General features: G+C 60.0%; 47 protein-coding genes (1 of these 47 running past the window's edge). 4 read left to right on the top strand and 43 right to left on the bottom strand.

Annotated elements, in window-relative coordinates:
* Nucleotides 1-100: 100 nt before the first annotated feature.
* Complete coding sequence (locus tag N8H22_RS00005) at nucleotides 101-1,594, top strand: UvrD-helicase domain-containing protein (protein WP_346658367.1); 1,494 nt, start codon at nucleotides 101-103, stop codon at nucleotides 1,592-1,594.
* Nucleotides 1,595-1,887: 293 nt separating this feature from the next.
* On the opposite strand, the gene N8H22_RS00010 is transcribed toward N8H22_RS00005, so the two are convergent.
* Nucleotides 1,888-2,781, bottom strand: a complete 894-nt coding sequence (locus N8H22_RS00010) for an integrase (protein ID WP_076545176.1) — start codon at nucleotides 2,779-2,781, stop codon at nucleotides 1,888-1,890.
* Nucleotides 2,782-3,351: 570 nt separating this feature from the next.
* Here N8H22_RS00010 and N8H22_RS00015 point away from each other — a divergent pair.
* A complete protein-coding gene (locus tag N8H22_RS00015; protein ID WP_191833950.1) occupies nucleotides 3,352-3,786 on the top strand; it encodes a hypothetical protein in 435 nt (144 codons plus the stop codon).
* A gap of 429 nt (nucleotides 3,787-4,215) precedes the next feature.
* On the opposite strand, the gene N8H22_RS00020 is transcribed toward N8H22_RS00015, so the two are convergent.
* From N8H22_RS00020 to N8H22_RS00195, 36 genes are all read right to left on the bottom strand, one after another.
* Nucleotides 4,216-4,650, bottom strand: coding sequence for a lipocalin-like domain-containing protein (locus N8H22_RS00020; RefSeq protein ID WP_037019955.1), 435 nt, complete (start codon nucleotides 4,648-4,650; stop codon nucleotides 4,216-4,218).
* Nucleotides 4,651-4,652: 2 nt separating this feature from the next.
* Complete coding sequence (locus N8H22_RS00025; protein ID WP_009868050.1) at nucleotides 4,653-5,501, bottom strand: alpha/beta fold hydrolase; 849 nt, start codon at nucleotides 5,499-5,501, stop codon at nucleotides 4,653-4,655.
* Entirely contained in the window at nucleotides 5,498-6,457 is a 960-nt protein-coding gene (locus tag N8H22_RS00030) for a VOC family protein (protein ID WP_009868047.1), read from the bottom strand. Before N8H22_RS00030 ends, N8H22_RS00025 begins: the two co-directional genes overlap by 4 nt.
* 40 nt (nucleotides 6,458-6,497) lie before the next feature.
* Nucleotides 6,498-7,256: a glucose 1-dehydrogenase gene (locus tag N8H22_RS00035; protein WP_009868045.1), complete on the bottom strand. Its 759-nt coding sequence runs from the start codon at nucleotides 7,254-7,256 to the stop codon at nucleotides 6,498-6,500.
* Nucleotides 7,257-7,271: 15 nt separating this feature from the next.
* A complete protein-coding gene (gene iaaH / locus N8H22_RS00040) occupies nucleotides 7,272-8,720 on the bottom strand; it encodes an indoleacetamide hydrolase (RefSeq protein WP_009868043.1) in 1,449 nt (482 codons plus the stop codon).
* Between the two features lie 10 nt (nucleotides 8,721-8,730).
* The gene (locus N8H22_RS00045; RefSeq protein ID WP_009868041.1) at nucleotides 8,731-9,480 is read right to left on the bottom strand and encodes an aspartate/glutamate racemase family protein; all 750 of its coding nucleotides are present in this window, start codon (nucleotides 9,478-9,480) and stop codon (nucleotides 8,731-8,733) included.
* An 11-nt stretch (nucleotides 9,481-9,491) separates the two neighbouring features.
* Entirely contained in the window at nucleotides 9,492-10,814 is a 1,323-nt protein-coding gene (locus tag N8H22_RS00050; RefSeq protein ID WP_009868038.1) for an acetylornithine deacetylase, read from the bottom strand.
* 10 nt (nucleotides 10,815-10,824) lie between these two features.
* Entirely contained in the window at nucleotides 10,825-11,853 is a 1,029-nt protein-coding gene (locus N8H22_RS00055; RefSeq protein ID WP_009868036.1) for a ring-hydroxylating dioxygenase ferredoxin reductase family protein, read from the bottom strand.
* A 555-nt stretch (nucleotides 11,854-12,408) separates the two neighbouring features.
* Entirely contained in the window at nucleotides 12,409-12,897 is a 489-nt protein-coding gene (locus N8H22_RS00060) for a flavin reductase family protein (protein ID WP_009868035.1), read from the bottom strand.
* A 13-nt stretch (nucleotides 12,898-12,910) separates the two neighbouring features.
* Nucleotides 12,911-14,104 carry an outer membrane protein transport protein gene (locus tag N8H22_RS00065; protein WP_264588618.1) on the bottom strand — a complete coding sequence of 398 codons (1,194 nt, stop codon included), beginning with the start codon at nucleotides 14,102-14,104 and terminating at the stop codon, nucleotides 12,911-12,913.
* A gap of 1 nt (nucleotide 14,105) precedes the next feature.
* Nucleotides 14,106-15,338, bottom strand: coding sequence for a styrene monooxygenase/indole monooxygenase family protein (locus N8H22_RS00070; RefSeq protein WP_264588619.1), 1,233 nt, complete (start codon nucleotides 15,336-15,338; stop codon nucleotides 14,106-14,108).
* Between the two features lie 151 nt (nucleotides 15,339-15,489).
* A complete protein-coding gene (locus tag N8H22_RS00075; protein ID WP_152414092.1) occupies nucleotides 15,490-16,476 on the bottom strand; it encodes an AraC family transcriptional regulator in 987 nt (328 codons plus the stop codon).
* Between the two features lie 101 nt (nucleotides 16,477-16,577).
* Entirely contained in the window at nucleotides 16,578-17,981 is a 1,404-nt protein-coding gene (locus tag N8H22_RS00080) for an amidase (protein WP_264588620.1), read from the bottom strand.
* A complete protein-coding gene (locus N8H22_RS00085) occupies nucleotides 17,981-18,841 on the bottom strand; it encodes an alpha/beta hydrolase (RefSeq protein WP_264588621.1) in 861 nt (286 codons plus the stop codon). Before N8H22_RS00085 ends, N8H22_RS00080 begins: the two co-directional genes overlap by 1 nt.
* Nucleotides 18,842-18,900: 59 nt before the next feature.
* The gene (locus N8H22_RS00090; protein WP_009868029.1) at nucleotides 18,901-20,235 is read right to left on the bottom strand and encodes a Rieske 2Fe-2S domain-containing protein; all 1,335 of its coding nucleotides are present in this window, start codon (nucleotides 20,233-20,235) and stop codon (nucleotides 18,901-18,903) included.
* Nucleotides 20,236-20,386: 151 nt separating this feature from the next.
* Complete coding sequence (locus tag N8H22_RS00095; RefSeq protein ID WP_264588622.1) at nucleotides 20,387-21,385, bottom strand: AraC family transcriptional regulator; 999 nt, start codon at nucleotides 21,383-21,385, stop codon at nucleotides 20,387-20,389.
* Between the two features lie 436 nt (nucleotides 21,386-21,821).
* A complete protein-coding gene (locus N8H22_RS00100; RefSeq protein ID WP_037019960.1) occupies nucleotides 21,822-22,361 on the bottom strand; it encodes a cupin domain-containing protein in 540 nt (179 codons plus the stop codon).
* Nucleotides 22,362-22,413: 52 nt separating this feature from the next.
* Nucleotides 22,414-23,514, bottom strand: a complete 1,101-nt coding sequence (locus N8H22_RS00105; protein ID WP_009868023.1) for an alcohol dehydrogenase catalytic domain-containing protein — start codon at nucleotides 23,512-23,514, stop codon at nucleotides 22,414-22,416.
* A 149-nt stretch (nucleotides 23,515-23,663) separates the two neighbouring features.
* A complete protein-coding gene (locus tag N8H22_RS00110; RefSeq protein WP_009868022.1) occupies nucleotides 23,664-24,935 on the bottom strand; it encodes a DUF1329 domain-containing protein in 1,272 nt (423 codons plus the stop codon).
* Between the two features lie 20 nt (nucleotides 24,936-24,955).
* Nucleotides 24,956-26,539 (bottom strand): DUF1302 family protein, encoded by a 1,584-nt coding sequence (locus tag N8H22_RS00115; RefSeq protein WP_009868021.1) that lies wholly within the window; start codon nucleotides 26,537-26,539, stop codon nucleotides 24,956-24,958.
* Nucleotides 26,540-26,604: 65 nt separating this feature from the next.
* A complete protein-coding gene (locus N8H22_RS00120) occupies nucleotides 26,605-28,980 on the bottom strand; it encodes an MMPL family transporter (protein ID WP_009868020.1) in 2,376 nt (791 codons plus the stop codon).
* Nucleotides 28,981-29,015: 35 nt separating this feature from the next.
* The gene (locus N8H22_RS00125; protein ID WP_037019949.1) at nucleotides 29,016-30,056 is read right to left on the bottom strand and encodes a YCF48-related protein; all 1,041 of its coding nucleotides are present in this window, start codon (nucleotides 30,054-30,056) and stop codon (nucleotides 29,016-29,018) included.
* Nucleotides 30,057-30,329: 273 nt separating this feature from the next.
* Complete coding sequence (locus tag N8H22_RS00130; protein ID WP_009868018.1) at nucleotides 30,330-32,297, bottom strand: methyl-accepting chemotaxis protein; 1,968 nt, start codon at nucleotides 32,295-32,297, stop codon at nucleotides 30,330-30,332.
* A 96-nt stretch (nucleotides 32,298-32,393) separates the two neighbouring features.
* Entirely contained in the window at nucleotides 32,394-33,410 is a 1,017-nt protein-coding gene (dmpG, locus tag N8H22_RS00135; RefSeq protein ID WP_009868017.1) for a 4-hydroxy-2-oxovalerate aldolase, read from the bottom strand.
* Nucleotides 33,411-33,420: 10 nt separating this feature from the next.
* Complete coding sequence (locus N8H22_RS00140) at nucleotides 33,421-34,362, bottom strand: acetaldehyde dehydrogenase (acetylating) (RefSeq protein WP_009868016.1); 942 nt, start codon at nucleotides 34,360-34,362, stop codon at nucleotides 33,421-33,423.
* 31 nt (nucleotides 34,363-34,393) lie between these two features.
* On the bottom strand, nucleotides 34,394-35,188 hold the full coding sequence (gene mhpD / locus N8H22_RS00145) for a 2-keto-4-pentenoate hydratase (protein ID WP_009868007.1): 795 nt from the start codon (nucleotides 35,186-35,188) through the stop codon (nucleotides 34,394-34,396).
* A 213-nt stretch (nucleotides 35,189-35,401) separates the two neighbouring features.
* On the bottom strand, nucleotides 35,402-36,259 hold the full coding sequence (locus tag N8H22_RS00150) for an alpha/beta fold hydrolase (RefSeq protein ID WP_009868005.1): 858 nt from the start codon (nucleotides 36,257-36,259) through the stop codon (nucleotides 35,402-35,404).
* Entirely contained in the window at nucleotides 36,256-37,227 is a 972-nt protein-coding gene (mhpB, locus tag N8H22_RS00155; protein ID WP_009868003.1) for a 3-carboxyethylcatechol 2,3-dioxygenase, read from the bottom strand. The genes N8H22_RS00150 and mhpB overlap by 4 nt, the downstream gene beginning before the upstream one ends.
* A gap of 574 nt (nucleotides 37,228-37,801) precedes the next feature.
* Nucleotides 37,802-40,021, bottom strand: a complete 2,220-nt coding sequence (locus N8H22_RS00160; protein ID WP_009868000.1) for a DEAD/DEAH box helicase — start codon at nucleotides 40,019-40,021, stop codon at nucleotides 37,802-37,804.
* Complete coding sequence (locus tag N8H22_RS00165; protein WP_009867998.1) at nucleotides 39,996-41,291, bottom strand: ATP-binding protein; 1,296 nt, start codon at nucleotides 41,289-41,291, stop codon at nucleotides 39,996-39,998. The genes N8H22_RS00160 and N8H22_RS00165 overlap by 26 nt, the downstream gene beginning before the upstream one ends.
* Nucleotides 41,288-43,771, bottom strand: a complete 2,484-nt coding sequence (locus tag N8H22_RS00170) for a TerB N-terminal domain-containing protein (protein WP_213909779.1) — start codon at nucleotides 43,769-43,771, stop codon at nucleotides 41,288-41,290. The genes N8H22_RS00165 and N8H22_RS00170 overlap by 4 nt, the downstream gene beginning before the upstream one ends.
* A gap of 208 nt (nucleotides 43,772-43,979) precedes the next feature.
* Nucleotides 43,980-44,633 (bottom strand): 3'-5' exonuclease, encoded by a 654-nt coding sequence (locus tag N8H22_RS00175; RefSeq protein WP_264588623.1) that lies wholly within the window; start codon nucleotides 44,631-44,633, stop codon nucleotides 43,980-43,982.
* A gap of 94 nt (nucleotides 44,634-44,727) precedes the next feature.
* Nucleotides 44,728-45,099: a hypothetical protein gene (locus N8H22_RS00180; protein ID WP_264588624.1), complete on the bottom strand. Its 372-nt coding sequence runs from the start codon at nucleotides 45,097-45,099 to the stop codon at nucleotides 44,728-44,730.
* A 53-nt stretch (nucleotides 45,100-45,152) separates the two neighbouring features.
* Nucleotides 45,153-45,467, bottom strand: a complete 315-nt coding sequence (locus tag N8H22_RS00185) for a hypothetical protein (RefSeq protein ID WP_264588625.1) — start codon at nucleotides 45,465-45,467, stop codon at nucleotides 45,153-45,155.
* Nucleotides 45,467-45,871 (bottom strand): hypothetical protein, encoded by a 405-nt coding sequence (locus N8H22_RS00190; RefSeq protein ID WP_264588626.1) that lies wholly within the window; start codon nucleotides 45,869-45,871, stop codon nucleotides 45,467-45,469. Before N8H22_RS00190 ends, N8H22_RS00185 begins: the two co-directional genes overlap by 1 nt.
* A 136-nt stretch (nucleotides 45,872-46,007) precedes the next feature.
* Nucleotides 46,008-46,268, bottom strand: a complete 261-nt coding sequence (locus N8H22_RS00195; protein ID WP_264588627.1) for a hypothetical protein — start codon at nucleotides 46,266-46,268, stop codon at nucleotides 46,008-46,010.
* Between the two features lie 520 nt (nucleotides 46,269-46,788).
* On the opposite strand from N8H22_RS00195, the gene N8H22_RS00200 reads away from it, so the two are divergent.
* Together N8H22_RS00200 and N8H22_RS00205 are read left to right on the top strand one after the other, a co-directional pair.
* Entirely contained in the window at nucleotides 46,789-47,040 is a 252-nt protein-coding gene (locus tag N8H22_RS00200; protein ID WP_264588628.1) for a hypothetical protein, read from the top strand.
* Nucleotides 47,041-47,136: 96 nt separating this feature from the next.
* A complete protein-coding gene (locus N8H22_RS00205) occupies nucleotides 47,137-47,754 on the top strand; it encodes an HAD family hydrolase (RefSeq protein ID WP_264588629.1) in 618 nt (205 codons plus the stop codon).
* A gap of 625 nt (nucleotides 47,755-48,379) precedes the next feature.
* On the opposite strand, the gene N8H22_RS00210 is transcribed toward N8H22_RS00205, so the two are convergent.
* The 6 genes from N8H22_RS00210 to N8H22_RS00235 all read right to left on the bottom strand — a co-directional run.
* Complete coding sequence (locus tag N8H22_RS00210) at nucleotides 48,380-49,291, bottom strand: restriction endonuclease (protein ID WP_264588630.1); 912 nt, start codon at nucleotides 49,289-49,291, stop codon at nucleotides 48,380-48,382.
* A 40-nt stretch (nucleotides 49,292-49,331) separates the two neighbouring features.
* Entirely contained in the window at nucleotides 49,332-52,526 is a 3,195-nt protein-coding gene (locus N8H22_RS00215) for a DEAD/DEAH box helicase family protein (RefSeq protein ID WP_264588631.1), read from the bottom strand.
* On the bottom strand, nucleotides 52,527-53,873 hold the full coding sequence (locus tag N8H22_RS00220; RefSeq protein WP_264588632.1) for a restriction endonuclease subunit S: 1,347 nt from the start codon (nucleotides 53,871-53,873) through the stop codon (nucleotides 52,527-52,529). It abuts the gene before it with no gap.
* Entirely contained in the window at nucleotides 53,870-55,852 is a 1,983-nt protein-coding gene (locus tag N8H22_RS00225; RefSeq protein WP_264588633.1) for a class I SAM-dependent DNA methyltransferase, read from the bottom strand. The genes N8H22_RS00220 and N8H22_RS00225 overlap by 4 nt, the downstream gene beginning before the upstream one ends.
* A 357-nt stretch (nucleotides 55,853-56,209) precedes the next feature.
* Nucleotides 56,210-57,325 (bottom strand): maltose/maltodextrin ABC transporter ATP-binding protein MalK, encoded by a 1,116-nt coding sequence (gene malK / locus N8H22_RS00230; RefSeq protein ID WP_264588634.1) that lies wholly within the window; start codon nucleotides 57,323-57,325, stop codon nucleotides 56,210-56,212.
* A 70-nt stretch (nucleotides 57,326-57,395) separates the two neighbouring features.
* On the bottom strand, nucleotides 57,396-57,671 hold the 3' portion of the coding sequence (locus tag N8H22_RS00235; RefSeq protein WP_264588635.1) for an alpha-amylase family glycosyl hydrolase. The gene runs 1,353 nt beyond the window's last position; only the last 276 of its 1,629 coding nucleotides appear in the window; its start codon lies off the right edge, out of view; it ends in the stop codon at nucleotides 57,396-57,398.

Consider the following 57,671-nt stretch of genomic DNA (forward strand, 5'->3'; position numbering starts at 1 on the left):
ACCAGCTGTCACCGGTAGAGTTTGAGAAGCGACATTTACTGAGCCTGGAAAGTGTCTAAGAAATCCGGGGCGATTCAAACTTGCCCAGGACATTGAGAAGATCGAGGGCGAGCTAGCACGCTCGAGAGGCGACAATAAAACATCTCGAGCAAACCGACGGAAGCTACAAAGCAAAATACGCAGACTTGAGACTCTGGACGAGATTACTAAGTTCATCTACAGCCCCACAGGTGACAACAGAGAGCGGCAAGCTCTCAATCACGATGAGGTCATCAAGTTAACTGCAGCATTCGCTCCTGAACGCCCTTTGTTGGATGTTCTAGTAGACCGCTACCCAGTTGTATTGATCGACGAAAGCCAGGACACCCACGCTCCAGTAATGGAGGCTTTTCTGAAAGTCCAGCAATTGGCGCAGGCACGCTTCTGCCTGGGACTACTGGGCGACACCATGCAACAGATTTACGGCCATGGAGTAACGCGCCTTGATAAAGCGATACCGGATGACTGGCTGAAACCTGAAAAGATCGTTAATCGCCGCTGTCCTCGTAGGGTAGTAGATCTTATCAACGTGATTCGAAGCGCTGCAGACACCCATCAGCAGACCCCGAAGCCCGATGCCATTGAAGGTGTAGTGCGCATGTACTGCATTAGTCAAAGCCAAGAACAGGCACCAATTCTTGAGGAAGGTATCGCTCAGTCGATGGCTGCAATCACCGACGACGGCGAATGGGCTACCGGTCCTGAAGGCCGAAAAACCTTGATCCTCGAACATAAGATGGCTGGACGGCGGATGGGGTTCGAAAAGCTGTTCACGCCCTTATACGCGATTGAGCACCTTCAAACAGGCTTGCTGGATGGAACCTTGCCCGCACTTCGCGTTTTCAGCGAAGGCGTTCTTCCCATTCTTACCGCAAAGGATGATCACTTCCTTCTGCTTGAAGCCGTACGCTCTCGCTCTCCCTTGCTCAGAAAGGATGCAATACAATCAACAGAGGATCAATCGACCCACATGCAGCGTGTAGAGGACGCGACGCATGCCCTGCTCTCTCTTTTCGAAAAAAACGATCCAACACTGAGCGAGGTCGCAACGCTTTTGTTGCAAACCCAATTGCTTGATGTTCCTGACAATCTGGTTGGGGCAATGGTGTTGGGAGCCCCTAGTGAGGCTCCAGATCCTGAAGATACGAACGCGATGACCAACTACGCCTACCAGCTATTCCTTGAGCGTCCATTTTCGGAGCTGGCAGCCTTTGCGAGTTATGCGGATGGCCTTTCACCCTACGGTACACATCAAGGGGTAAAGGGGCTGGAGTTTCCACGAGTCATGGTCGTCATCAACGATGAGGAGGCAGGCGGCTTCTTATTCAGCTACGACAAATTGCTGGGTGTAAAAGAACCAACAAAGACTGACCGGGACAACGAGCGTGACGGCAAGGACAACGCACTAGCACGTACTCGTAGGCTGCTTTACGTGACATGTAGTCGGGCTGAAAAGAGCCTGGCGATTGTCGTATACACACCCCAGCCTACACTCGCCAAGCGAAACGTTGTTGCTGCTGGCTGGCTTCAGGAGAGCGAGGTCGAAATCCTGTGAGGCCTTCCTCCTAGGATTGAATCGCCCTAGTTGCGTAGACGCTTCCGGGCCTCATAGTGAGGCTATATGAGCGAGCCCCCTTGTCTGAGCAGGGCTTCCGCCAGCGGCTGCTTTTGGCCGGAAGCTGCCCGTGGGCCTCCACTTTCGTAGCCCAGCCACCCAATAGATACGCATGAATTTCCGGCGTGAGCGCTGCAAAGCGCTCAAACTATAGGTAGCCACGAGACCACTCCTATTGCCTCACAGGCCATCAGCCGAGCTACATCTGAAAGGTCAAACCATCAGGAGGTACCTCAGCCGTCGGCGATTTCCGACCTACGCTCTCTGTCTCGCTTAACACTAAGGGCCAGCTCAACCGCACGCATTCGCGTGGGCACTGTATCTCTCACCTTTGAGAAATCAGCATCACTTGCGGGCTTCACCTTAACAGCCTCTGCTCGTCCGGTTCGTCTATCGCCGTACCGGCTAATCGAATCGGTCGCCTGGTGACCCATGACATACGCCATCTCAACCGCAGACATGCCTGAAGCTTTCAAATTTGCTCCGAACTGGTGACGAAGCGTGTACATGCTCGGCACCTTCCTCCTACCGAATAGCTCAGTAGCGACTTGGTGAAGCGCAACGCGTATTGAGTCCATACTGCGCGGCTGACATTTAAAAGCAGCGAGAGCATCTCTCAAGATGTTACAGACACCATCGTCAGCCTCGAGCGTTCGGCTAGCGCCGCGTAAACCGTTGTGGCTAAGCTTTGCACCAGATACATGGATGCGCCGGCCGTCGATAGAAATGCCATTAAGCTCACATGGGCGCGCTCCGGTAAGAGATATCACCATCAAAGCGCCCGCTTCAACAGGCATATCTCGTTCAGCTAAATATCGGAGCCACGCCTCAAAATCAGCGGTAGAAAGCTTTTGCGGACGTTGTTGCTTTTGCTTGCGCGGAAGACCCAACACGGTGACCGGATTTAGCGTCCGATTGATTTCTTGAGCAGCCCAGAAATTGCCTCGACGCTTTTGATCAAACGCCAAAGCGTTACGTAAGCGCCGGTAATAATCCGGGCGGTAATCAGGGGCAGCCCGTAGCAAAGCACCAATAATATTGAGCTCATTAAGCTCAACGCCCTGCATTCGAGTTGCATAGAAGTTACTGGCCAAACCGACGTAGGCGCTTTGAGTATCTGTATTCATAACTATCTTCTTATTATTATCTGCGCGACACATGCCACACGATTAATTATTGCAAATACGAAAACCAAAAAACAACAACCAGAATATTATTTTTTATATAACCCACAAGCCCAAGATTGCAAATCCCAAAATCCCTATCCTTTTCTATATCGCGCCCTGGACTTTGGTTCGTTGGCCAAGGACGAACCATGTTACCTGACCCCACAAGACGACCCACCGGGAGCAGCACATAGACCGACTGAACAGCGCTGGGTATGAGCAGGTGCTTCCACTCTTTCAGCCGATTCACATTTTAAAATGCGAGAACCAGGTAGAGTAATTTTAAATTGCGCTCACAGCCTGTGCCGGCGATGGACTGGCGCAATCGGTTACCAAGACACCACTGCCCACGACATACTGCTTATGCCGCTTTTAAATTATGGGTTTTGGGTCGGACACTCTACTAGATAGCCAGCCGAACGGCCTCCGGGGCGTTAACCATGAGCTGTATAAAAATACAGTATAGCCTATTGCCTTTTTAAATCGGAGCAACTTAGAATAATAAACAGAACAACAACCTGAGGAAAAAACATGTCTATCCTAATTCTTAACCGCGAGCGCGACGAAGTCGGCGGTCAATACCTGGTAGCAAGCATTCACGGTGTGGAACACTACGTATCACTTGATGATGACTATCCGGAGCAAATCCCAGATTCAGATGATATAGTCCACCGCATTAATGAAGATGACTTCAATGAGCTTTCAGAGAAGGTACGCTCCTACGTGCGCAAGCACAGCATCGCCCCCATTCACTCACTCGATGACGTTAGGCTGCTTGCGATGCAGCTCGGCGATATGAAAGCAAAGACCTACGAAATCGACGAAGAAGGTCTTGGCTTCACGCTCCGCGACTGTAACATAGATAAAGGTGTACGCACCCTAGTTCGTAAATTTAATAGCACATATCAGGCATATCGCTGGCTGAGCGAGCAACTGGATATTTTGGATTTCAATGCGCCACGGTAAGCGTGCAAGAGCTAATGTCCCGCCATTGCATTCCTAATCAAATGCCGCATGCAACCGAGGCGCGCTATAGATAAAGACGTTTAATTGACTAAATTGGCTTCAATGCGACTCGGTTAGACGTTAGCTTTATTGTAGATCGCCTGATTAACTTGAAGGCTGCTCACTTCAAATCTTTACTGTCTTGGTAGCCTTTCATTTACTAATGCCCGGCAACCGACGCACGCTTAAAGATTGCACCAACAAAAGCGCATGGATTATGGTTCATCTACAGCAGGCGAACCATAGGCTAGCGGTTCCCGCGTAGAACGCCACTGGATACCGCGGGCCCCAAGTTAGAGTGACCGTCAGCGCACCAGCTGTACGCCGAGGAAAGAACAAAGGCAGCAAAGCTCCGGCTCCTTGTAAACGTGCCGAGCTTTGCTTATTGGCCTAGCTGGCGAGCTCGGCACGTTTCCAGCGCAGACGTGCAGTGCGAGCTTCCGGAGTGCCGTCCTCCAGTCGGGCGGTAAGCGACAGCACATCACCATCCAGCACGGCCGTGCGCTTCTGGGTGCCTCCAACCCAGTTTGGGAAGATGCTGTAGAAAACCTTGTGGGTGATGGTTCTGCCTTCTACGTCGTAATCGCCTGCGTAGGTCAAATAGCTGCTGTAGGCAGCGGCCTTCTCGACATCCTCCGCGGACCACTGACCGCCAGTGGCGAAAGATTCGCGACCTTTCTTGGCAACTACGCAAAACATGCCGTAATCACTGTACTCAATGAAGCCTTCTAGCTCGGTGCCCATTGGCTGAACCACGCGGCCGTCGTCGTACAGCTGCTCCCAAGCCAGGATGTTCCAGCGACCTTTTATGGTGTCTCGATTCATGTTCATGCTCCTGTGGAGGCAGGCTGTTCAATAAGGAAATCAACCAACAGGCGAGTGAATGCAGCGGCCCTCTCGATCTGCACCCAATGACCGCATTCGCCAAACACGTGCATCTGCGCGTGGGGGATCAGGCGCAGCATGCGATCGGAGACTTCCAGCGGGATCACCTTGTCGTCACGGCCATGGATCAGCAGCGTCTCGTGTGGCAATGAACGCAGGTCCGCTTCCGCCAAGGCGAGCATCTCAACGCCCTGCTGCCGGGGCGCCGGGAACAGCTGGGCAAAACGGGTCTGTACGTCGTCGCGGATGCTCGCCTCGTAGCGCATGCGCACCAGGTCGTCGTTGATCAGGCCGTGGTCGTAGGCAAAGACCTCCATCAGCTCGCGCATCGCCTGCAACGACGGCTGGTAACCCCAGACCTTGTCCAGACCCTCGGTGATGGGGAACGGCAGCCCCGCTGCGCCCATCAGCACCAGGCGCTGGACGCGCTGCGGATGAGATTTGGCGAACGCCAGAGCAATAGCGCCGCCGAAGGAATTGCCGACGATGGAGACACGCGGAATATCCAGCGCGTCGAGCAGCCCCACCAGCGATTGCACCCAGGTATCCGGATCCAGCTTCCAGTCGCCGGGGCAGCTGGTATAGCCGAAGCCCAGCATATCGGGCGCGATGATGCGGGCTCGCTGGGATAGTGTTGGAATCACACCGCGCCAGTTTGCCCAGGCGGTGACGCCGGGACCTGAGCCGTGAATCAGGAGGATGGCATCGCCTTCACCCTGGTCGTGGTAGTTGAGAGTGCATTCGCCAATGCGCAGGCTGTTGGCGATTTCCGGGGAAGCATTGGCAGTCATTGTCTGGCCTTCGCGGTTTGGGTGGTGGTGATGACCGGGGCGCGTACGCCCTGGGCAGCCAGGCGTTTGAGGATCTGCCGGGCTTCTTCGCGCTTGTGGTCCGGCAGCCAGGTGCGGTCATGCCCCCACAGGCTCATGCCTTGCAGTTCCTCGACCTGCCAGTCCGGGCCAACCGTGCGACTGGCCCAGCCCAGCTCGAACATCCAGCCGTCGGGGTTTTTCAGATAGAAGGAGGTGACATGGTCATTGATGTGGCGGCCGAGCGTCACGCCGATGCTGTCCGGGTTGGTCAGCGCCACGTCGTAGGCACGGCCCACGTCGTCGAAATCGTTGTACTCGAGCATCAGGTGGTAGATCTTCGCCGGGCCGCCGGTGTGGGCCAGCCCCATGGTGTGGTGGCGCGGATTGCAGTGCAGGAACTCCACGCGAAAAGGCGCGTGGGTGTAGTCGCTAACCTTGAAGCCGAAGATGTTGCGGTACAGGTGGCTGAGTTCGTCGAAATGCTCGGTTATGAGCGCCACGTGGCCCAGGCCCAAGTCGCCGGTGCGGAAACCGCCGATGGGACGCCCCGGCACAAAGGGGCTCTCGGCATCGGCCAGGCCATGGCAGACCTCGATCCGCACCCCGTCGGGGTCACGGAAATGGAACATGCCGGTGACACCGCGTAGCTGCAGTTCCTCTTCGCTGCCTTCGGTGGTCGCGTAACCGGCCTGTTCCAGGGCGACGCGGATGCGCTCGGCATCGCTGCCGTCCGCCACCTCGAACCCCATGCCCATGCTGGGTTCGCCTTCGGTTCTGCTGACCAGAAGGCGCTGCACCTTTTCATCGGCACGCAGCCGCACGCAATTTCCAGGTTGAACGACTTCGACCTGCAGGCCGATCGGGTCACGCGCCTGGTCTACCCAGGCCTCGAGATGCGGTGTCTGCACCACCACATAACTCAACGCGTTGATCATCTTGTTGTTCTCCGTGTGATCATTCCCATTATCGGGATGGCTATTGCGCCGACATGCCGCCATCCACCGAAAGCGTCGTTCCGGTGACGTAGGAGGACTGGTCGGACAGCAGCCAGAGCACTGCGGCAGTCACTTCCGCCGCTTGGCCGATACGGCGCATGGGCACCCCTTCGTCGTAGAGGTGGTCGTCGCCGCCGGTAACCCGGTCGAAGCTGGGCGTCTTGATTGGTCCCGGGCACACGGCGTTCACGCGGATGCCCTGGTTGGCGTAATCCAGCGCCACGGCCCGGGTGGCACCGACGATGCCGTGCTTGGACGCAACGTAATAGGCCGTCTCGGGCATCGCCTTGAGGCCGAAGATGGAGGCGTTGTTGACGATGGAGCCGCCTCCGCAGGCGAGCATGGCGGCCGTCTCGTACTTCATCATGTACAGCACGCCTTTGAGATTGATGTCGATGACCTCGCTCAGATCGGCCACCGGAGTCACGTGAACGGTATTGAAAGCGCGCTGCAGGCCGGCATTGTTGAACGCGCCGTCGAGCCGGCCATGGCTGTCCAAAGCCAGCGCCACCAGCGCTTCGCAATCCTCGGGGCGGGAAACGTCGGTTGGACGAAACAGTGCCTCGCCACCCAGGCCGCGAATCTCCTCGACCAGCGCCTGACCGGCCTCGACGCCACGGTTGCCAATTACCAGGCGAGCACCCTGCGCCGCCAGGGCCAGGCACACGTCCCGCCCCATGCCACTGGCACCGCCCGTCACGATCACCACCTTGCCGCACCAGCTGTTTTTCTCACTCATAACACTTCTCCCGTTTCAGGCACGCGCCACGCGACCAAAAATTCCTTCCAAAAGCTGCCCGATGGCCAGCAAGCGGCGATCACTGAACGGCGGCCCGTCCAGCTCCATGCCCACCGGCAGACCGCTGCGTTCGCCGAGCCCGACAGGAATCTGGATGCACGGCAGCCCGGCGCTGGCGGCAGGTTCGGTGTTCTGGATCAGGCGCTCGAAATTCGCCGGCTGGTTGACCTCTTCGCGCGCCAGCGGGGCGACCACGGCGGTGGTAGGGAACAGCAACGCGTCGAGGCAATGGGATTCGAACAGGTCCTGGTAGCGTTCGCGCAGCGCCTGACGCCCGCCGTTCTGGGCTGCCTTGTAAAGCGGCGAGACATCCACCAGCTGGTCGCCGACGGGCAGCTTGCGCGGCAGCACCCAGTTCTCGTAGATGTAGCGCACATCGGGGCTGTGCAGCTTCTCGGCGACCTGTTCGATGGTCATGTCGTGGCCATACTCGCGCAGGTACTCGACCATGCAGTCGTATGCCTCGTGGATAACCACCGAAAAGCCGACAGGTTCGTTCAATGCCAGCAGGCCGGCCTCCTCGATGGGAACCAGCTGGATGCCGTGGGCACCCAGTTTGTCCAGTGCGGCATTGGCCAGTTGCCGGGTATCGTCATCCAGGTTCTGCCAGCATTCGGCCGGAATCCCCAGGCGCAGTTCGCCAAGGCGGATCGACGGCAGCGCACAATCGCCGGTGATCAATCCGTCGAGCAGCGCAACATCAGCCATGCACAGGGCCATCGGGCCGACGGTGTCGCGACTGCGGGCGATGGGAATCACGCCGCGGTCGGAGTAGCGCCCCTGACTAGGTCGCAGCGAGGCGCACCCGTTGAGCGCCGGAGGGATGCGCATCGAGCCGCCGGTATCGGTACCCAGCGCCGCCAGTGCCATGCGCGCCCCCAGGGCGGCCGCACTACCTGAAGATGAACCGCCGGCGATGCGCGTGCTGTCGTACGGGTTGCGCACGCCCACTTCGCGCCCCGTATTGAAGGCGCCGTTGTAGCCCGTCGCACCGAAGGCCAGCTCGTGCATATTGGTCTTGCCGAGGATGATCGCGCCGGCCTCGCGCAGCTTGCGCACCGTGGGCGCATCTTCGGCAGGCACGAAATCGGCGAAGGCCGGCGAGCCCGCAGTGCAAGGCAGTCCGGCGCAGTGGATGTTGTCCTTGATCACGATCGGGATGCCGCTCAGAGGCTTGAGTGGCTCGCCAGTCCTGCGCGCTGCGTCGGCAGCCTGCGCGGCCGCCAGCGCCCCTTCTCGATCGAGGGTTACGTATACGTTCAGTTCGCTGCCGTCTTCGCAGCGTTCCAGGCACGCTTCCACCAACTCGGTGCTGGTTAGCACGCCGTCGCGGAATGCAGCGGCGGCTTCGGCGATGGTCAGGTCGCTGATGGCATGGGCCTCGGCGGATTCGAACATTTTCATCGAGGCACTCCTAGGCTCGGCCTTGCGTCATGAAGGCGGTGTCCTTGTTCTGTTCAGGGCTGGGGAACGCGACCTTGCTGTGGCACAAGCCAAGGTCGAGCAGCATTTCGCACTGTTTGTAGGCGATAACCCCGGGGTTTAGCACTGGTACGGGCAAGTGCTCGGCAAGGTAGGCATGGGACTGGTGCATGGTGGTCGAGCCCAGCACGATGACGTCGGCACCGTCCTCCTCAATGGCACACAGCCCCGCCTCGAGCAATTTCCCGAAGACGATGTCTTCCTTGCCCTGCAGCAGCGCCTCGGTATCCGGGCGAACGTCGATGGAACGGATCGACGCCAGGCGTGACTCCAGTCCGTATTCCTTGATGGTCTTGCGGTACAGCGGGTACCAGCGCGGCCACATCGTCAGGATGCTGAACTTGTGGCCCAGCATGCTGGCGGTGTGGAAGGCAGCGATGCCAGGCGCCAGCACCGGAATCGACAGGCGCGAGCGCAGCGCAGCGAGGCCGGAGTCGCTGACGGTGTTGATGCACACCGCATCGAACCCCTCCTCCTCGGCCTTGAGGCCGGCTTCGATCACGGCGAGCTCCATCAGCGCCATGTCGTAATAGCTGTCGGCCAGGGTCATCACCTGGCCGGCGCCGACGAAACTGACGTCGATATCTGCGCGCAGCAGCTCAGCCGGCAGTTGCGACTCCACCAGCGGGCGAGTGGCCTCGCTCATCGGTACCGGAAATATCATCTTGATGCGCTTGTTCATCGTCTGCTCCTTCACAGGCCCAGTTCGTGGCGCGGGCGGGTCAGGGTGTCGATCAGCGCGTAGAGGATCTTTTCGGCGCAGGGCATGAGGTCCGGAACGTAGGTAGCGCCCATGCCGCCGAGACCTTCGGCCACCGGCAACGGCGCCCCGGTCGCAGGCCACGGCCAGCCGATACGCGCAGTGGGTACGCCGTAGCGGCGTAGCGCGGCGCCATCGGTTTGCCCGGCGAGCATGTCCGGCTGGCCATGGGGACGTTGTTCGATGAACTCCCAGCCGCGCTTGCAGGACTGGATGATCCAGTTCTCTGGATCGGTGGTGCCGCCCGGCACCGAGCCGTACTGCTCCCAGTCCAGATCCAGATCGGGGAAGCGCGCACTAAGATCGGCAACGAACTCGGCGAACTGCGCCTTGACGCTGGCCGGACTTACTCGCGGATTGACGCGTACATCGAAGAAGATTTCGGTGACCGCGCTGGGGAAGGCCGGGCGCTCGACCTGGCCGCCGCGCACGCCGGCAATCCAGCCATGGGGCTGGATCACGCCGCTGGTGTTGCGCTCGGTGTACTGCAGGATCCACTGCTGCAGTTCATGGATCACGGTGGCCGAGGGCACCACCGAGCTGCGGAAACCCGGAATGTCATGCGGCACACCGGCGTAGCCTAGGGTGCCCTTGACCTTGAGTTTGAACCAGGCCATGCCCGGCTCCTCGTGGTACACCCAGTTCCAGGGTTTCATGATGATGGCGAAGTCCGGGTACATGCCGCGGTTGAGCATGTGGATCACGCCGTTGGACATGCCGGCGTTACGCTCGCTGATGTCTACCGGCATGCCGCCGTCGGCCATGCCAAGCAGCAGGTCGCCCTTGAGCGGAACGCCAGCCTCGATCAGGGCCGTGGACACTTCGGTGAGGGTGGCAATCATCCCCTTGGGGTTGGACGATCCGAGACCGAAAACCCAGTCATCGACCATCTGCGCGTAGGGCTGCAGATCGGCTTCCTGGCCGTCACCGGTGAGGACTTCCTCGCCCGGCGTGCGGTCCAGGTGCGTATCGATCGGCGCGTACAACAACACGGTCGCACCGCCGCCGCTGCCCTTGAACTCGCCCAGCGCGTTGCCGGTGATCTCGTTCATCGGGTAGTAACGCGCCTTCATGCCGATTGACTGCATGTGCCGACGCATGAACTCGCTGGCCTCGCGGGTCGCCCCAGTGGGGCTGTGAATATTGGTCAGCTGAAACAGCAGTTTCTGCAGGCGCTTGGGATCGAGCTTGGCGCGAGCCAGTTCGTACCACTGGCTCTGCTCGGGGGAAAACGGAAGCGAAGTCGTTGGTTTCATGGGTAATCCCTCAATTACTGGCGACGAACTGCTCGGCGAAGATGTTTTCCGGCTTCACCCCCAACTCGATCAGGCGTGCGGTGGCGGCATCGATCATCGGCTGCGGTCCGCACAGATAGGCGACGGTATCCGGGCTGGTAACGTCGCCCTCGTGGAGCACGCTGACCGGACTGCCCAAGTGCATGCCTTCGATAGCGTCCTGGCCTACGCAAATGCGGGTTTCCAGAGTCGGCAGCCACTGCTTGCGCAGCTCGATATCGTCCAGCGAGAACAAGGCTTCCGGCACGGCACAGCCGAAGCTCAACAACATCGGTGGTTTGCGGCCGCTGTTCTGGCGCAGGGTGTCGATCATGGAGAGGATCGGGGCCAGCCCGGTGCCGCCGGCAACGAAGATGTGCGGTGCGCGCTTGTACTCCTCGCGCAGGAAGAAAGCGCCGTAGGGGCCGCTCAGCGTCAGGACCTGATCCGCTTGCGCCTCGTTCGCGAGGAAATCGGACATGGCGCCGCCCGGCAGCAGACGGATCAGGAATTCCATCTTCGGCAAGTCGACCTGCGTACTCGACGGCGAGTAGCTGCGCAGCACACCCAGCCCGGGCACCACGATTTGCATGAACTGGCCCGGACGGAACTCCATCCACTCCCCTTCGGCCAGCTCCAGGGTCAGCTTCACGACGTTGCTGGCGATGCGCTCCACGGAATCGATGAAGGCATGAACTTCCTGTGCCGCGGTGGAACCCACCTCGCTGCCGTAGCCAAGGTCGAAGGTGCAGTCCGAGTTGACCTGGGAAACACACAGCAGGCGCTGGCCGGCCTCGTATTCACTGCCCAGCAGAGAAGAGCTGGCGCCGGGCTGAGTCACCGCTTCGCCTTCACTCAATGTGCAGATGCAGCTCGAGCAACCGCCGGAGCGGCACTGATAAAGCACAGGCATTTCAGCCGCGATCGCCGCTTCGAGGATGTTGGCGCCCCGTGGCACGCTGAAGCTGTGGGTAACGCCATCGGCGAAGTTGAGGGTGACGTGATGCAGTTGATCATTCATAACGGAATCCACCGAATCGGGACTTGCTTGAAGCCGGCTGAAGCGTGTGGACTGCTGCACCACCAGCGTTCCAGACGGGCTGTCTTGTTCCGGATGTTAGGAAGCGACAAGGCCGAGCCGCGCTCCAATGGGGTACACGGTTATCCCGAAAGCGCAAATAAGTTGCGAAAAAAAAAGCAGCCATCCCTGGCTGCCGTTGAAGAGGCACAACACCATCGTGTTCTGTGCCGTAGGAAGCGCAGCCTTGCGGCTGCGTGGAGGTGACGCAGGAGGTTGATGACGTGGGGATGGTGGATGTGGCCGTCCGCCAGAAGAACATGCGCCGAGCTATCCCATGTGCGCAGTCGACTATCCGAATAGTGCCGAACCTCCATCTTTTCAAGCACGGTTGGTTGCCGCCCGGCAACGGGCGATGGCAATCATCAACCGCACATTGCCAGGCGGTGCAGGGCTGGTTCCGAGGTTAAGCAGCGCCGGCAAACGCTGCGCTCCGACCAATTACGCGCTTATCCGGATAACGCAATTAATTGCGATCTGGCATGAACCGCGTGCCGATTACTCTGCCAATGCACTTAACCCCGCGTAGCGACCACGGTGGAACAAGAGCGGGCGTGCTTCGTCGTCACAGACATCCATCCTGTGCACCCGTCCGACCAGGATAAGGTGGTCGCCTCCCTCGTATCGGTGCTCGACGCAGCATTCGAAACGCGCCGGACAGCCCTCGAACAGCGGCACGCCGCCCAACCCCTCGGTGTAGTGCAGGCCCTCGAACTTCGCCTCGGAAGCACGGCCGAAACGATTGGACCAACCCGCCTGCTGATCACCCAGTACATGCACGGCAAAATGCTCGGCCACGGCGAAGGCCGGATAGCTGAAGGCCTTGCGACCGATGCTCCAGAGCACCAGCGGCGGATCCAGAGACACCGTATTGAAGCTGCTGGCAGTGACGCCGATCAGCTCTCCGGCAACGTCACGGGTAGTGACCACCGTAACGCCCGTTGCGAAGTGGCCAAGGGCCTGACGAAAAGCGTTTGGTTCGATCATCGGCTCGGTCTCCTCAGAACATGACGCCATAGCTGAACGACAGCCAGTGTTGCCCCATGTAGGGCGAGGACACCGCGTCCGGTCCCAGGCCATCACCGTCGACCTTGTCCTTGAACGAGCGCGCATAGGCGAAGGACAGCTCGTTGCCAGCGGCAAGGCGGTAGGTTGCTCCCAGGGAGACGTGCCGGTGATTGGCTGCTGGTGCGAGCAGGCCGAGATAGCCGTCGCGACTGTCCAGCAGTTGGTTGGCATCGTTGTAGCCGGCACGCAGGGTCAGCTGCTCGCTCGCATCCCAGGCCGCGCCAACGCGGTAAATCGTCTGGTCGCGCCAGCCGAAGCCTGGACCGTCGCTGTCGCCGGGAGCTCCCCCTGCCCGGCTGACGCCAGGGTTGCCAAAGGCCTTGACGTCGCTCCAGAGGATGCGCTGAACATCAGCCGCCAGGGTCCAGTCGCCGCGTTGGTAGCTCAGCCCGAGCCCGTAGTTGGCCGGCATGTCCAGATCGCCGCCTTCGGCAAGCAGCCGCTCGAAGCGCTTCATCTTGCCCATGTAGCCTCGCGTGGCGTAGCTCGCACCAAGGCTCAACTCATCCGTCAGGCGGCCCATGTAGCCCAACCGCAGACCGGCGCCGTATGACTCGTCGCGGCCTTCGGGCAGGCCGATGCTGCTGGTGCCATCGATATCCAGCTGTTGCCGGATCAGCAATAGTCCCAGGCCGAGGCTGTGCTGCTCGTCGAACTGACGGGCATAACTGAGGGTAGCGACCATCTGCTGGAATTCCGAGCCGGGGCGCTCCAGCCCGCCGACGTTGCTGTCGCTGCCATAGGCAGTGCCGACGCCGTTGCCAACGATCGACAGGCCCAGACTGCTCACCTCGTCCAGCATGCGGTTGGCGCCTAGCTGCGGAATGATGTAAAGGTCGTTGTCCTCGATGCCGCTGACGGTTTCACCGGCGAACTCCACACCGTTGTCCACCTTCAGCAGCGCCACGCCGGCATCCACCCGGGTGCCGACCCAGACCATGCCGGCAGGGTTCGAAGCGCCGACCAGCGAATCCTGAGGCAGCGCCAGTACCACACCGCCCATGCCTTCGGATTTCACGCCATAGCCGTGAGGAAAGGTACCTTGAGTTGCCAGCGCCAGCGGCGCAGCGGCAAAGAGCACCGAGGCTGCCAGAACGCGCGAGGCGTTGATTGAATATCGACTCATCTCACGCCTCCTTCGCCAGCGCAAAGCTGTCGATGAAGCGCTCGGCCTCCTCCACGTCGTAATACCAGGGCGTCAGGCTTTTCGGATCGTCGAAGGCATTGGCCACTGTGGCGGCAATGCGCGGGTCCTGCGCAGAGGCAGCGAACACACGCATGGCGGACTCAGGCGGCGGCAGCAGGTGAGTGTTGGTGAACCGCGCGACCCACTGCGCGTAGTCCCAATAGCGCTCGAAGGTAGTTTGCTTGAAGGCATCGTCGAAGGCTTCGCCGCCCTGCTCGAGGATTGCCTTCATGTACACATTGGCGCACTTGCTGGCATTGTTCGAGCCCTGCCCGGTGATCGGGTCATTGAGCACCAGTACATCGGCCATGCCCAGCACGGTACGGCCGGAAGGCAACACGCCGATGGGCTTGCGCACCGTGGGTGTGAGCCGTCCGACCAGCGTGCCGAGCTCGTCGGTCAGGCGCAGGTTCTGACAGCGCGGCGCCTCCCACGGGAAGAACTCGTTGATCAGCTCAACCGCAAGCGCAAGATGCTCGGTCGGCGTGTTGACCTCGTGCCAGCGGTCCATCGGACCACCCTCGACGCATTCCAGATTGATGATGTCGCCGGCCCCAGTATGGGTGATGCAGGGGAAATTGACGTATTCACCGACACCCGGGTTGATGCTGATGTTCAGGGCGCTGTAGTCCGTGCGCGGCAGCATGCCGTGGACGTAAGTCAGCGAGATGGTGCGCATGGGTCGGTCGAACTGGCTGCGCTCGGCGTCACGTTCAAACAGCTTGCCGATTTCGCCCTTGCCGGCGGCGACGATCACGAGATCGCTTTGCTGGGCGTAGCGTTCCAGCTCCTCCAGGCCAGCTTCCTCAATGACCAGGTTGCCGCCCTGATGCTCGAACTCCTTCATCCAGCGCGGCATCTTGATCCGCTGATCCACCGACTGCCCCGGTGCCTTCATGCGAGCACGCCAGTCCACCAGAAGCCCTTCGCCATTGCCGGCACGCATGTGCACGCCATGGGTCGGCGGGCAAACATCATCCCACAGGGCCAGCCCCAGCTCTCGCTCGAAGCCCAGCGCCATGTCGTACATCGATTGGCTGGACAGCACACGACCGGCGGAAATCTGCTCACCGGTGCGGTTGGAAATCAGGTTGACGCGATAACCGTGCTGCAGCAGGCCAATCCCGAGTTGCAGACCGGCCTGACCTGCGCCGACGATTGTGATTGTTCTCATACAGATGCGCTCCATACCGTTGGAAAGGACGGCCTTGTGCCGCCCGTGCCTTCAATGTGAAGCTGCACTGCCAGGACGAATATGCGCATTGCGCAGGCGCTGTGCGCAAACTGCAGGAATCTCTTCGAGCCCGGCGCCGTGTTGGCCGAGTCTATTGGCGAGCGCGCAGCAGCGTGTCACGCGGGCTTTCCCCATAGCGCTTGCGGTATGCGATCGCCATCCGGCCAAGCTGGAAAAAGCCCCAGCGGGTGGCAACCTCGGTCACGCTGCGCGGCTGCCGAGGGTCGAGCAGATCCTGACGTACGCGGTCGAGCCGCAGATCTCGCAGATATCGCATCGGCGTGAGCCCCAGGAAGCTATCGAAACCAGCAAAAAGACTGCGCCCGCTGACCCCCGTCAGCTCGACTAGGATTTCCACGGTGACCGGACGATCAGCGTGGGCCTGCATGTAATCGCATGCGAGCTTCACATGGCGCGGTAACACCTTCGGGGAAGATCCCAATTGATGTCTCAGGTCATGCGGCTGCCAGCTCAAAAGCGTGGTCATCAAGGTCTGCTCCAGCTGCTCACGGATCAGTGGCAACTCGAACACCTGGGGAGCTCGCTGCAACTCGTTGAAGGTGTGCAGCGCACTGTTGCGCCAGGCAATGCATGCCGGATGGTCTAGGTGCATCAGTGGATGAAACTGCAGGGGCTTGTGCAGGCTGCGCCCGAACAGGCTGGCAGCATGCTGTTCGAGGACCCCACGATCGAAGCGCACCACCAGTTTCCGGCAGTCGGCGCTCCAGTTCATCTCGAGCACATCCTCGGGCCCTTGAACGGTGGCGTGGCGGTGATCATTGAGAACCTCACGCCCATTGAGCTTCTGACGGTCGCAGCCACCGATCGGCAATTGCACAAGATAGAAGTTGTCGAGGCAGTCCGGCGCGACGGTCACGTCCGTTCCGTAGCTCATCTTGCTGAAGCTCAGACGGCCGGTGCGCTGGTGGGCATGGCGGTAATTGAGGCGCTGTTTCCCGTTGAGGCTCAGGCGGTGCTCACAGAACACCGACGCCACCAGATGCCGGGCCTCATCCAAGTCCTGCGAGCGCAGCAACTGAAGAGGCTGAAAGTCTGATGTGGTCTGGGTATCACTCACGCAATTTCCTCATCCACAGATCGAGGCTCGCAAAGTGTCACCCCCGTGAGCGCTCGCGCAATCCGAATAGTGCATTGTCCGGATTGCACCCCATAGCTCCTTTACAGGCCCTGCGGCCGCAGCCGGTGCCAGTCACTGACACGCTGTACCGCCATGCCGGCACGGCAGAGCGCCGCTTCGCCACCCTTGCGTGCGATGAACTGGCCGCCGATCGGCAAGCCGCCAGCGGTCAGCCCGATGGGCAGGCTCAGGCACGGGTGGCCGCTGACATTGAACGGCGCGGTGAACTGGATCAGGCGGCGGTTGGCCTCAGGATCCAGTGCCAGATTGGCAAGCTGCTCATGGGTCGGCGCGGCATAGGGCTGCACCGGCGCCAGGACCACGTCCAGCCCATTCATCACCGAATCCACTTCGCCGGTGAAGCGCTGGGCCGCCAGCAGGATGCGCTGGTAATCCATACCACTCAGCGCACGACCACCGTCTATCAACCGACTCAGGGCCGGGCCGTATTCGCTGGCACGGGCGGGATAGGTGTCAGCGTGAGCCACTGCAGTCTGCACACCGCAGTGCATTTCCCAGTTGCTGCTCACGGCGCGGGCATCCGGCATTCGAACCCGCAGTAGCTGGCCGCCCGCCTCGCGAATGAGCTGCATGACCTGTTGCAGCGCCTGCTGGATTTCCGCATCGACGCCGTCGCTGAGCCAGCTCTCGTCGATACCCACACGCAAACCGCGGAAGCTGTCGTCAATACCTGGTATTTCCAGGCACACGCTGGGCAGCGATGTCGGGTCGAGTGGATCGTGGCCGGCGATGGTCGAGAGCAGGAACAGCGCATCCCGCGCACTACGTGTGACGGGGCCGATATGGTCCAGGCTGGCGGCCATCTCGAAGGCGCCGTAGCGGCTGACACGTCCCCAGGTCGGCTTGAGTCCGGTGAGGCCGTTAGCCGCGCAGGGAAAGCGGATGGAGCCACCGGTATCGCTGCCCAACGAGCCGTAACAGAGGCCCGCCGCGGTAGCGACGCCGCAGCCGCTGGACGAGGCACCGGCCCAGTGATTGGCACCCCAGGGATTGAGCGGAGCCTGGATGCTGGGGTGATGGATGGCGAAGGCTCCTTCGGTCATCTGTAGCTTGCCCAGCATCACCGCACCGGCTTCGCGCAGGCGCGCGACCACGGTGGCGTCCTGGTGTGGAACGCGTCGATCATGCAACGGCATGCCAGCCGCAGTGACCACCCCGGCGGTGTCCAGCAGGTCCTTGAAGGCGAGCGGAATCCCATGCAGCGGACTGCGACAGATACCGTTGGCCAGTTCCTGTTCGGCTTGCCGGGCCTGCTCCAGGGCGAGGTCGGCAGTCACCCGGGCGTAGCTATACAGCGCGCCATCCAGCACTTCGATCCGTGCCAGCTGGGCCTTGGTTACTTCCACGGGGGAGATCTTGCGGCTGCGAATCAGCAGCGAGAGCTCGTGCATCTCGAGGTAATGCAGATCGCTGGGTAGGCTCATCATTCGGCTCCGATGAAACTCAGGGCCAGGGCGTTGAAGTCGCCCGGGCATTCGGTCTGCAGATGGTGCGCGGCATTGCCGAACACGTGGAGATACCCGCAGGGCAGGCGGTTGAGCATCATCATGGGTACGTCGATGCTGCCGAACCAGTCGTGCAGCCCCCAGCACATCAGGGTCGGTGCCTGTACCTGATTCAGCACCGGCAGCAGGTTTTCCCACTCACCGAAGGCGCCTGGCGCCTGGAGCAAGCGGATATATTCGGGGTTGTTGCTGGCCTCGAAGCGCAGGCGCAGGTTCTCCTCGTCCAGACGGCTGTCGTCGTGCAGCTCGTAGCGTTGCAGGAGTTGGCGCATCTTGTCCGGCGTGGGCCCGCCATCGGCGAGGTAGTAATCGCTCATCAGGGTCGCAGCGTGCTTGCTGAACAGCGGCAGCGGCGCCAGAGCCCCCTGGTCCACCGGCTGCGAGCCGATGGTGATCAGTCGCCCTACCCTCTGCGGATGATCCGCCGCAAGACGCAATGCCACGCAGCCGCCGAAGGACTGGTTGACCAGATGCGCGCGCGTGATGCCCAACGCATCCATCAGCCCCACGAGCTTGCCGGCGTGCCAACGGAACAGTGGCCCCTGCACCGGAACCATGTCGGAGCGTCCGAACTGCGGCAGGTCGACGAAATAGCACAACCGCTCGGCCACGAACGCATCGGCACTGAGGCGGAAGTTGCTCCAGGCGGTACTGCCCGGCCCGCCGCCGTGCGTGAAGATGATCGGCAGGCGCCCGGCATCCCGGCCAAGCACCTGGTAGTGCAGGCGCACACCATCGACCGTGACGAACCGGCTGTCACTGGGGAGTTGATACGACATAGCGGAGTCCTGAAACAGTCGGGCCAGCGCCCTATGGAGGTGCGCTGGCCCGGGAGGCATCATTCTTCGATCTTGCGGACCTTGTAGCCTGGACGGTGGCCGTCAGCGGTGTCCTTGAAGATCAGGCTGGTGTTCTTCACTGCACCCGGAACGCCGCGGCCCGGCTTGGCGATACCGCGATTCCAGCGCGAGGCCATCTTGCGCCAGGTGATTGGCGAGACGTCGGTGGCCACCAGTTGCTCTTCATCCCAGCCGGTGCCGTCGGCGTAGAAATTCTGCATCGCTTCGCGGGCGTACAGGTCGCAGTCGTTGAAGCCGTGCAGGCACAGCGGCTCGTACATGTACTTGTAGCGGTAGTCGAACTTCTTGACGTCTTCTTCGGTCGGGCAGACGCGCACGAGGATTTCCCAGTATTCGTGGGTGTCGTCGGTGATCGGCACGTACCACTCGTACTGGACAACGTGGTCTTCCGGCCAGTTCTCGACCATCAGCACGCCCGGCAGCACGACGGAAGTGCGGTAGAAGCGGCCTTTCACACCCTCGACTTTCAGGTCGAGCGTCTTGTTCTCCAGCACCGGCTCCCACTTGTCAGTGAACATCCACTGCATCATGCCTTTAGGGCCGTTTTCGTCCTCGACCACGGTGATGCAGTCGTCGGCGGCCGGCAGGATACCCAGCGGCAGTACCCACTCCATCGCATGAACGATGGCGTTGTCCTTGTGCACCAGGATGTGCGCGTTATCGAAGCCGTTTTCGCAGGCGATACGCCAGTTGCCGTAACCGGTACGGTGCATGCCGCGGATCTGGGCGTTTTCGTCCATCACGCTCGGGGAAGCCGGCCACAGCGGGTGCGGGAACTTGTCGCTGTTCTCGGGGAAGCGGAACGGCAGGTCGTGGGAAAGCGGTGGTACGTCTTCATCCGGGAAGTCATCTTCACGCACGAAAACGAAGATCATGCCGTTGACTTCATGCACCGGGTAGGTGGTGATGCCGGTGGTGCCGACCAGCTTGTCATCCGGGTTGGCAACAATGGTTACCAGCTCGCCGCTCTGCAGGTCGAAGGTGAAGCCGTGGTACCAGCAGGAGATGGTGCTCTTGTTGAAGCACATCGGCTTCTCGGACAGGCGCACGCCACGGTGCAGACACTGGTCCTTCAGCGCGTAGATTTTTCCGTCGACACGGCGCAGCACGATCGGGACACCGCAGATCTGGATGCCTTCAACATGATCTTCTGGCAGCTCGTTGGAGAACAGTGCCGGATACCAGTGGTTGATGAAACCCCAGGCCGCATCCTTGTATGGCTGGTATTGGCTCTGGGTTTTGGCGTTGTTGGTACGGGCATCGCTGATGCCGGTTTTGACTACGCGCCGACGGACGATAGGCTGCTCGGACATTGTTGTGCTCCCTAGCTGACAAGAAAGACACCACACCGTGTGGCGCTTTGAAGTCATCCTAAGAAGCTGTGTCCGGGCTGACGCTCCCTATACTGTTGTGCTTATCCCGTCAGTGCAAAAAGATGCGAGTCGCCTGGAAGGGCTGGCGCGCTCAGCGCGCCAGGGTCTCGGAGGGACTTTCGCCGAAGCGGCGCTTGTAGTCAGTGGTGAAGTGTCCCAGGTGACTGAAGCCCCAGCGGAAGGCGACTGCGGTTACCGTATCGCTACCTGTTGTCAGGCGCTTGAGCTCTTCGTTGACCCTACGCAGCCGGGTCTCCTTCAGATAGAGCATCGGTGAAGTGTTGCGATAGCGGCGGAACCCCGTGAACAGCGAACGGCTGCTGACGCCCGCGTGTTCGGCCATGTCAACGATGGAGATCGGTTCGTGGGCATGTTCTTCGATGTAGCGCTCGACCCGCTTGACGAACGACGGCGCCAGCGATGGCCCCTCCGACGCCAGGTCTGCCGAATAGGTATGGGGCTGGTTCGCCAGCAGCAAATTGACCAGTCCGCTCTCGAGTTGCGCCACCATCAGCGGCGAAATGTCGTCATCGTGGGACACGCTGTCATAGACCCAGCCCACCATGCGCAGCCAGCGTGCGCCGGCCTCGGTGTCCAGCGGCATGCTGGAGTCGAACTCGATCCTGTTGCGCAAGGTACGTCCGAGCAATTGCTGGCAATGCCGCTCCAGCAAGCCTCGGTCGACGCGGATGATCAACTTTTCGGTGTTGGACGCGTGGTTGATCACCGATGATGTATGACTATTGAGCACCGATCCCATGCGTGAATTGCAGACCACGCGCTGCGAGCCGATTTCGATACGCTCTTCGCCATAGATGGGCATCTGGATCAGCGCGAAGTTCTCCATCCCATCGGGCTTGATGGTGACGGCACCACCATAGCTCATGCGGCCGATACCGATGCTGCCGATACGTCTGTAGAAGATGCGGGCATTGACCGCACCCTGGCTTTCAACGGTGCACAGGCGATTTTCGCAAAAAATCTTCTCGCCCCATTGGCGAGCTTCTTCCAGGTCATGGGTACGACAAAGTTCATAACGCGCCAACACGGCTTCTGGTGGCGTTACCGGACGAAAACTCAATTGTTCCATTTGCGATATCCTCTACGACCTGGTCAGGCAACCAGGCCGATTTGCACGATCTTTATGCGATCCCGAGTCACGCTCAGAATCATTCTTGTAATTGCAATCGCTAGCTGAACCGATATGGGGCAAGCGTCCTTCCGGGTGCTTCGGTTCAGAGCAAGGCATAGATGCGGTCACCTGCCGATGGGCGGCGATCCCTCCGATCGGCCTGAACACCAGCCACTCCTGGCTAATGGGTGTTCAACGCGTCATGACCACATTTATGACAAGCATTAAACATGCCTGGTTTCCCTGATTCCTCCACCGGTCCGGTTGAGGCAGGGTGTTTGTCCTCCTTTATGCACCGATCAGCGCCTTTATGGCGCGATGTTCATTGTAGGGACGGAAAACCAAAAAGAGCCGGAGACAGCAGCGCCGTATCCGAGCTCCGTGCGGACACGCCTCACTTACGCTGGGCGTGCACCATTACGAACATCATTCGAGCCGGAGTGTTACCGGTGTTACGCCAGGCGTGTCGGGTACCCATCTGCACCACAACATCTCCAACCCCAAGCACTGCCGGTTCGCCAGCATCTACGGTAAGCGTGAGCTGCCCTGCCAGAACCACCCCGTAATCGATGGTGTCGCTGCGATGAAAGCCTGGCGCATCGGCTTCGAATAGCTCGGCCAGACCAGGGAGACGGGCCAGCATTTCCTCGCCTGCTGCCTGTATCTGCGCCTCGCTGGGTACCACGTCAGATTCCGGCGGGAAGGTCACCAGCATGGCGCAGGTGCCGCCCGGCCCGGGTATCACCGACGTCAGCCGTGCCAGAGGATCAGATTGCACATCGCCGACCTGCGGGTCGGCTTCGGTCTGCCAGAACACCGCGGCACTGAAGCCCGGCACGTTGATGAACGGTTCGTCAGCGGCGATCGGACCGGCGCTGACGACCCGCGACCGGCCTTGGGCGTCATGCCCGGTGACAACGCATTGTGCTCGCATCCTGTTCTCCCCATGGCCGTTAGCACCCGACAAGCGGGCGAACGGCATCGATTCATTGATGAAGGATGTGGAAGTTGGTGAATCCGTTGCCTTCGGCTTGGATATCGTCCAGCGCCTCGTTTAACTGCTCCAGCGGATACGGACGATCCTCCAGCAGGGACAGATCGAGGATGCCGGACTCCACCATGCTGGCCATCTCTTCGCCTTCGCTGGTGGTGAACCACAGCGAGCCGAGGTATTGCAGCTGGGCGCACATGAACGGGTGCGGATCGATGGGAATCGGGCCGGCCACGCCACCGATCTGCACGATGCGACCGCCCCGGGCGAGCGCTTGCATGGCATCGACGGACAACTCCGTTGGCGCCTTGGCGCCGAGCGTATCGAGCATGGCGTCAACACCCTCCGGCAGCAGCGCACGAACCTGCTCGGCGATGGCCCCCTCGCCGATGCGCAGCGCAATCACGCGACGCGGATCCAGCGCCTTCAAGCGCTCCAGCGCAGCGGCATCCCGCGCTACGACCAATACGCGGGCGGCGCCAAAGGCCAAGGCCAGAAGGGTTGCGCCCACACCCAGAGTGCCGCTGGCTCCGAGGATCAGGATATTCTGCGAGGGGCGCAGTGCTGCCTTGCGAATCGCGGCATAGGCGGTACCCAGGTAGCCGAAGCGGGTTGCATTGGCGAAGCTCAAACAGTCCGGAAGGCGTACCAGGTTGTGCACATGCGCAGTCATGTACTGGCTGTAGCCCGCATACGGGTAGCGTTCGAAAACCTTCTGCGAGCCTGGGCCGAACCCAAAGTAGCCGGTGAAGGTATAGGCATCGCACCGCGGCGAGTTGCCCTCGCGGCAGTGACGGCATTCGCCGCAGCCGATGCCCGGGTTTACGTAGACGCGGTCGCCAGGCTTGAACGCGCTGACGCCCGAACCCACGGCCGCCACGGTACCGGCAGAATCCAGGCCGAAAATCGCGGGCAGCTTCGGCAGCGGGAGGAAGGGATACCACTCGGGGAAATGGGTGGTGACGTTCTTGAGGTTCGGGATGATCCCGCTGGCGGCGACCTTGACCAGCACATCGTGGGGTCCGGGCGTGGGTACCGGGATCTGGTCGACAACGAAACGACCGCCAATCTCGTGCAGACGAGCTGCTTGCATCATGGACACAGGAGACTCCTTGGATCGGGCCTCTGCCGAGGCCGCCGACCCGTCTTGTTGTTCTTCTCAGGCTGCGCATCCGAGGTGGATGCGCTACGCAAAGGGCCCGGCCCCTTGACGGGGCTCGGGCCGGCACGTCGACTTGGCCGAGCTTAACGACCCGCTGCCTGCAGGGCCTGCAGGGAGAACTGGGTGGACTTGGCGTCGAAGTTGGTTTTCCAGCTGGTGGTATCGATCAGCGAGATGGTGGCGTGGTTACGCTGGAAGTCGATCACTGAACCTGCAGTGGTGCGGATATCGCCATCCTTCTCATTGGAGTAGGAGTGGAATTCCATGAACTTCCAGAACTCACCCTTGCGGTTGTACGCCTCGCCGTAGTGGATGCGCGGGTACTTGGTGTCGATGTAGAGCACCTTCTTGCTGTAGGGATGGATCGACGGCGTTATCGCTTCAACCACGTAGACTTCACGCACTTCGTAGCTGTTGCCCAGGAAGTTCCAGTACGGCGGGTTCGGGTCCATCACCGGGTAGCGTTCGGCGTAGTTCTTGCCGTCCTTGTTCCAGATGTCCGCGCCCTGCTTGCTCGCCGTGACCGCCAGGATGTTGCGCTTGCCCAGCAGCTTGTACTCCGGATACCAGCATGGACGCGCGTTGAAGATCTCGAGGTCGTCCTGCAGCTGATCGGAAGAGCCCACCGGATCCATCCACGCACCACCGGAGAGCTGGCGCACACGACGCACCGCCGGGATGTAGGCCCACACGCTGTTTACCTTGTCCGAGTCATACATGACGGTGTAGGTGCCCAGGCCCTTCATGTCCGACGGCGACTTGAAGTACAGCAACTGGCGGCCACGCTCGCTACCGTCGCCTTCCACTGTACTGTCACCGGTCAGGCGTCCCTTCATGGTGTAGCGAGTGAACTCGGCGACCGGCTCGGCGTGCACACCTTTCTTGCCGTCGATCAGCAGCTGAGTGTACCCCGGCACCTGCGAGACATCGCCCACCAGCTGACCCAGGTGGAAGTTCCAGACAATCTTCTCAGCTGCCTGCGGGTCGTTCTCGTCGATGTTCGGGAACGGCATGCCCGCCCCCCAGCCTTCGATACGGCAAGCTTCCTTGTTTATCGAGGTCTTGCCGGCATTGGCCTTGGATGCCTCGACCCAACGCGGGTCCAGTGGCACTTCCTGGGACGCGGCGAGCGGCATCTGCATGCCATTGTTGCGAATACGCCATTCCAGCTTTTCGGTCAGCAGGCTGGCGATGGTGTGACCCTCGAAGGTCTGATCCTTCAACTGGTCGATATTGGCGGCGGTGATCACGGTGCCCGCGGGCACCTCGGCGGCATTAACAGTACCCATGAGAGCAGTGGCGGCGATCACGCCAGCCAGAATGGGGGTACGCAGCGCATGACAGAATATGGTCATCTCGTAGTCTCCGTTTGGGCTCAGAACAGGTAGGTCAGACTGGTGTACAGCTGGTCGCGGTTGTGCAGGTAACCGAACAGGGTGGTGTTATCGGTGAGCGGGGTATCGGTGTTCTCGTAGTGGCCGTCATCCCAGAAGAAGTCGTACTCCACCTTCCACTTCAGCTTGCTGGACAGTTCGAAGGTCACCGAAGGGACGGCGAAGCCGCCGCCATTGCTCAGATCGGAGCCGACCACCAGGTTCGGGCGGATACGGCCGTTGGCGTAGCTCATGTCGAAGATCGCGGTCCCCAGCACCGAGTGCTCCTTGACCTTGCCGCCCCAGCCCACGCTGTACAGCAGGTTGTCGTCCTCGTCGTAGTTCTGCACCCATTTGTCGAACAACTGCACGGAGAAGAACATCGGTTTCTCGGTACCCAGCAGCGACTGGCTGAAGGCGAGGTTCTTGTCCATGCGCAGCATCAGCGCGACTACGTCCTTCTTCACCCAACCGTCGAAACCCGGAGCGATGAGCTGGCTCATGACGCTCGGGTTGGCGACCGAGATGTTGTAAGGCGCGTCCTTGATGTAGGCCACCTCGGTGCTGAACACGGCGTCGGCTGTCGATGAGTACTTGCTCGCGGTGAGGCCGAAGATGTCGACGATCGGATAGATGACCTCACCGGCTACGCCGCGGGTCTTCTCGCCACCTTCGACGCCGCTCGGCAGGTCCGGCCGGCCGATCAGCGCCAGGTTGTCGGAGGCGTTGAGGATCGGTGCGTTGTAGTAGGTCTTCAGGTACGACAGCGAGTAGTTGGCGTCACCCAGCAGACCGCTCCAGCGAATGCCGCCGGTGATGTCGTCACGGTCGCCTTCTTCGTGATCGAAGTTGTAGGGATCGACATTGCGGAAATCGACGCCGGCGTAGGGTTGGCTGGACCAGCGACCACCGTAGATGTCGATCTCGGTACCGCCGATATCCCGCTTCGCATCCAGACCTGGGCGGATGAACATCTCAATGCCGCCGTTGTACTCCGGCACGTCGATGTTGAACTTGGCCATGATGTTGGTCTTGCGCAGCTCCTCGTTCGCCGGCTCGAGGAACGCGCGCCAGGTGTTGTCGAAGCCATGCACCAGGTCGTTGGCGGCGAAGAAGTCGGTCTCGCCCCAGGCGATCTGCTGCTTGCCGAGGCGCACCCAGGTGCGGTCGCCCATGGGAAAGTCCACGTACAGCTCGCGGATCTCGTTGCGGTTGTAGAGATCCTTGATGTCTCCGCTGCCATCTTCCTCGTGGTAATTGTTGGCTCCCATCTCCTCCAGATGCTCGAGGAAATTGGTCTCGATCTCCCGTACACCGCGCAGCTTGGCGACAACGGAAACGGTGTCGGTCGGACGCCATTCCATGTTGAGACGCATAGTGCTGCGGGACATCGAAAGCTTGCCGCGGTCGTCGTAATCGGGCGTGTCTTCCCAATTCTTCATGTTCCAGGACATTTCCTGGCGCAGGTAGCCATCGTAAGTGAAGGTTTCGGCAAACACCGGCGTGGTAGCCACGCCCAGTGCAACGGCCAGCGCCAGCTTGCTGAGCGCGGCTCGCGGTTGCCCGCCACGGATAAGCTTGTTCATGGATTATCTCCCCAGGGTTTTCGGCAGCGATTGATCGAGTTGCGGTTGTTTTTCTTGTTTTCGTCTCAAGCCATCTGAAACGAGGAGTCGCGACGAATGACGACCGGTGTCTGCGCACGCTCGCCAAAGACGAAACGCGGGCGGAACACGTAGAGCAGTGCCGGCATCACGAACAGCGCACTGAAGGCGGACACCGACAGCCAGATCGCCATCAGCAGGCCCATCTCGGCCTGGAAGCGCAGCGACGAGGCCCACCACAGCAGGGTCGCGAAGACCAGTACGCTTGCCGTGACGATCACGCCCATGCCGGCGGTATGCAGCGCGATGCGAATGGCCTCTTCCGGGGTCTTGCCGATGGCGATCTCTTCCTTGACCCGGTCGGCGATGTAGAAGGCGTAGTCCACCCCCAGCCCGATCCCCAGGGCTGCCACCGGCACGGTATTGATGTTCATGCCTATGCCCTGCCAGGTCATGAAGGCGAAGGTCAGCATGTTGGAAATGATCACCGGCACCATGAACACCATGCCGGCGATGGAGGAGCGGTAGACAGCGGTGCAGATCAGCGCGAGTACCAGCAATGCCAAGGCAATGGCCTCGATCTGGCTGGCCAGAATGATCTCGTTGACCGCGGCCATCACGCCGATCAGCCCCCCGGCCAGCTGCCACTCCCCTTCGGAGAGCGGGTTCTGCTCGATGAACTCCTTGATGCGGGCCACGGCGGTACGGATGGTCTCGCCCTGGCGGTCGCGGAACATCAGGGTCACGGCTCCATTGGCGTACTGGTCGTCGGCGAAGCGGGAGATGTCGCCGGGTTCCGACACGGAGTCGAGCATGGCCACCAGGCTGCCGTTGACGGCGCTGCTGTCACCCAGCTCGAGGTAACGCGGGTTGCCTTCGCGCAGGCTCAGGTTGACTTGCGGCAGCACGTCGGCCAGGGACACCGAACCACCTACTTCCGGTTGCGCCTCGATGAACCGCTGAAAGCTGTTCATCGCCTGCAATGCCTCACTGGTCTTCATCAGCCCGCGGTTGCCATCCTCGCCAAGCACCACGAACATCCGGTCCACGCCTTCGAAGCGGTTATTGATCGCGTCGGCATCGACGTTGTAGGCCGATTGCGGCCAGAGGATCGGAGAGCCCGGATTGGCATCGCCAATCTTCAGGTTCATCGCGTAGAAACCGGCACTGACCACTACCAGCAGGCTGCCGCCGAGCACCAGGTAACGCGCGCGCGAAAGGCTCATTGCAGTGGCAAGGTCCAGCACCTTGTCCAACACCGGTATGCAGTTCAGCGGATGCACCATTCCGTGCGGCCGGCGGATGAACGACAGCATTACCGGAGTCAGGATCACCGCGCTCACGGTCAGGGTCATAACCCATACACAAGCCAGCACGGTGAGTTTCTGCAGCATCGGAATCGGACTGAGGGCTACCACTGCCATGCATGCCGCATCGGCGATCACACCGAGCATGCCGGGGCGGAACAGGTCCGAGAGCGCGACCCTGGCGGCAATGCGCGACGTATCGGCGTTGGCCGGAAGCAACTCCAGTTCGTCGTCGAAGCGGTTGACGATCTGTACCGAGTGGGACACGGCACGCGAGGTGATCAGCATCGCGACCACGATCACCAGCGGCTCGAAATGGATGCCCAGCAGCTGGCAGATACCGAGCGCCCAGGAGGCACTGACCATGCCCGCCAGCAACGGCAGCAGCACGCCGCGCCAGGTGCGTAGCAGGATGAACAGCATCACCAGGGTCACCAGCAGCGCAGCACATACCAACTGGAAAGTTTCCGGCAGATAGTGGCCCACCCAACCGTAGAGCATGGGGTCGCCGACCACGCGGATATGCACGCCACCGTCATCCACCCGGGAAATCAGGCCGCGGATTTCATGGAACACCTTGCCGTATTCGACCTGATCGTCGATGAAGTCGACAGTAACCAGCGTCGCCTGCAGGTCCTTGGACACGTAGGGGCCGTAGACCAACGGGTTACGCAGCACGGCCTGCTTCAACTCTTCCATCTGCGCGGCAGTTTCCGGCAGATCCGGCCACATCAGCGGCAGGCTGGTGATACCGGTGGTGGAGGCACGCACTTCCTTGAGCTTCTTCGATGCCAGCGAGGTGATCTGGTAGGGGTTGACCGCCGAAACCTCGCGCAGTCCCAGGGTCACTTCGCGCACCTTCTCCAGAACAGCAGGCTGGAAAATGTCGCCCTCATCTACTTCGAACATGATCGTGACCATGTTCGACCCGCCGAAGGTGTCCTTGAACTTCTCGTGCGTCTGCACGTACTCGTGGCGCGAGGGCAGCATGTCTTCGAAGACAGTGCGTACCTCGATGTGCAGGGCGGACCAGCCCAGCACCAGGGTCAGGAACAGCAGCACACCGGCCACCCAGGCGCTGCGCCGGATACAGAACTCGGCTATCCGTTCGATCATGGAATTGCTCTCGCTTCGTTAGGCAAATGAGGTGTTCAGGGCTTGAGGCGCGACCATTGCTGGCCATCCCAGTGGCCGATGTCCGCTCCGGCAAGCCAGAGGCCACCGGCGACCGGCAGTGCGCGCACGTGCCAGGCCAGGTTGCGCCTATCAAGGATTCCGGCCTGCCATTGCTCGGCGCTGCCAGCGGCCCAGCGACCCAGGGCACCGGTGACGAACCAGCGCTGCTGCTCGCCCAGCCAGGCCACATCGAACAGGTGGTCGGTGAGACCGACGTCGCGCGGCGTCCAGCTCTCACCTGCGTCGCTGGTTTCCAGCACCGTGCCTTCCAGGCCGACCGCCACGCCGTTCTGTGCATCGCGGAAAGACACCGCCATCAGCGAGGTGCCGGTGCCGGCATCGATGTCCCTCCATTCCTGGCCATCGAGGTTGCCGAGCACGATCCGCCCGAACTCGCCGACCAGCACCAGGCGACCGCCATCGAGGATGGCCACATCGTTCCAGGCCACGTCTTCCTCTTCACGCAGCCGCCCCCAGGTGCTGCCGTAGTCGCGACTGATCAGCAGCGCGCCCATCTCGCCACTGGCAATGGCCAGCCCCTCGGCGCCGATGCGTACGCGGTTGAGTTTGTTGGCGACCTCGGAGCGGGGTACGTCGGCCGCCTGTTGCCAGCTGGCGCCGCCGTCGCGGGTGTAGAGGACCTCGCCATCATTGCCGACGGCCACTGCATGGTGGGCATCCCACACAGCTATATCCTGCAGGGTGTTGCGCACATCGGTAGGCAAACGACTGATGCTGCCATCCTGAGCGATCTTCAGGATCTTGCCGTAGGAACCGGCAGCCAGCAGTTCGCCGCTGGGCAGCAGGGCCAAACCGTAGAACTGGTCTCGTCTCTCCAGCGGCGCCGGCACGATGGTGCCGCCGACCGGCTGCGGACGGATGAACAGGCCGGCCCAGAGCAAGGTAGCGATGATCACCCATGGCAGCAGGCCCATGAGCACTTTCAGCAACCGCGCACCAAGGTTCGGGGCGGACACCTGTGGAATGAGAATTTCGCTTGTAACGAGGTTCGACATGAGACTGGTCCGCACGTTGTGTCGTCGCCCGGATTCTGCGACGAGGGCAACCCGACATTAGGTTCCCGTGCCCATGCGGACTATCCGTGTACTGCTCGGCTTATCCCTTCAGTGCACGTTATTGACTGTGGTCAATTCCGGTGCGTGATCACGGCGCACCCAGCGCTCTGAAAAAGGATTACTAATCCTTATAAAACAGCCATTTAGCGACTTATGACCGAATAGTCACACTCGCATCGCCGTTGGGGGTAACGGCAAGTGATCCGGGAATTTCTAGAGCCGGAAACGACTGACCAGGGCGTTCAGGCTCACCGCGCTAGCCTCCAGATCGTCGCTGCGCTGACTGACCAGTCCGGCCCCATGGGATGCAAGCTCGGCCGAGTCGGCAATGCTCCCCAGGCTGCGTGAAAGCATGTCGCTGGTATCGGCCTGCTGTTCCGTGGCGGTCGCGATCTGACTGCTCATGTCGCGCATCCTGCGCATGATCTGCGAGAGACTTTCCAGCGCCTCGCTGGCTTGCCGGGCGCTGGACACATTGCCCAGCGAACTGCGACGACTCTGTTCGATGATGCCGACGAACGTCCGCGTGCGTTCCTGGATCAGATTGATGCTTGTGCACACCTGCTCGGTCGACAGGTGCGTGCGTCGCGCCAGCGCCCGAACCTCGTCGGCGACCACCGCAAAGCCCCTGCCCTGCTCGCCGGCCCGCGCCGACTCGATGGACGCGTTGAGGGCGAGCAGGTTCGTCTGGTCGGCGATGTCGCTGATCACCGCAACGATGGTGCCGATGGACTGGCTGGCCTCATCCAGTTGGGTGGCCAGGGTCGAGACATGTTCCAGCGTATTGGCATCCTCGTGGATAGCTGCCACCAACCCCGAGACCTTCGCCTGACCGAGCGCCACTGCCTGATCACCTTCCTGCGTGGCGACCGCAGCCTGCCCGGCATTCCCAGCCACCTCCTCTACCGTCGCGGCCATCTGCTGCATGGCCGTGGCCAGCTGGCCGATCTCGTCACGCTGGGACGCCACCGAGCGCTCCGCGTTGCGACTTTCAGCCTGTAGCTCGTCCGATACGCCTTGTAGCGCCTGGCCAGTAGCCTTGATTTCGCGTACCAGTGCCCACTGCGTCTCAAGAAACTGATTGAATTCACGCGCCAGATTGGTCAACTCGTCCGCCCCGCGCACCGGCAGGCGCGCACAAAGATCGGCATCGCCAGTAGCCAGCTCGCGCACGGTACCCACCAACTGTTGCAGGGGCCGCGCCATGGCCCGCCCCAGCAGCACCATGGTGAGTGCAAGCACCAGCGACGCGAAGATGCCGAGCAGGATCAACTGCAGAGCCAGGCTCTTGACCCCACCGAGCAATGCAGAGCTGGGAAACGCAAGTCCAAGCGACCAGGGCGTGACCGCTGCACTGACAGTCACTGGCGTCACCAGCATGAAGGCTTCTTCAGCAAGCGCAGGCGAGTCGAAACGCAGGGTAATGCCCTCGCCCTTGCGGACCGCCTCGATCACAGCCCGAAAGTGATCACCGAGGAAGTCGGCCTCAGTATCCTGCTGCTTCTTGCCGACCCGGCCAGGATCGGGGTGCGCCACCAACGTATTGTCGGCGGCGATCAGCGCCGCCACGCCCACATCCAGCGGGCGTAAGGCGGCGACCTGCTGCTGCAGCAGGCCGGCGTCCAGACCAACACCGAGACTGCCCACCACCTGCTCATCGGAAAATATCGGCACCAGCAGCGCGATGACCTGCCGATCATCAAGAGACAACAGTGGAACTACCCGTTCGACATCCGATGCGACTTGACCCAGCTCGGTCAGGAGCGCCTCCCGTTGCGACTCGAGGCCAGGATGCAAACCACCGGCACTGCGCAGCCACAACACGCTTCGATCGGCCCCACCGCCCTGGGGAATCCACCAGACCGCCGCGGTGTCGGGCTGCCCCTGCAACAGCGATTCGGCGATCTGGTCGGCGATACGCCGATCCGGCAGCTCTCCATCGATCATCTCTCGCGCTAGCAAACCGGCGGTGTTGCGCAAGCCGTTCAGCGGCGCATCGAAATGCTTGGAGAGTTCCGCTGCCTGCTGCCGGGCAATGGCATCCACCGCCACCTCGGCCAGCGCTTCAGTCGAAGACTTGCTTTGGTAATAGACCAACAGCACGGTCGCCAGATAGATCAGCAGCATCAGCGGCAGGACGGTGAAGAGCAGTTTGTTCTTCATCGACAGGTTGGACAGCATCGATACACCTCGTGTCTGGGCTTGGCTGGCGTGCTGCAGCCTCTGAATGACGGATAAAAAAACGCCGTGGCTAGCACGGCGTAAAGGAGCTGTTCGTTAGCGTTGTTGCTTGAGCAAATCCAGCGCGACATCGACGATCATGTCTTCCTGCCCGCCAACCATGCGGCGACGGCCCAGCTCAACGAGGATGTCGATAGGCTTCAGCCCGTACTTGGCAGCCGCCACCTCGGCGTGGCGCAGGAAGCTGGAGTAGACGCCGGCGTAGCCCAGGGCGAGAGTTTCGCGATCGACCCGTACCGGGCGATCCTGTAGTGGACGCACCAGGTCGTCGGCCGCATCCAGCAGGCGGTACAGGTCGGTGCCGTGATTCCAGCCCATGCGCTCGGCAGCGGCGATGAAGACTTCCAGCGGCGCATTACCAGCACCGGCCCCCATGCCGGCCAGGCTGGCGTCGATGCGATCGCAACCTTCCTCCACCGCGACGATCGAGTTGGCCACGCCGAGGCTGAGGTTGTGGTGGGCGTGCATACCGGTCTGGGTTTCCGGGTTCAGCACCGCCTTGAACGCGCGCATGCGGTCACGAATGTCGTTCATGTTCATCGCACCGCCGGAGTCAGCCATGTAGATGCACTGGGCGCCGTAGGACTCCATCAGCTTGCCTTGGGCGGCCAGCTCCTCGGCCGGGATCATGTGGCTCATCATCAGAAAGCCCACGGTGTCCATGCCCAGCTCACGCGCAAACTCGATGTGCTGCCTGGAAACGTCGGCCTCGGTGCAGTGGGTAGCCACACGCACCGAGCGGGCGCCAGCCTTGTAGGCCTCTTTCAGGTCGTGCACGGTGCCGATACCGGGGATCAGCAGGACCGTGATCCTGGCGCTCTCGATGACATCGGCAGCCGCTTCGATCCACTCCAGATCGGAGTGAGCTCCAAAACCGTAATTGAACGAAGATCCCTGTAGGCCGTCGCCGTGGGTCACCTCGATGGAGTCGACCTTCGCCTGGTCCAGTGCACGGGCGATGTCCTGCACGTTCTGCGTCGAGTACTGGTGGCGAATGGCGTGGCTGCCATCGCGCAGGGTCACGTCGGAAATGTAGAGTTTCTTGTCGGTCATGCTCATGTCCTCAGCCCTCGCCGTTCAGCATTCTTTCGGCCATGCGCTCGGCGGTGGCCATGCCGGCGGAGGTCATGATGTCGAGGTTGCCCGCGTAGGCCGGCAGATAATGGGCCGCGCCCTCCACTTCGAGGAATACGGACGTCTTGAGGCCCGAGAACTTGCCCAGTCCGGGAATGCTCAACGGTGCGCTTTCCGGAATCACGTCGAACTGTACTTTCTGTTTAAGCCGATAACCCGGCACGTAGGCCTGAACCGCCTTCGACATTTCCTCGACGGAGGCTTCCACTGCCGCCTGGTCTGCTGCCTCGGACAGCACGAACACGGTGTCGCGCATGATCAGCGGCGGCTCGGCCGGATTCATGATGATGATCGCCTTGCCCCTGGCCGCACCACCGATCGCCTCGATGGCCTTGGAGGTGGTCTCGGTGAACTCGTCGATATTCGCGCGAGTACCCGGCCCGGCGGACTTCGAGGCGATAGAGGCAATGATCTCGGCGTAATGCACCTTGGCCACGCGGGACACCGCGGCGACCATGGGAATGGTGGCCTGACCGCCGCAGGTGACCATGTTGACGTTGAGCTTGTCGATGTGCTCCTCGCCGTTGACCACTGGCACGCAATACGGGCCAATGGCCGCCGGCGTCAGGTCGATCAGGCGGATGCCCGGCTTGATCGAGCGCAGGAACTCGTCGTTCTTCACATGGGCCGCGGCGGAGGTCGCATCGAAGACGAAGTCGATGTCCTTGAACACCTCCATCCGGGTCAGGCCGTCCACGCCCTCGTGGGTAGTGGCTACACCCAGGCGCTTTGCCCGGGCCAGACCGTCGGAGTTGGGGTCGATGCCGACCATGGCACCCATTTCCAGGTGCTTGCCATGGCGCATGATCTTGATCATCAGGTCGGTGCCGATGTTGCCGGAACCAACGATGGCAACCTTGAGTTTCTTCATGAGGATGCGCTCTTGCTTTATGGGCTGCCGATCACTCGGCGGAGAAGTTCACTGCGACCTGGCCAACGCCCTCGATCACAGCCTCGAAACGGTCGCCCGGGTTGACTCCTACCATCGGCCCCAAGGCCCCGGTGAGGACGATGTCGCCAGCCTTGAGCGGCTGTCCCAGGCGCGCCATGGTGCGCGCCAACCAGACTGCGGCATTGAGCGGGTGACCCAGGCATTCGGCACCGCTACCGCTGGAAACCAGCTCGCCGTTGCGGGTCATGCTCATGCTCGCCTTGCGCAGGTCGACGCTCGCCACGGCCAGAGCCGGACCACCGAGAACGAAGCAACCACTGGAGGCGTTGTCAGCCACGGTGTCGACGAAGCGGATGTTCCAGTTCTGTACCCGCGAGCCGACGATTTCCAGGGCCGGCAGCACCCAGCCGGTGGCATTCAGCACCTCGGCAAAGGTGGTGTCGGCGCGAGGCAGGTCGCGGTTCAGGATCAGGGCGATCTCGGCTTCGATCTTGGGTTGCATGATCTGGCCATAAGGCACGGCCTCGTTGTCGCCGTAGCACATGTCGGCGAACAGGGTGCCGAAGTCAGGCTGGTCAACGCCCAGCTGGGCCTGCACCTTGGGATTGGTCAGTCCGATCTTGCGGCCTATTACGCGACGGCCGGAGGCCTCGGCATGCGCCACGTTCAGGCGCTGGATGGCATAGGCCGCCTCGCCAGCGTCTTCACCGATGCGCTCGCGCAATGGGGCGATCGCCTCACCGCTACGCTCGGCTTCGCGAAGGGCCGCCGCCAACTGGTCGAGAATTTCCTGGGTCACGCTCATATTCACCTCGCGGTTCACTGCGCTTCGGCAGCAGTCAGACCTGCTGCCGGTTGCGCGAAAACATGCTGTACAGCCGATGGTAGGAGGAGCCTGCCCGCGCTGGCGCTCCCGCCAGCTACGGCGTTATCCCGCCAGCGCAATAAGTTGCCGCTGGCGCAGCAAGCGGAAGGCCGGCGAGATCCACGGCCCCGTCCGGACGGGCACACCACAGAATCAGCTGGCGAGGAAATCCAGCACCAGGCGGTTGAAGCGATCGGCGTGCTCCCACTGCACCCAATGGCCACAGTTGTTGAACACGTGCAGTTCGCTGTTGGGGATTGCTGCGACCAGTCGCAAACCGGTATCCATTGGTACAAAGCGGTCATTGCGTCCCCAGATCACCAGCGTCGGCGCTGTGATCTCGCCCAAACGCATCGAAACGTCCGGGAACTGGCGCGGATTCACCGCCAGGCTCTTGATGAAGTTCTCCAGATGGTCGCGACGCTGGAGGATATTCTCCAGGCGCCCGGCGATCAGTGCCGGCGTCAGGTCACTAGGGTCGTAGACGAAGATGTCCATCATCTGCTGAAGGTTCTCCTGCGTCGGCTCGCGGTAGACCTTCTGCAGCAGCTTGATGCCTTCGGTGGGCATGGGCACGAAGGGGCTCACGCCGCCCGTGCCCCCGCCCATCAGCACCAGGCGATCAGCACATTGCGGATAGGCCAGGACGAAGGCCACAACACTGTGCCCCCCCATGGAGTTACCGATCAGGTGCACACGGGAAATTCCCAGCTGATTCAGCAATCCCTTGAGCACGCGCGCATTGAGCGCGGACCTAGACTCGCTGCAGATGATGGTGTCGCTCTTGCTCCAGCCGGGGCAATCCATCAGCACCACGCGGTAGCCCGCTTGCACCAACGGCTCTACGTTGCGGCTGAAATTCGACCAGCCACTGGCGCCGGGACCGGAACCGTGGAGCATTACTACCACCTCATCGCCTGCACCACAGTCGTGGTAGTGAATGTTCAGGCCAACGCCCTGATCTTCGATGCGGGCAAAGCGACTGGTGGCGCTTTCGCTGTACTGGCTCATGGCATATCTCCCGATTTCAAACCGGCCCCGGCCAGACTGGCGCTCAACGAACCGAAGCCGGCGATCCACTCGGGAACCGGACGGTAGTAACGTTCGCTGGTCTGGTACGGGCCATACATTGATAAGGCAGCAAAGGCCGCTACCCAGGTCTTGATCTCGTGCGTGGATCTGCCTGCCAGAGCGGAAAGCTCGGCATTGGTCACTGCATCCAGCTCGCTCAGGCGCCCCTGCTCCAGCAAAGTCAGGAAGAGCTGATCCCATTCAGGGTTGAGAGGATGCAGCGACTCCTGATCCTCCGCGAATCGCTTCGCCGCGAGGATCACCCGTTGCGTGCGTGCTTCGCGCTCATCAGCCGGGAGGTGGCGGCCACTACCTTTAAGCCGGTCTGCCATGAGGCCTTCGGCCTTGGCCAGTTCCGGTACAGGCGGTTGATGCGACAGCCCTCCGGAACCAAGGAGCAGGACGCGTTTGTCCAGCGTGCTGGCCCATCGCCCGATCGCTTCGCCCAGCAGACGGGCACGCTGAAAGCTGGGCAGCGGAATAGCCACCGAGTTGATGAAGACCGGGATCACCGGCACTTCCCGCAGGCCACCCAGCAGCATTTCCAGCGGCTGCGCGGCGCCATGATCGAGCTGCATGCGGTAGGAAACGGCACTATCCACGCCGCCATCCAGCACTGCCGTCGCGCAGCTTTCGGCGAGCTCCTGCGGCACCAGCAGCGGCCCGGCCAGTGTGCCGAAATCGCCAATGGCGTGCGCCGCCATGCCGATGCAGAACGACGGCATCACGTCATAGAAAAAACCGTTGTAGTGGTCCGGACTGAAGAGAATTACCAGTTCTGGATCAAACGCGGCAATACGCTGACGAGCAGCCTCGATCACTTCGTGAACTTCATCCAGAACGACCTTCGATGGGTCCACATGCCCCATCAAGGGGGTATGCGAAAGGCAATGCAGGTAAATGCTCATATCACCCCACTCACTGACATCAGTACTTGGTGAAGGTAAAAGATGGCTAGACAGCCAAGCACTCCCTGCAGGGAGCGGGTTATCCCAAGAGCGCATAAAGCATGACCGGCCGCTCTGGCAGAGAGCGGAAAAGTCAGAGACACGATCGAATTGTTCTGCCCGCTTTGACGGTCAGCCAGGCATGCCGTCCTCTTCGGGCGCCGCTTCTGGACGGAGTGGCTTTACCTCACCGTTGACATAGGCGCCAAATCAGTGAGGCAGGCACATCCTGACGCGCTGTACCAAGTCAGCATGAGCGATCCGGGCATCCCGCTGGACATGGAGATAACTGTTGGACTAGATACCGGAGATGCAGCCCTCCTATCCACGCGACACATCGATGAGATGCAACCGGCCGCTCTGCTCGGCTTTGCAATGGACGGAGTCAAACAAACGATAACCTTCTGGCTACCGGAACCCCGTTGCACCGGCCGTTACGGCAGCTATGACACCAAAGCCCGACTGCGGTCCATCTTGACCAGATGAACCAAAGTCGGCTTTCAACAAAGCAGGCACCACACGAATAAGCTAGATATCAGGCCGTCTCCGCAGGCTGGCTCACTAGAGCCAATGCCAAGGCCTTTGCTCCACCCAAGTCCAAATGCATCGTGGCGTAAGACTGCATGAGTAATGCTGGCGGAAGCACCCAATCCCATTTTTCTTGAGCCATGTTCTGTACGTCCGCCAGAACAGCGGATTCATCAATACTGTCCCACTCGGCGATCTCACGCAGCTTGCTTTCAAGCGACGTCCGATCTCCCTCAACCTCGATGACCAACCCGCTGTTCTCACTGGCTAGTCCGGTGTGCGTCAACAAGATGGCTAGGGCATCGTTTGTCCAATCGCCTCGCCAGCTGAAAAGGTAAGTCTTACCTCCGCTTTCGGTCATGCTCGAATGTGCCAGTCCAAGGTCCGAAAAAGCGTTACGTGCCTGAGCTAGTAGCTCTTGTGCCGTAGTATCAAGATAGGGGTAGACGTCCGCCTCCAACAAGACGCTCCTCATCTCTTGCCGAACCCGATCATGTACACGGGCTCCAAGCCCGTCAAAGGACGGGGGAGCACCACCGGGATCGGATCTCACGACAACGACCTTGGCCTCAGTGTCCACGCTCGTTACCCGCCAGCGGCGCCCAGCAAAGATGATTCGCTGATCGACGGTCAATGGCCTGGAGACGGGCAATGCGCCAAGTGGTTTGCCATCGCATACCAGGCGGAACTCTTCATTACTGACAAATGCACTGTAGAAGTCGTAGTGGTTGATCAGGCGTTCCCCCACTACGCCGGGCAGCAGGAGCCCCGATGTTTCCTGGATTATCAAATCGCGCTCACCGAGGGCACGAAGCAAACTGAGGAAGCTGCCCTGCTCCACCCCAGTGAACGGACCACTGCGTATCAAGGTGCTCCACAGCTCTGCAGCTGTAGCTCCACCCCGCTGGGCTATCACCGAGAGGCACTGCTGTACCAGCGTCGATAAATGAAGGCCATGAACACGAGGAGGCTCGAACCAGCCCTGCATCAACAACCGGATCATCGCGATGCTTTGCAGCAAACCCTGGCGAAGTCGATCCGACAGGGGCGAGCCATCGTCTAGCTGACGCTCCTTGCAGTAACTCCGGAGAATGGCTGCCTCTCCCGGACGGCGTCCGGATCGCCCCAAGCGTTGACGCAAGCTAGCTACCGATGGCGGAGCCCCGATCTGCACTACCGTCTTGATGCTGCCGATATCGACCCCAAGCTCCAGCGTGGTAGTACAGACTGCGGTGGCAGGCCGGTCATCGGCTTTCAGCGCTTTCTCGGTTTCCTCTCGAATGTCCTTCGCCAAACTGCCGTGATGCGGCCAGAACTCGTTCGGTACACCATCCTGCTCGCAACGGCGCCGCAGATTGTCAGCGAACCACTCAACCTGAGTTCGACTGTTGGGGAAGATCAGGTTATTGCTGCCGCGTAGCACCTGAAAGAGATGCTCTGCGATGGCATGGTCCGGAGAAAAAACATCGTCACCTTCAGGCTGTACCGGGAGCGCCTTCTTGGACTCCACATACCCTCTGATCTGAACCTTAAGTATCTGGCCACTACCCTTGGATTCGATCACCGACACATGATGAGGGGCATTGGGACGCAAGAAGGCAGCAGCCAGCGTCATGTCGCCCAACGTGGCGGAAAGACCAACCCTGGGCAGGGGGCGATCAATGATTGTTTCAACACGATGCATGAGTGACTGCAGCTGCTTGCCTCGCTCACTGCCGATAAAGGCATGGAGCTCATCCACCACCAGGTACCGCAGGTTGGCAAACAATCCCGCTAGGCTGGTTCCCTTGTTCACGAACAGAGCTTCGAGCGACTCCGGCGTGATCAGCAGAATGCCTTCCGGGGACTTGAGGAAGCGATGTTTGCGGCTCGCTGAGATATCCCCATGCCAAGCAATGACAGGAAGCTCAAGCTCATCGCAAAGCCTCGCCAAACGATCCCACTGGTCATTGATGAGAGCCTTCAGCGGGCTGATGTAAAGCACCGCTCCAGGCTTTTCCGTGTCCTGCAGGAGATTGGTAAGGATGGGCAGAAACGCGGCTTCGGTTTTGCCTGCAGCTGTAGCCGCCGCGATGATGACATCTTGGTCGGCCCCCAAGAGCGCAGGGATAGCACGCTCCTGGGCATCGCGTAGGGAGGTCCAGCCCTCGGTCCATATCCAGCGCTGGATTCGCGGTTCAAGGAGTTCGAAGCCAACCGATTCAGAGCTGGAAGGTGGCAAGCTCATCGTCCGCATCCACTTGGATATCGGCCTCACCGCCTCGATCCGGTGCAATCTCCACGGCACCCAACAGGGTCCGCCAATCAGCGTCAGGATTCTGCTCCAACACCGCTAGCAGGCTGATGAATGCGGTAATGGTTGTCCGCGGGGTACGGAAGTAGGCCTCACCCATCCGCTGGTTGCAGTGGGCCATAAACAGCGGCAATGCTTCGTCGGGTAGCAAATAGCGCTCGCTCACGCCTGCCGCGTATACATGACGCAGTTTCTGCAGCAGCACGTAGAAATCCTCAGGTGTCAGACTAGTGAGGCGTATGACAGGGCCGGACAGATCTACCAGCCCGGACTTGGCGAAGTTATTTTCAGCCAGACGCGACTGCAGCGCCGGATAGCTGTAGAGGCCGCGGCGCGTATCCATAAGAAATTCGGGTGTACCGCCCAACACAAAACCAAGCCCCTCAGCAGAGCCCTGCAGGGAGTCATTGAGGATACGAAGAATCTGCTCGTAGTTAGCGTTACGAGCTTGGGTGTTGGAAAGTTTGTACAGGTTCACCAGCTCATCGAGACATACCATCAACCCGCTAAAGCCGGCCAACCGAACAAATCGAGCAAGCAGCTTGAGCTGATCGTAGACCGACGCATCGTCGACGATGGTTCGCACCCCCAGTGCGGTGCGGGCATCTGTCTTGGTAGTGAACTCGCCACGCAACCAGCGGATAGCATCGGCCTTGAGCTGCTCGTTACCCTCTTCGAAGCCTTTGCAATAGGCCGCGATTACATCAGCAAAGTCATAGCCGTTGACCATCTCTGTCAGTTGGTCTAGATGCTCGCGAATCACAGCCTCACTGTCTTTGCCGGACGCTTTGGCTTCCGTCTTGGCCTGTGCCACGAATTTCTCGACTATTCCTTGCAGAGCGCCGCCATCAGGCTTAGTTCGGGTGGACATATTCTTAGCCAATTCGGCATACAGCGAGCGAGCCTGGCCACCAGTAGCATGGAGACGACGATCCGGGTTCAGATCGGCATGCATGGTGACGAGCTTGCGCTCCATCGCGATAGAGCGAACCAGGTTGAGGAAGAATGTCTTGCCTGCACCATACTCACCGATCACTACGCGGAACGCGGAACCGCTTTCCGCGAGGCGCTCCACATCACGGATGAGTGCTTCCAGCTCCCCGACACGCCCCACTTGAATCAGGTGCTGGCCTGCACGGGGAACGACGCCGGCGCGCAGGGACTGGATGACCGCATCGCGGTCCTTGGCTCTGATGCTGCTCATAGCGGTAGTTTGTCCATAATGTCAGGGTTGACTTCGAAGGGGTCTTCCCCCTCGGTGACTGGCATATCGAAATGTTCAAATGCCATGTCGTTGATCTGCTCCAATGCTCCGTCGAGCATGAGCTCCATATCGCTTGCAACGGCCTCCAACTCGTCACGAGACCACTCGGTACGGGATACGAGTACACGCAGGAAGGCTGAGTGATCGGCGTCTAAGCCACAAATGGAGGAAGTATCCTCAACAGTCTCTTCCACAACCACGTCATCTGACTCAGCAGGCTTGTCGTCAACGAAAACCTGAGCCAGCAGCGCAGATACCTGTTCCGTTTCACGCTGCAACTGAGCGATGCGCTCCTGGTCCAGAGCAAATCCGCCAACGGGCTTGGACGGACTTGCTCCGGGTATGGAAGGCGTTGTCTGCGATGAGCCAACGGAGCTGCCACTGGCGGCCACATGAAGGTCGTTGTACAGCGATTGCGGATCCAGCTGCAGGGTCTTGTAGACGCGCTCCAGCAACTTCACCTCTGCGGGACTAACCTCGCCGTCGACCTGCGCCAAGTGAGCGAGAAAAGCCGCCACAACCCTCTTCGCCGGCTCGGCCAGGGGCTCGAGTTTCTTCTTCAGGCTTTGCAGGGTTGGTGGCTGGTTAAGCTGCAGACGCAGGTGGGCCTTCAGGCGTTTCCGATGAGCACCGCTCAGGTGACTCCAGGAGTCGATATGCTGGGATAGCAGCATAATTTCCTGCGGCGACGTGTCACCATCGGCCGCCGCCACAGCACAAGCAAGGTCCAACGTAACAGAGGCGGCGCTATAAGCCGGCGAAGAACGCAGATCACCATCTTCAGCCTGGGTCGCAAAGAGCGCCACATTGTCCTCTGCCTTGGGTGTTCGGCTGCCTGTCAGCACATCCGGCTCGATACCGATGTGTAAAGACTCCAGAGCGCGGGCGAGCGTCAGAACCTTTTCTCGCGACAGGCTACCTGCACTCTGCAGTCGTCCTGCCAGCTCACCGAAGCTCATGACCACCATGCCGTCGCCGATGCGTTGCTTTAGCTCGACGAGCGCTGTTCGAGCTGTTGGCGGCCACAGGTTTACGGGCAGCTGTAACAGCCCTTCTAGTGCATCAGGAGTGCCGGGGTTGCGGCCGAGATAACGACTGTAGGGCTCCAACTGCACCGTGCATTCGTCAACCAACTGCTGCAGCTTCTTCCGAGCTGCGCTAGTCGCCGTGACGTCAGGAATACCGGATAGGCCATCCAGCTCTTGGGGTGGTAGACCCGCAGAAGCGGTGTTGTATTGGAGTCTCAGACGGGTCTTGTTCTGAGGGAGCACCATACCGGCGCCATAACGTTCCTCGTAGCGCATGCGGAACAACTGGGCGAACGCTTCTTTACAACGGGTTACGGGTGTTCGCTTCCCGACGTTGTGATCAGACAGCACCCAGGCCAACGCCCAGTCAGCCGGCATTGGTTGCTTGTCAGCCGCCAACTGACCCAGGCCAATACGCAGGTCTACAGGCATTTCGTAGCCGTAAGGTAACGGTGCCGGCGGCGCCTTTTGATAGCGCCTGGCGAGTATTTGGCCTTGGCGGAGGAAGTCTACGAAGCGACTGGCGTAGTTATTGAAGGAGTTATTCTTGCCATAGATCGAGAGCAGCCGCTCCACCTCGGCAATTATGATAGGTATGTCGGCCGCGGCAGCCTGATCCGTCTTGGCGTCGACAAAAACCCTACGCTCAAGACCGTAGAAGAATAGGAACACGTAGCCGATGTTGGCATGCGGAGCCTTTCGACCACTGGATAGCCATTGCAAATATGCGCGGCGAGCCTCAGGAGAGATGCTGTCGTAACTGGGCCAGTAAGAGGTGAGACGCTCAGATATATCGACGATGCCCCGTGCGACCTTCAGTTTCGGGTTGATCAGTGACGGTTCCGAAGGTCCATTGCGCCTGTTTTTATCTTCGCCGACGTAGATCAGACCAATTGGGATATTTTCGCCCGCCACTTCGATGGTTTCGCCAGCAGAAAGCCACCGCACGTTGGCACTATTCAGGTTCGCCGGCGCGCTCGGAATTCGGTGGGAAGGCCGCTCAGTGGCCTCCAAAGTTACGGTAAAAAAGCCAGAGTCGTCTCGCTTTGCCGAAACCTGCCGGGGCGACGCCGAGACTTGCGCAGGAACAGAGGGCTCACTTAGTGGCGAGACCTCATCCAATGAAAACGTCAGGCCGGTGCTTATGCCGAGGTCCGAGGAACTTGAACGAGTTCCCCCTTGGGGTGGCCGCATAGTTGTTGCCGAAGACATGACTGACGGTTTGCTGAAGGCCTTTATTACTAGCCACCCGCCTATGCCGACAATGAGTGCTCCGCCCAAGAAAACCCAAACACCCTTGGGAACGGAAGCTAGCCCCCCAATCACTAGGGCACACAGAACCATCGCTCCAGATACACCAGACTTGCTGCTGCGCTTACGCTTCCCTGCCATCGCTTCGACTCCCTATACAAGCATGCTGGCCATTTAGCAGTATCGGCAATTCGGGTGCATCAGCCAATACCTCGCGCCGAGCTACGTGTTGAATCTCTTTATGATGTTATCCAGATGTGTTCCGTATGCACTGGTGAGATGGCGGCTCGATGCGAGCCGGGCGGCCACGGGGTTGAATTGATGAGCAGGCACAGCGCCGTCCGCCCTACTACGTCGGTTGCCTCGCGCTGAGCAGTAACTGCGCTAACCGAGCCAGATTACGCGCATCGTCGATGGCCCTGTGATGCTCACCCTCCCAGGAAAGGCCTATGCTTTCCACTGCACACTTCAGCCCTAGCGCACGGCAAGCGAAAATCTTCCAAAAGCACTTCTTTAGATTGATATGACGCGCCGGATCCAGCAATACATCTACCCCTGCTCTGAAAGCGTCCTCCTTCAGCTGGTTTCGGTCGTAATCGCCCCAAGAGCACCAGCGCCAGCCTTCTGTATTTCGCGACCTCAGCCAGTCACCAAGCTGATCTTGTACCTCCGCGAAACGCTTTGCAGTATCGACGTCAGATTGAGATATGCCGGTCAGCCCCATGCAAAACTCAGTTAGCGTGGGGCGAAGTAGCGGCCGGACAAACTGTCCGAAATGATCGACAATCCTGTACTCCGACTGAACATCCAACAGCGCGATGCCAATTTCGATCGTCTCCATCTCGTCGCGCTGGACCTCGAATACGTGAGCGTTCCGGGCCGCCTCGTTTAGGTCGGCAGGGTAGTCATCGCAAGTCGCTTCCAGATCCACGCAAAGTAACCAGCGACTTTCTCCAAGTTGTTGACGAAGCGCATCAAGCTGCCCCCAACGCTTTACCTGCATGACACCCCGCCCTTCTTTTCCTCAGAGGATATAAACTTACGAGCATCAGCACGGACCGTGGGCTCAGTTTTATAGTAGTGACACGAGAAACGGATCACTGAATCGTTACTGGGGTTGCGTGTATGCCTTTTGCCCTCTGTGCCAACAGCCAATCCAGTGACAGGCGCCCGTCTTCTTTGAAAGTCACAATAACGTACAAGCTGCCCGTGGCGGTAAACAGCGCCCAAAACCCGCCTTGCTCATGAGCTTTCAGTACATCGGAGGTCCGAACCCGGTGACCGTCCTGGAACCTTCCATACACATCCGCCCGCACGTGACGATGAACCACGCCGATACAACAGCCTGCGATTAAATAAGCGTCCGTGAGATACGCCGTAACTTCCCTACCAAAAGACATATCCATTGCTCGCGACAACGCGTCAGATACATCACGTGTTTGGTCGATACTTCGTTTAGTTGAACTCATCACGTCAGCACCCAAATTCGGATCAACACTCGTTGCCTCCCCCCGACTAACGGCTAGCTGTCCAACCAATAATCGTCTCGAGCAATACGCCCAAACTTGTAGTCTTCATGCTGCGGGGCGTCGCCAAACAAATGATGTATGCGTCGCTCCTGTCGCAGGTACGCCAAGGTCATGAAGAAGCAGGTTTCACACATCCGTACGCGATAACGCTCACCGTCATGTCGCGCGCCGTATCCCCAGTGCGCTTGCAGCACACCGAACTGTTCGCCGTACCCAGGCACTCGCATGGAGGTACCACAGACGTCGCAAGGCACATCGGGGGGTCGGTTGTCTGGTACGTCCATGCCCGCCAATATCTGACTACGCATCAAAAAATCTTCAACACAGTAGTGAGCTCGGCGCTTTTGCAAGCCCCTGGGCCAGCAAGCACATATCGCGTATTGCGCGTTCTGAAAATGCACCCATCGGCAAACTCAATCAGTTGTGTTGTACGCACCCAGTCACCCTCTTGGAAACGGTTGGCACTGTCGTACAACACGCGGCCGGCATACACCATCGCGGGCTGTTGCCCGGACGCCTGTAACGTTTCTCGTATCGCGTCAGGCACGATGAGATCGATCCAGATCCAGTCACGCACAACACAGAAAGGCACCTCGTCATGCAACGCAGCCGCTGAACCACGCGCGTGCGCCTCTGCTAACGACATCTCGATACCAGGCATTACCTCACCCGGGGCGTATAACAAATGAGATACTTTCTTTAAATCGTCCATACCATCTCTCTATCTGAGCCATAGATGTCTAGAGGCAGAATCTGGGCAAAACGTCCCTACCTTGACAAACCTACCAAGTATGAAAAGCTTGTTTCCCAATGAGCGTCAGTTCTGACTATTAATATATGGCCTGAGTCTAAAAGGCGAGCAGCGCAACCCCATCAACCTTTATTATTAAACTAAGTACTTTATTCATCGATGCAAGCCTATGGCACGCCCCACTATGCTCAGCACTGGACAAAAAACAGCAACCTGAAACCAATGCAATAAAATAATCCAGCTCCAGCCACTGCTCGTCAAGCACTTTTAGAAAAGAAAAAGCCAACCACTGACCATCGGTATTTGTAATACGTATATATTGACAAGGATTGCCAAAATTCACGCACCAGTAGAGCAAGAAGATAATCCTTATCGGACTTACCCTGGGCGCGGTCAATGACTATTTGAGATCAAGACATATCTCCACGGACGATGCGAGGCTGATCCAACCGGCTCGGAGTCGACTTTTCGAATTTTGAAATTTCGCACCGTTGGTAATCACCACAAGCGAGGCACGTCTGTGACGCGGAAGGGTACCGCGACTCCTCGCGACTGCTTAAATTGCAAACGAAAGCGGATGATCTGAGTAATTTTTAGCGGGGGCAGGTTCGAGAAAGTCTGCGTACGCTAAGATCTGCTCACTAACACCTAGCTACCTATCTAGTGCACGCACGAAGCGCGTCACGCGTCGAGCGGTACGGCGGGGCCACAAAATGATGGAAATTATGGCTCAGCAATAATTATGGCTGAGCCATAATTCCATATAACCGCAGCGTCACGGAAAAACCGCAATTATTTACAGCCTGCAATTGACCATGACAGCTGCCCCTCCAACGAGGGGAAAGACTAAGTAGGTTAGCTAACTCGGGGCTGTGGAGATGATCGAGGATCGCGCCAATGAGCTGTTCATCAGCGCCGCTAGCATCTGGGAAATCGGCCAAAACGCGATGGGCAAAGCCAGCTTTCAGTTCAATTCAGGAGTACTAAGAAGGTCTCTTCTGGACGGCGACTACAAGGAGCTGTCCATGACCAGCCGACACGCCATTACGGCTGCGGCCTCGCCTCTCCTTCACAGCGCCCATTTTATCGGATGCTCATTGGACAAGCAGCTTCGGAAGGCTTCATCCTAGTAACCAATAATCATGCTATAGCGAAGTATTCGGGGCCAATCAAGCACGTCGGTTGAATGCGCCAGCCTTCGATACCCTGTCGTAACGGGATGTCTAATGACCATACAAGCCGTCATTTTTGATGCTTTCGGGACACTGATAAAGATTCAAGATGGGTCGCATCCGTACCGACAGTTGATGAAGATCGGAAAGGCGCATGGGCGGCGCCCCCGCCCGGACGACGCGTCTTTCCTGATGAAATCTGCGATAACGTTGACGCAAGCCGCAGCGCATTTGGGGATCACTGCAAGCCCTGAACAATTGAGCACTCTGGAAACTGTCCTGGCAGATGAGATCGCAGCCGTTGAGGCATATCCTGACGGGCTCGAAGCGGTGAAACTGCTCCAAGAGCAAGGCATTCGAATCGGTGTTTGCTCGAATTTGGCTTTCCCGTACCGGCAAGCCGTCCTGCGTTGCTACCCCATGCTAGACGCATATGCATTTAGCTGTGATTTAGGCGTAATGAAGCCCGAACCCACCATCTACAGTTGGATTTGCGATCAGCTTGGGGCGTCCCCGACCGCATCGTGGATGATCGGTGACTCCCAACGTTGCGACCGAGATGGGCCAACGGCAGTAGGCATCCGAGGCTTTTTTGTTGACCGAAACAGCACCAACGGTGACTGCCCTGAATTGGTTACGTTCGCTCGTAAGGTATTGGCAACCGCGCGTTGAGCGAGCGATGTCAGCCCCATCCATTTTTGCACCTCGCGATTGAAACCTGGAATCACACCAGGCAATCCTGCTCCATGAACCTCGAACCGCAGTCAAGATAAGACCGTAAATTGAGTTGAGGTGATTATGATCGGGTGCCAACGGGAACACCTTAGAAACCCAAGACGCCTCCCTAGATCATCGGTAACTTCAAACTCAGGAGCGTTTGGCTTCAACGCAGCCTAAACCCAACCGACTGCGGGCAGCTCTACTCGCCAACGCACGCAAAGCCACTCTCACAGATAGGTGAATGCGATGCTTGACAAGGTTCGAAAGGTTCATATACTCGCGCTCACTGTGAGCAATCCAACAAATCAAGGTTTCCTGCATAATGCGCTGAAGCCTTGATTTGGCCGGGATATTGAAGTTTGGGATTCAAATCCCCCCGGCTCCACCAAACACAAAGCCCCGAGAATCGAAAGATTCTCGGGGCTTTTCTTTGCACTGTCGAAAGACGGTTGAAGGTCTTCAGCGAGCAGTGCCGCGCCTTTGCCTAGACAAGCGCCTGCGCCTCTGCCGGTAACCTAGCGCGCAGCTCTGGGCGAGACACTAATCACATGCGCTGGTCCTCACAGCGCAGGCGTAGTCACTCCTCGGAAAAGTAGTCGCTGTCGATCTGCTTGACCTCATACACCTGCTTAACGCTCACGCCGAGGTTGTGTTCGACCATCAGGCGGGCGAGCTCGATGCCGTCGATCAGCACGACCTTGATTTCCAGACCGAGCGCCGCGTCCTTCGCGCCATTAGAGAAGTCCGAGGTGGTGATGAATACGCCCTTGCGCGCTCGCTTTCGCGTCAGTGCGCCGATGAACTTGTCGATCTCTGGGCGGTGCACGGTGTTGGCCCAGCGTTTAGCTTGCAGGTAGATCACATCCAGCCCGAGCTTGTCTTCCTTGATAATGCCGTCGATACCGTCGTCGTTCGTGAGCTGGGTCGCTTTGCCGGCCTCCTTTCGCGAACCGCCGTAGCCCATGGCGATCATCAGATCGACCACTACCTGCTCGAAGAAGCTCGGCGTAGCAGCCCGAACCTGCGCCAGCAGTTCGTCTGCCAGGGATTGCTGCAACGCCTGATAGGCTTCGGCCAACTGCTCATCCGGCGTGGTTTCGGCCAGATCGCTGCCTACAACGACGGCGGCATCTGGAACCTGCGGTTTAGCCGTATGGAAGTCGGCGAACTCCGGAAACTGCTTCAGCCAGCTCACGGTGATTCGCTCCGGACCAGTTGCAAGCGCCTCCCGCCCCCGATCGGTGATCTGCACCATTCCCTTGCTCGGAATCGTCAGCAGGCCAGCCTTGTTCAGATAGGTTCTGGCCCAGCCCACCCGGTTGTTTATCACGGTCTGATTTCCCGAAGGCAGCCGTTCCTTGCGCTCTTCTTCCGTTAGCTGGAATACATCGGCGATGCGCACACGCAGGGCGCCAAGCCGCAACGGCACGCCGTCGCCAACCGCCTGCAGCACCGGTCGCATGACACTTTGAAAATCCGGAATTGCCATCCTGAGCATTACTCCTGAGTGCTGTGTAGTTGAAAGGACCTCACAAGCCGGTCGACGAGCGATCCCCGCCAGCCAGCGCCTTCAGCATCTTGTAGATCACCAACGCAAACGCCCGGCTCTTGGTCTCGTTATCCAGCACTTCGAGCGAGAGTTTCTCGTGATCAGTCATGGCGTCCAGCACGGTATCGATCACCCGTTTTGGCAGCAGCCCGTGCATCACTTGATCTACCGAGTGGTTGTTCACTTGCGCCATGACATCTTCCTGGCGACTGATGCGCTCGGCGATGCCGGTGAGAAAGTGCAGCTGATCTTCATCGCTGACTTCGGCACCGAAGATATCGTTCAGCGCATCGATGATTTCCGACAGCCGCTTCTTCTCCGGATCGTGTGGCTTGCCGCTGCCCACATCGCTGCCGGGCTTGAGCGTGTAGTCGCCACCTTCCTCGCTCAGGCGCAGCTGGTGCTCGGCACGCTTGCTGAGACGGTAATGGGTCAGTTGCAGCTCGCCGACATCCACGTCGTCCTGTTGCAGGCGGTCGACGCGCAGCAGCGGGTGCAGGTGCTTGGCGAATACGCAGAGCTGCTCCAGCTCGCGATCCTCGTAGGGGACGATCTGCGAAAGGAATTCGTACAGGCGCACAAAGCTCTGCAGGTTCTTGCGGAACAGGTCGAGCTGGTCTACCTGCTCGCCCGCCTCCTTCAGCGCGTGCTCGGCTTTCTTCAGCCCGGCACTGTCGCCGTTGGCCTCGGCGGTGCGCTTGTAATCCAGCGCCTGCTGGCGCGACTCGACGCTGAAGGCGTAACGCTTGGCGAAGCGCTCCTTGGCCGGCTGGCAGTAGTAGCTGAGCTTGCTGGCGGCGGCCTTCGGGTCGAAGAAGGCCAGGGCGAACGCCTCGACCTCCTGCCAGTGATAGATCCCTTCGGCATCGAGCTTTTTCTGCAGGTCATAGATGATCTGCGGGTCGGTGACGTCGCTCAGCTCCGCCTTGGTGTAGTACGGCAGAAAGGCGTCAAGGATGTCCTGCGGCTCGTTGAAGAAGTCGAGGATGAACGTCTGCTTGGCCGGGAAGGTGCGGTTCAGGCGCGACAGCGTTTGCACGCAGTCCACGCCCTGCAGCTTCTTGTCCACGTACATGGCGCACAGCTTCGGCTGGTCGAAGCCGGTCTGGTACTTGTTGGCGGCGATCATCACGTTGAAGTCCTGAGTGTCGAACGCGTCGGCCAGGTCGCGGCCATTCAGGCCGGCATTGAGCAGGCTGCTGTTTTCCGTCACTTCCTCGGGGATCACCTCATCGGGCAATACGCTGCCGGAAAACGCCACCAGCGGATGCACGTCGACGTAGCCCATCTGCTGCACGTAGGCCTTCACCGCCAACTGATAGCGCACGGCCTCCTGGCGGCTGCTGGTCACCACCATCGCCTTGGCCTGGCCACCGAGCAGGTGGCGGATGTTGGTGCGGAAATGCTCGACGATGATCTCGACCTTCTTGTCGATGTTGTACGGATGCAGCCGCACCCAGCGCGCCAGCTTCATGCGCGCCTTCTTCGAGTCGACCTCGTCGTCTTCGCCGTCCGGGTGGGCGATCTTCCAGGCGGTGCTGTAGGTGGTGTAGTTCTGCAGCACATCGAGGATGAAGCCTTCCTCGATGGCCTGGCGCATGGAATACAGATGGAAGGCTTCGGGCTTGTTGCTGGCGCTTGGTGGCAGCGTCGGGTCTGGCACGCGGCCGAACAGCTCCAGAGTCTTGGCCTTGGGCGTGGCGGTGAAGGCGTAGTAGCTGATGCGCTCGTTCGGCTGGCGCGCCTGTACGGCGGCGTCGAGCAGGTCTTCGGCGCTGATCTCCTCCGCCTCAAGCGCATCGCTGCCGAGAATCTGCTTGAGCTTGCTGGCCGAGGAGCCGGTCTGCGAGGAATGCGCCTCGTCAGCAATCACCGCATAGCGCCCCGAGGCGAGCTTGGGGTATTTCTCCAGCGCGTCAAACAGCGCCGGGAAGGTCTGGATGGTGACGATGATGATGCGCGTCTGCTCGGCCAGCGCCTCGGCCAATTGCTCGGACTTGCTCTGGTTGCCGACGTCGCGGGTGATCGGCCGCACCACGCCCTGGGCGTGCTCGAACTGGTAGATGGTGTTCTGCAGCTGGCTGTCCAGCACCGTGCGGTCGGTGACCACGATCACCGAACTGAACAGCCGCTGGCCGTCATCGCTGTACATCGAGGCGAGCTGGTGAGCGGTCCAGGCGATGGAGTTGGACTTGCCGGAACCGGCGCTGTGCTGGATCAGGTAACGCTTGCCCGGCCCTTCGGCGTGAGTGGTCTGGATCAGCTGGTTGACCACATCCCATTGGTGGTAGCGCGGGAAGATCATCGTCTCCCTGGTGGTCAGCGTGCCGTCGAAGCCCTCGCTGGTTTTCTTGTCCAGGTGCAGAAAGCGCCCAAGCACCTTGAGCCAGGCATCCGGCTGGAACAACTGCTGCCACAGGTAGCCAGTGGCGTACTGGCTGTCGTCAGCCGGCGGTGGGTTGCCTGCGCCGCCTTCCGCGCTGCCGAGGTTGAACGGCAGGAAGAAGGTGTCCTTGCCGTCCAGTTTGGTGGTCATCGCCACTTCGTTCTGGCCGACCGCGAAATGCACCAGCGCGCCGCGTTTAAAGGTCAGCAGCGGCTCGGGCTTGCGTGTCAGCGGGTCTTTCACCGGGCGGTCGTAGCGGTATTGGCGCTTGGCATTTTCCACCGACTGCTTGAACTCGCTTTTCAGCTCCAGCGTCGCAGTGGGGATGCCGTTGACGAACAGCACCAGGTCCAGGCGCGGGTTGTAGCTCTGCCCGCTGCTGCCGGCCTCACGCGCATGCGGCGAATAGGACACCTCCGGCACCACCCGCAGGCGGTTGCACCGGTAACGCTTGAGGGTGTCCGGGTTCATGCCGTGATCGGGCTTGAAGCTGCACAGCTCGACCTTCACTGCCGGCAGCTTGAAGCCGTGGCGCAGCACATCCAGGGTGCCGTCCTGCTCCAGTTCGCGCACCAGCTTCTGTACCAGCACGGCTTCCGGGTTGTTCGGGTTGGCCTTGGCGAACTTGTCCCAGCGCTCCGGCCAAGCCTCCTTGAAGTAGCCGAGAAAGTCCTCGGTATACAGCGCCGTGCGCCGGTCATAGCCGCTGGCCGGGCCGGTGAGCCAGCCCTGGGCGACCATGGCGGTGATGATGTCCTGCTGGAATTGAGCTTCCTTGCTGTCCGCCATTTAGTTGGCCTCTGCTACTGCTAATTCGGGGGCTTGGATGCTGGTCGGTGGCTGCCAGCCGCGCACGTCGATTTTGCCGGTGACGGCGGCGGAGATTAGGGCGGAGCGGCGTTCTTGGAGCGTAGCTATTAAGTGCATGGACTCCGCCTGAAGCGCCTCGTACTTGACCTCAATCGCTCTTAATTTTTGAACTATCGCATTAAGCTCAATCGGCGGGGGCACGGCCAAAACGGTGTTAGCCATATATTCATGTTCAATACTCTCCACTGTTGCCCCCTGCTTTCGCCATTCGAGCAAAATTGAAGGCTCAAATCCTTTGATAAGAAAGGATACGAACTCGGCCATGCCATCAACAATAAACCTAAGCGCCTTCATATCTTGATTTAGCGAAACAGTGACGGTGTTAATCCCAACAGGAATAGTTCTTTGCAAAATACCTGAGCGAACCACAAGAAGTAGCGCACCAGGCTCAACCATGTTGGTTGATGACTCAACTACAGCTGCCTCTGTGATTTTATCTTCTGTTTCAGCTATCCAAAACGTCTTCATGTCTTTAGGCGAAACCCATGGGATATCGCCTTTCCAATAGTCAAGATTTTCCTTGGAGGGAGTGCCCCCTCCAGAGAATCGGCACTGATACTTCAAGGGTTCCAGAACCCAATGCGCCGGCACCTCGCCCAGCCACTCCACGCCGGAGTCTTTCATCGGCACCGCCGGGTCGAGGCCTTTGGTGACGGCGTGGGAGATCACAGCCTGGCGCTTTTCCTTGAGCAGCTCGATCAGGCGCTGCTGCTCTTCGATCAGCGCGTCGATGCGGGCGGTTTCGTGGTCGAGGAAGCGGGCGATTTGGGTTTGTTCTGAAAAAGAGGGCAAATAGAGCTTCAACTTCAGAAAGTCATCGTTTGAAAGATGGGTTTGATTCACGCCATCGTCATTTTGCATAAGGCCCGGATGGCGATCTAACAAATGAAACAAAAATCGAGAATGCGCTTTTTTTGCAGTAATCCGACAGACTCGTTGATTGACTGCGTACTTTTGATTATCGCGAACGTAATACGCTCGAGCCAGCGCTCTGCCGTTTGGCAAATCGCTCATCACCATCAATATGTCATCTAGCGATGCCGGCGATAGATTGACTGTGCAGTTTTTTATGGTTTTCCCTGCTGTTGAAACAAACCTGGAGTTAACACAAATATAATCACCATCATCATCGACGTATGGCTCATGCGCCTTACCTTGGGCAAACGCAACAATATCCCCAAGTCGTTTTATAGACCAGTCGCTAGGGACAATGCCTAAATAATCGATTCCTGAATCTTTAAGCTCTTGGTATCGAGGCAGACTCATGCCGACAGCCCCTCGATCATCAGCTTGATGCGGTCGGTGCAGGCTTTCAGGTCGCGGTCGATCTCTTCCAGCGGACGCGGTGGCTGGAATACATAGAAGTGCCGGTTGAACGGAATCTCGAAGCCGACGATGCCGACTTCACCGTCCTGAGCATCGCACTTGCTCTCGTCGATCCAGGCATCCGGCACATGGGGTTGCACTTCGCGCTCGAAGTAGTCGACCACTGATTCGCCCAGCGGCACGTTCTCATTGTCGCGCAGGCCGGCGTCGGCTTCGGGCTGGCCCTTGGTGGTGCAGATATCGGCCTCGGGGTCGCGTTCGCTCAGGGCGTTGAGCATTGCCTTGAGTTCTGCGGTGGCGAGGGAAATGCCGTGGGCGCTCAGGGTCTTTTTCAGCAATTTGCTGAACTGCTCGCGGTTGCGGTGCAGCACGCTGGCGTCCATCGCCTGTAGTGCCTCGGTGAGCTGTTGCTGCGCGGCGGGTTCGAGTTTCTGGATGGCCTTTTCTTCCCGCACCTTTTGAATGCGCTCGGCGCTGGTCTGGAAGTTCAGGCGCAGCGGGCGCTCGACGGTGATGCGCCGGTAGCCGAAGGCTTCGATGGGGAAGATCTTGCTCTGCGCCGTGGCCTCGAAGCGGCCGTAGAGGCGCACCAGCTCGTCGATCTGCTCCTCGGTGATGTACTGGCGCTTGCTGCCCAGCGACTTGCGCATCTTGGCGTAGTGCTGGCTGCCGTCGATCAACTGCACCTTACCCTTGCGCGCATCGGCCTTGTGGTTGGAGAGAATCCACACGTAGGTGGCGATGCCGGTGTTGTAGAACATGTCGGTGGGCAGCGCGACGATGGCTTCGACCAGATCGTTCTGCAGCAGGTAGCGGCGAATCTCCGACTCGCCTGAACCCGCGCCGCCGGTAAACAACGGTGAGCCGTTGAGGATGATGCCGATGCGCGAGCCACCCTCGCGCGGGTCACGCATCTTGCTGACCAGGTGCAGGAGGAACAGCAGCGAACCATCGGACACGCGCGGCAGGCCAGGACCGAAGCGGCCGTCGAAGCCCTTGTGGCTGTGCTCGTCGGTGATCTGCTTCTGCACCTTCTTCCACTCCACGCCGAACGGCGGGTTGCTGAGCATGAAGTCGAAGTGATGTTCGGGGCCGGCCAGTTGGTCATTGGACAGGGTATTGCCGAGTTTTATGTTCTCGACCTTCTGCCCCTTGATCAGCATGTCCGCCTTGCAGATGGCGTAGGACTCGGGGTTGAGCTCCTGGCCGTGCAGCGACACGGTGACCTTCTCGCTGATGGACTGAATGTACTCGTCCCCTTCGGAGAGAAAGCCGCCGGTGCCCGCGGTCGGGTCATAGATGGTGACGATGCTGTTGGGCGCCAGCTTGCCGTCCTGCCCGGTGATCACCAGCGAGGTGGTCAGGTGCACGATGTCACGCGGGGTGAAGTGCTCCCCGGCGGTTTCGTTGGAGCTTTCGGCGAACTTGCGGATCAACTCTTCGAAGATGATGCCCATGCCGAAGTTGCTGATGCGCTCGGGGCTCAGGTCGGTAGCGGCAAAGCGCTGCACCACCTGATACAGCAGGTTGGCGGCGGAGAGCTGCTGGACGAAATCCTCGAAGTGGAAGTGCTCGAAAATCTCGCGGGCGTCCTTGCTGAAGGACTGCACGTAGCTCATCAGGTCGGCGGCGGTCTGGGTGTCGGACAGGGTGCCGAGGGTCAACGGTGAGGCGTTGAAGAACTGCTGGCCCGCGGCGCGCAGCAGGATTATTTCGCGCACGGTATCGGGGCGGCCTTCCTGCGCGAAGGTCTGCTTGATCACCTCATCCTTGGTCGGCGCCAGCACACATTCCATCCGCCGCAGCAGGGTGAACGGCAGGATGATGCGGCCGTACTGGGATTGCTTGAAGTCGCCGCGCAGCAGGTCGGCGATGGACCAGAGAAAGGCGGCCGTCTGGGAATGATTTTCCGTGTTCACGCAACAGCTCCTGGGTAATCGAGCAAAGCCGCTACTTTAACCCGCGAAGCGTCACAGGGAGACCCGAATAGCCGCTATAGCTTGGGAGATAACCGTTTGCTCAGGCGCTCATGTGGACCAGCCGAGTGACTGACCTGACTCGCCACCGCCCTGATAACCAATCTCGACGATGGCCCGCAGCAGTCGCGTCTCACCGTTGAGGTGAGCGATGGGGGAATCGATTTCGACCTTCAAAGAAATCCTCACGATCGTGAGGATAAGCAGGCAGAACGGGTGCGGCTGTAAAAAATCCTCACGAACGCGAGGATTCTTTGCTGGACGCACCACCAGCCTGCCCCACCGGGCACGACGGGCACCTCACCCGTAAATCGCCGGCTCGCGATAATGCCGCGCGCAGGCCTCGCCGTTTTCGCGGAACAGGTGGCATTTGTCGGCCTTGAGACCGGCGGCGAAGGTTTCGCCTTCGGTGACGCGCAGGTTGCCGTCGACGCAGAGGGTGATGACGTCCTGCAGGCGTTCGAGCGTGAGGTGCAGCAGGTTGTACTGGCCCAGACGCTCGGCCACGGTGATCTGGCCGTGGAAGGTGAAGTCGGCCTCTTCCGGCATGACGAAGTGTTCGGGGCGGATGCCGAGGGTGAGCGGGTCGCCGGGGCTGACGGCGCTGCCGTCCACCGGCAAGGTCAGTGGATAGCCGCTGGGCAGTTCGATGGTGACCGCCTCGGGGCTGGCGGAAATGGCGCGCACCTCGACGAAGTTCATCTGCGGCGAGCCGAGGAAGCCGGCGACGAAGCGGTTCTTCGGGTAGTGATAAAGGTGCAGCGGCTGGCCGACCTGGGCGATTTCGCCGGCGTTGAGTACGACGATCTTGTCCGCCAGGGTCATGGCTTCGACCTGATCGTGGGTCACGTAGATCATGGTGGAGCGGATGCGCTGGTGCAGGCGGGCGATCTCGATGCGCATCTGCACGCGGAGGAAGGCGTCGAGGTTCGACAGCGGTTCGTCGAAGAGGAAGACCTTCGGCTCGCGGACCATGGTGCGGCCGATGGCGACGCGCTGGCGCTGGCCACCGGAAAGGTCCTTGGGCTTGCGTTCGAGCAGCTTGTCCAGCTGCAGGATCGCCGCGGCCGCCTCGACGCGGCGCGCGATCTCGCGCTTGTCGACGCTGGCGAGCTTGAGGCCGAAGGCCATGTTCTCGGCTACCGTCATGTGCGGGTAGAGCGCGTAGGACTGGAAGACCATGCCCACCGAACGATCCTTGGGCGGCAGGTCGTTGACGCGCTGGTCGCCGATCAGCAGATCGCCGGAGGTGATGTCCTCAAGCCCGGCGATCAGCCGCAGAAGGGTGGATTTGCCGCAGCCGGACGGGCCTACGAAGACGACGAATTCGCCGTCCTCGATATCCAGGTCGATATGCCGGGTGATCGGTGTACCGTCGTAACTCTTGCAGATGTCGCGCAGCGTGACACTGGCCATCGTTGTTGTTCTCCGTTGCACTCTTTGTCAGTTGCCGCGGCGGCTCATGCCTGCCGCGGCCGGCACGCCATCAACCTGCAAGCCGCACATAGCCGAAACCATGCGCCGGCAGCCGCGCCCAGTGACCGTCGTATTCGGCGAAGCTGGCCGGTACATCCACCAGCGGCACCGCCTGGGCCGGCAGCTCATAGCTGCGCGGCAGGTCGCCGAGGTTGAACAGGCACAGCCAGGCTTGCTCGCCCAGCCGGCGCTCGAACACCAGCAAGGCGTCGTCATGGTAGGCCATGCGGATGTCGCCCTCGATCAGCAGGCGCTGCTCGCGCCGCCAGCCAAGGAAGCGCCGGTA

This window comes from Stutzerimonas sp. S1, from assembly GCF_025966695.1.
Lineage (GTDB): Bacteria > Pseudomonadota > Gammaproteobacteria > Pseudomonadales > Pseudomonadaceae > Stutzerimonas.

Excerpts from the sequence above, each read along its gene's own strand:
- N8H22_RS00130 (WP_009868018.1), bottom strand. The coding sequence starts at position 32,297 with ATGCTGTCCAACCTGTCGATGAAGAACAAACTGCTCTTCACCGTCCTG.
- N8H22_RS00115 (WP_009868021.1), bottom strand. The coding sequence starts at position 26,539 with ATGAACAAGCTTATCCGTGGCGGGCAACCGCGAGCCGCGCTCAGCAAG.
- N8H22_RS00065 (WP_264588618.1), bottom strand. The coding sequence starts at position 14,104 with ATGAGTCGATATTCAATCAACGCCTCGCGCGTTCTGGCAGCCTCGGTG.
- N8H22_RS00045 (WP_009868041.1), bottom strand. The coding sequence starts at position 9,480 with ATGAACAAGCGCATCAAGATGATATTTCCGGTACCGATGAGCGAGGCC.
- N8H22_RS00105 (WP_009868023.1), bottom strand. The coding sequence starts at position 23,514 with ATGATGCAAGCAGCTCGTCTGCACGAGATTGGCGGTCGTTTCGTTGTC.
- N8H22_RS00220 (WP_264588632.1), bottom strand. The coding sequence starts at position 53,873 with ATGAGTCTGCCTCGATACCAAGAGCTTAAAGATTCAGGAATCGATTAT.
- N8H22_RS00110 (WP_009868022.1), bottom strand. The coding sequence starts at position 24,935 with ATGACCATATTCTGTCATGCGCTGCGTACCCCCATTCTGGCTGGCGTG.
- malK (WP_264588634.1), bottom strand. The coding sequence starts at position 57,325 with ATGGCCAGTGTCACGCTGCGCGACATCTGCAAGAGTTACGACGGTACA.
- N8H22_RS00205 (WP_264588629.1), top strand. The coding sequence starts at position 47,137 with ATGACCATACAAGCCGTCATTTTTGATGCTTTCGGGACACTGATAAAG.
- N8H22_RS00055 (WP_009868036.1), bottom strand. The coding sequence starts at position 11,853 with ATGAATGATCAACTGCATCACGTCACCCTCAACTTCGCCGATGGCGTT.
- iaaH (WP_009868043.1), bottom strand. The coding sequence starts at position 8,720 with ATGAAAATGTTCGAATCCGCCGAGGCCCATGCCATCAGCGACCTGACC.
- N8H22_RS00175 (WP_264588623.1), bottom strand. The coding sequence starts at position 44,633 with ATGCAGGTAAAGCGTTGGGGGCAGCTTGATGCGCTTCGTCAACAACTT.
- N8H22_RS00210 (WP_264588630.1), bottom strand. The coding sequence starts at position 49,291 with ATGGCAATTCCGGATTTTCAAAGTGTCATGCGACCGGTGCTGCAGGCG.
- N8H22_RS00170 (WP_213909779.1), bottom strand. The coding sequence starts at position 43,771 with ATGGCAGGGAAGCGTAAGCGCAGCAGCAAGTCTGGTGTATCTGGAGCG.
- N8H22_RS00085 (WP_264588621.1), bottom strand. The coding sequence starts at position 18,841 with ATGTCGTATCAACTCCCCAGTGACAGCCGGTTCGTCACGGTCGATGGT.
- N8H22_RS00140 (WP_009868016.1), bottom strand. The coding sequence starts at position 34,362 with ATGAAGAAACTCAAGGTTGCCATCGTTGGTTCCGGCAACATCGGCACC.
- N8H22_RS00080 (WP_264588620.1), bottom strand. The coding sequence starts at position 17,981 with ATGAGCCTACCCAGCGATCTGCATTACCTCGAGATGCACGAGCTCTCG.
- N8H22_RS00060 (WP_009868035.1), bottom strand. The coding sequence starts at position 12,897 with ATGATCGAACCAAACGCTTTTCGTCAGGCCCTTGGCCACTTCGCAACG.
- N8H22_RS00095 (WP_264588622.1), bottom strand. The coding sequence starts at position 21,385 with ATGGAACAATTGAGTTTTCGTCCGGTAACGCCACCAGAAGCCGTGTTG.
- N8H22_RS00025 (WP_009868050.1), bottom strand. The coding sequence starts at position 5,501 with ATGACTGCCAATGCTTCCCCGGAAATCGCCAACAGCCTGCGCATTGGC.
- N8H22_RS00190 (WP_264588626.1), bottom strand. The coding sequence starts at position 45,871 with ATGGACGATTTAAAGAAAGTATCTCATTTGTTATACGCCCCGGGTGAG.
- N8H22_RS00010 (WP_076545176.1), bottom strand. The coding sequence starts at position 2,781 with ATGAATACAGATACTCAAAGCGCCTACGTCGGTTTGGCCAGTAACTTC.
- N8H22_RS00125 (WP_037019949.1), bottom strand. The coding sequence starts at position 30,056 with ATGTCGAACCTCGTTACAAGCGAAATTCTCATTCCACAGGTGTCCGCC.
- N8H22_RS00090 (WP_009868029.1), bottom strand. The coding sequence starts at position 20,235 with ATGTCCGAGCAGCCTATCGTCCGTCGGCGCGTAGTCAAAACCGGCATC.
- N8H22_RS00160 (WP_009868000.1), bottom strand. The coding sequence starts at position 40,021 with ATGAGCTTGCCACCTTCCAGCTCTGAATCGGTTGGCTTCGAACTCCTT.
- N8H22_RS00120 (WP_009868020.1), bottom strand. The coding sequence starts at position 28,980 with ATGATCGAACGGATAGCCGAGTTCTGTATCCGGCGCAGCGCCTGGGTG.
- mhpB (WP_009868003.1), bottom strand. The coding sequence starts at position 37,227 with ATGAGCATTTACCTGCATTGCCTTTCGCATACCCCCTTGATGGGGCAT.
- N8H22_RS00215 (WP_264588631.1), bottom strand. The coding sequence starts at position 52,526 with ATGGCGGACAGCAAGGAAGCTCAATTCCAGCAGGACATCATCACCGCC.
- N8H22_RS00020 (WP_037019955.1), bottom strand. The coding sequence starts at position 4,650 with ATGAATCGAGACACCATAAAAGGTCGCTGGAACATCCTGGCTTGGGAG.
- mhpD (WP_009868007.1), bottom strand. The coding sequence starts at position 35,188 with ATGAGCGTGACCCAGGAAATTCTCGACCAGTTGGCGGCGGCCCTTCGC.
- N8H22_RS00035 (WP_009868045.1), bottom strand. The coding sequence starts at position 7,256 with ATGAGTGAGAAAAACAGCTGGTGCGGCAAGGTGGTGATCGTGACGGGC.
- N8H22_RS00185 (WP_264588625.1), bottom strand. The coding sequence starts at position 45,467 with ATGCGTAGTCAGATATTGGCGGGCATGGACGTACCAGACAACCGACCC.
- N8H22_RS00015 (WP_191833950.1), top strand. The coding sequence starts at position 3,352 with ATGTCTATCCTAATTCTTAACCGCGAGCGCGACGAAGTCGGCGGTCAA.
- N8H22_RS00100 (WP_037019960.1), bottom strand. The coding sequence starts at position 22,361 with ATGCGAGCACAATGCGTTGTCACCGGGCATGACGCCCAAGGCCGGTCG.
- N8H22_RS00200 (WP_264588628.1), top strand. The coding sequence starts at position 46,789 with ATGATCGAGGATCGCGCCAATGAGCTGTTCATCAGCGCCGCTAGCATC.
- N8H22_RS00050 (WP_009868038.1), bottom strand. The coding sequence starts at position 10,814 with ATGAAACCAACGACTTCGCTTCCGTTTTCCCCCGAGCAGAGCCAGTGG.
- N8H22_RS00150 (WP_009868005.1), bottom strand. The coding sequence starts at position 36,259 with ATGAGCCAGTACAGCGAAAGCGCCACCAGTCGCTTTGCCCGCATCGAA.
- N8H22_RS00180 (WP_264588624.1), bottom strand. The coding sequence starts at position 45,099 with ATGAGTTCAACTAAACGAAGTATCGACCAAACACGTGATGTATCTGAC.
- N8H22_RS00030 (WP_009868047.1), bottom strand. The coding sequence starts at position 6,457 with ATGATCAACGCGTTGAGTTATGTGGTGGTGCAGACACCGCATCTCGAG.
- N8H22_RS00070 (WP_264588619.1), bottom strand. The coding sequence starts at position 15,338 with ATGAGAACAATCACAATCGTCGGCGCAGGTCAGGCCGGTCTGCAACTC.
- dmpG (WP_009868017.1), bottom strand. The coding sequence starts at position 33,410 with ATGACCGACAAGAAACTCTACATTTCCGACGTGACCCTGCGCGATGGC.
- N8H22_RS00165 (WP_009867998.1), bottom strand. The coding sequence starts at position 41,291 with ATGAGCAGCATCAGAGCCAAGGACCGCGATGCGGTCATCCAGTCCCTG.